Origin of the sequence: Mesorhizobium sp. CU3, assembly GCF_006442965.1 — a bacterium.
Classification (GTDB): Bacteria; Pseudomonadota; Alphaproteobacteria; order Rhizobiales; family Rhizobiaceae; genus Mesorhizobium.
In genome coordinates this window covers 57672-115342 of record NZ_VFWX01000004.1, presented here as the reverse complement: position 1 = coordinate 115342, position 57671 = coordinate 57672, and the positions used below count along the sequence as shown (strand labels likewise).

The following is a 57671-nucleotide window of genomic DNA, read 5'->3' as shown; positions in this document are numbered from 1 at the left end:
GTACAGTCGCCCTATCCGCCGCTTTATTTCGGCGGCTCTTCCGATGCGGGGTCGACCGTGGCGGCGCAGGAGATCGACAAATACCTGACCTGGGGCGAGCCGCCGGCCGATGTCGAGCGCAAGCTCGACGCCGTGCGCGAGCTTGCCGAAAAGGCAGGCCGCAAGCTCTCCTTCGGCATCCGCCTGCATGTCATCGCCCGCGAGACCACCGAGGAAGCCTGGGCGGCTGCCGACAGGCTGATCAGCCGGCTCGACGACGCGACCGTCGCCTCGGCGCAAAAGGTTTTTGCGCGCATGGATTCGGTCGGCCAGGCGCGGATGAGCGCGCTGCATGGCGGCGACCGCTCGAAACTCGAGATCGCGCCGAACCTGTGGGCGGGCGTCGGCCTGGTGAGGGGCGGCGCCGGCACGGCGCTGGTCGGCGACCCCGACACCATCGCCGAGCGCATCGACGAATACCGGCGCCTCGGCATCGATACCTTCATCCTGTCCGGTTATCCTCATCTCGAAGAAGCCTACCGCTTCGGTGAACTGGTGCTGCCCAATCTGCCGACGGATCACGCGGTCAAGACAGCCGGCTCATCCGTCAACACCGGGCCGTTCGGCGAGACCATCGCCGGCGACCATCGCCCGAAAACGCTTGCCAGCGCCTCGTGAACGCACTGCCGCTTCGGCCGCGCGGGCATGTCGTCATCCTCGGCGGCGGCTTTACCGGCGCGGCCGTGGCCTGGCATCTGGCGCGCCAGTCCGCGCGGCCATCGATCACCGTCATAGAGCCGCGCCCGTTCCTCGGCGGCGGGCTCGCCTATTCCAGCGAGGAGCCGTCGCACCGCGTCAACGTGCCGGCGTCCCGGATGAGCATGTCGCCGGATGAGCCGGAGCATTTTTCGCGCTGGCTGGCGCAGGACGGCGAGGCCGAGCGCGATCCGGAAGCGGTCTGGCGCAACGGCGATGTCTTTCCCAGGCGCAGGGTCTTCGGCCGCTACGTAGCCGAGCATCTGGCGCCTTATGTGGAGACCGGGGCGATCCGCCATGTTCGACACCATGCGAGCGCCGTGAAGCGCAACGGCGACGGTTGGATCGTGACCGCTTCCGGTCAGCCGATCGCGGCCGACATGGTGGTTCTCGCCATGACGCATCCGTCGCCCGATGTTCCGGCAGCGCTTGCGCGGATCGCCGATGCGGACGGCTTCGTTGCCGATGTCTATTCCTCAGATGCGCTCGGTTCGATCGCGCCGCAAGCATCCGTGCTGATCGTCGGTTCCGGCCTGACATCCGCAGACGCCGTCGCCGAGCTCGATCGCCGCGGTCATCGCGGCCGCATCCTGGCCGTGTCGCGTCATGGATTGCGCTCGCGCGGGCATCCGGCGCTGCGCGGCCAGCCCTTCGGCGACTTTGCTTCCACACCAGCCACGACGGCGCTTGGCTTGCTTGAAAACATCCGTTCGACGCTGGCTGCGGCCGCTGTCGGCGGCTTCAACTGGCAGTCTGTCTTCGATCAGTTGCGGCTGCAGGGACCGGTGATCTGGGCCTCGCTCGATAGGGACCAGCGAACCCGGCTTGTGCGGCGGCTGCGCGCGTTCTGGGACGTGCATCGCTTCCGCATCGCGCCGCAGGTCGAGGCGGTACTCGATCGCCGCCATGCCGAAGGCACGTATGACAACATCGCGGCAGGCCTGGTGGCCTCGAGCCGGGAAGGGGACCGCCTGGCGGTCCAATTACGGCGTCGCGGCAAGAGACAGATCGAAACACTGCATTTCGATGCCGTGATCAACACGACGGGTCCGGCGCATGGCAAAACGCTTCGGACCAACCCGGCGCTGCGCTCGCTCGGCGATGCCGGCCTGATCCGGATCGATAGCCATGGACTCGGCATCGCAACTGGGCGCGACAGCCGCGCCGTCGGTCCGGATGGCGAGCCGGTGCCTGACCTGTTCATCGCCGGGCCATTGGCGCGCGGCACCTTCGGCGAGCTGATGGGCCTGCCGGAAGTGGCGCTTCACGCGCAGGCGGTCGCCGCCGAGATCGAAAGCCGGCCCGGCGCGCCGACGTCGATCGCAAGCGCGCGCTGAAAATCCACGGCGGGTGAGGGCAGGCGAATTGGTATTTCCGTTCGGCCAAGGCCGCGAAAACGGAAAATCCTACTTTGTATATATAATCAGTAGACTAATAAATTAGCGGCAACTTCCGGCCACCGCCGGATTGATAGTTGGGACAGGCCAAGCCGGGAGATTTCCATGCCACAGAATGATCGCGACGCAGTCAAATTCGCCTATTGGGTGCCGAACGTCTCGGGTGGGCTGGTCATCTCCAACATCGAGCAGCGGACCAATCACTCGGCCGAATACAACCGCAAGCTGGCGCAGATCGCCGAGCAGGCCGGCTTCGACTATGCGTTGAGCCAGATCCGCTTCACCGCCGGCTACGGCGCCGACGAGCAGCATGAATCGGTGGCGTTCAGCCACGACCTGCTCGCCGCCACCAAGACGCTGAAGGTGATCGCCGCGATCCTGCCCGGGCCGTGGAATCCGGCGCTGGCGGCCAAGCAGCTCGCGACCATCAGCTATCTCACCGGCGGCCGCGTCGCGATCAATCTGGTCTCCGGCTGGTTCCGCGGCGAGTTCCACGCCATCGGCGAGCATTGGCTCGACCATGACGAGCGCTACCGGCGCTCGGAAGAGTTCATCCGCGCGCTGCGCGGCATCTGGACCGAGGACAGCTTCACCTTCCGCGGCGACTTCTACCGCTTCAACCAGTATTCGCTGAAGCCGAAGCCGCTGAAGCCGCTGCCCGAGATCTTCCAGGGCGGCTCGTCGCGGGCGGCGCGCGACATGGCCTCGCGTGTCTCGGACTGGTACTTCACCAACGGCAACACGCCGGCCGAGATCGCCAAGCAAGTCGACGACATCCAGGCCAAGGCCCGGGACAACAATCATTCGGTCAAGGTCGGCGTCAACGCCTTCGCCATCGTGCGCGAGACCGAGGACGAGGCGAAGGCGGTGCTTGCCGAGATCATCGCCAAGGCCAATCCGGAAGCAGTCAACGCTTTCGGCCACGAGGTCAAGAACGCCGGCAAGGCCTCGCCGGAAGGCGAGGGCAACTGGGCGAAGTCGTCCTTCGACGATCTGGTGCAGTATAATGACGGCTTCCGCTCGAACCTGATCGGCACGCCGCTACAGGTCGCCGAACGCATTGTCGATCTGAAGCGCGCCGGCGCCGATCTCATCCTGCTCGGCTTCCTGCACTTCCAGGAAGAGGTCGAGTATTTCGGCAAGCATGTCATCCCGCTCGTGCGCGAGCTGGAGGCAAGGCAGGCCGAAACGGTACTCGCCGCCGAATAACCGACCGTCATTGGCCGGAAGAGCCGGCCGGCAAAATCGCGATTGCCCTGCGCGCCCGAGCCCTCGGGCGGCAACGGGCTTTCGCGCGCCACGAAAACGCCGAGGACGTCCGGAAATGCCGATCGCCAACTATGCCTTTGGAGTGGCCGAGGCTTCGGTCTATGCGCCGGAAATCCTGGCGCGCGGGCTGCCGGATGGGCAGCCGGCGCACAAGGACGGGTCGGCATCGATCGAGGCTTCGCCGGCGCTGCTTGCGCTGGAAGGCATCGGCCTGTCGTTCGGCGGTGTGGTGGCGCTGGCCGATGTCGATCTTTCGGTACGGCCGGGCGAGATACGCGCCATCATCGGGCCGAACGGCGCCGGCAAGAGCTCGCTGATCAATGTCATCAGCGGCGTCTACCGGGCCGATCGCGGCCATGTCGCGCTGCACGGCGCGCGCTATGCCCAGGTTCCGACGCAGCGTCTGGCGCGGCTGGGCGTCGCCCGCACCTTCCAGAACCTTGCTCTGTTCAAGGGCCTCGACGTGCTCGACAATGTCGCGTCGGGTCTCGCCTACAAGACGAGGTCCAACTTCGCCGGCCAGATCCTCGGGCTCGGCCGCTCGCGCCGAGAGCGGGCCGAGCAGCGCGGCCGCGCCGAACAGATCCTCGACTTCCTGCAACTGACGCACGTGCGCGACCGGCTTGCCGGCACCTTGCCATACGGGCTGCAGAAGCGGGTCGAGTTGGCGCGAGCGCTGGTCGCCGAGCCGCGGCTGCTTCTGCTCGACGAGCCGATGGCCGGCATGACGGCCGGCGAGAAGAGCGAAATGGCGGCCTATGTGCGCGCCGCGCGCGACCGCTTCGCCACCACCGTGGTGCTGATCGAGCACGATGTCGGCGTCGTCATGGGCCTTTCCGACCGCATCGCCGTGCTCGACTACGGCCGCAAGATCGCCGACGGCACGCCGGACGAGATCCGCAACGACCAGCGCGTCATCGACGCCTATCTCGGCGTCGCCTCCGAGAATGAAGAGGGGGCAGGCATATGATCGCCGACTTCGACTACCAGTTCTTCCTCGAAGTGCTGACCGGCGGGCTGCTGTCGGGCGTCATGTACTCGCTGGTCGCGATCGGCTTCGTGCTGATCTACAAGACGTCCGGCGTGCTCAACTTCGCGCAAGGGGCGCTGCTGCTCTTCGCAGCACTCACTTTCGTCAGCCTGGTCGAGCGCGGCGTGCCGTTCGCGCTGGCTCTGGCCGTCACCTTCGCGATCATGGTGGCGCTCGGCATCGGTATCGAGCGCGCGGTGCTGCGGCCGCTGACCAACAAGCCGCCGATCACGCTGTTCATGGCCACCCTCGGCCTGTCCTACATCATTGAAGGCGCGGCCCAGCTGATCTGGGGCACGCAGGTGCACGGCCTGGAGCTCGGCATCGAGGACGTGCCGCTGGAAGTCGGCGGCGTGCTGATCAGCCAGTTCGACATCTTCGCCGCCGCGGTGGCCGCAGCCATGGTGCTCTTGTTGTCGTTGTTCTTCCGCTACACCCGCATCGGCCTGAGCTTTCGCGCCGTCGCCGACGACCAGTTCGCCGCCCTTGCCGTCGGTCTCAGGCTGCCGCTGATCTGGGCAAGCGTGTGGGCCGCGGCCGGCCTCGTCGCGCTGGTGGCCGGGCTGCTCTGGGGCGCGCGTCTCGGCGTCCAGTTCTCGCTCTCGCTGGTGGTGCTGAAGGCGCTGCCGGTGCTGGTGCTCGGCGGCTTCGATTCCATCCTTGGCGCCATCGTCGGCGGGCTTCTGATCGGCGCCAGCGAGAAGCTCGCCGAGGTCTATATCGGCGACTATTTCGGTGGCGGCATCGAAAGCTGGTTCGCCTATGTCGTGGCGCTCGTCTTCCTGCTGATCCGTCCCTCCGGCCTGTTCGGCCAGAAACTCGTCGAAAGGGTCTGAGCCGTGAGCGCGATCGCAACCGACTTGTCCGCGACCGAATTGTCCAAGGGCACAAGCCTGCCAAGCTGGCTGGCGCCGCTCCTTGTCGTCAGCTTCGCCTATATCGTCGTGCCACTGGTCGGCGGGTCCTATTTGTTCGAGGCGATCCTGCTGCCTTTCCTGGCGCTCAGCCTGGCCGGCGTGGGCTTGAACATCCTTACCGGCTATGCCGGCCAGGTGTCGCTCGGCAGTGCTGCTTTTATGGCCGCCGGCGCCTTTGCCGCCTATAATTTCAACCTGCGTGTCGAGGGCCTGCCGCTCGTTGCCAGCATCGTCTTCTCCGGCATCGTCGCGGCCGCCATCGGCATCGTCTTCGGCCTGCCCAGCCTGCGGCTGCGCGGCTTTTACCTTGCAGTCTCGACGCTTGCCGCGCAGTTCTTCGTGCAATGGGCGCTGACCAAATTCAGCTGGTTCTCCAACGACTCGGCCTCCGGTGTCATCGACGCGCCAAAGCTGTTCATCGCCGGCTTCGAGTTCGACGGCGCGGTGGGCCGCTACTTGTTCGCGCTGACCGTCGTCGTCATCATCACATTCCTCGCGCACCGGCTGGTCATCTCGCAGACCGGGCGCAACTTCATCGCCATCCGGGACAATGAGACGGCGGCGCGCATCATCGGCATTCCGGTGCTGAAGACCAAGCTGCTCGCCTTCGCCATCTCGTCCTTCATCATCGGCGTTGCCGGCGTCATCTGGGCCTTCGCTTACCTCAGGACCGTCGAGCCGGCAGGCTTCGATCTCGACCGCTCGTTCCAGATCCTGTTCGTCATCATCATCGGCGGGCTCGCCTCGATCCGTGGCGCGTTTCTTGGTGCCGCGCTCATCGTCGTCTTTCCGCTGGCGCTGTCGCGCCTCGGCAGTTTCCTGCTCGGCGATGTGTTCGATTCCGGCGTGCTCGACATGAGCCAGCGCATCGTGCTCGGCGCCCTCATCATCCTCTTTCTGATCCTGGAACCGGACGGGCTGGTCGCCCTGTGGGACAGGGTCCGGAGACGGCTTCTGCTCGCCTGGCAATCGAGCTGAGCCGGCTTGGGAGCAACGCTCTCCAAGCCACTGCAGACATTCGGAAAATGAACCAGGGCAAAAACCAAAGCCCATACTGGAGTACTTCGAACCATGAGCTTCTTCACCACAGTCAAGGCGGTCGCGCTGTCGGCGGCGCTGGCGGTGTCGGTGGCCCTGCCGGCCGCCCATGCCGACGAGCAGTATTTCCCGCTGCAAAGCTATCGCGTCGGGCCTTACGCGGCCGGCGGCACCGGCTTCTTCGGCGGCTTCATCGACTATCTCAACCTGATCAACATCCGCGACGGCGGCGTCAACGGCGTCAAGCTGACCTGGGACGAGTGCGAGACCCAGTATGAGGTCGAGCGCGGCGTCGAATGCTACGAGCGGCAGAAGAGCCATGCTGGTGCTGCCGCCTGGAACCCGCTCTCGGTCGGCATCGCCTATGCCATGATCGACCGCATCACAGCCGACAAGGTGCCGCTGATCACGGTCAACCACGGCCGCACCGATTCCACCGACGGGCGCGTGTTCCCTTATGTGTTTCCGCTGCTGCTGAACCCCTACAGCGAGACGTCGGGCATCGTGAACTACATCGCCGCCAAGGAAGGCGGCATCGACAAGCTGAAGGGCAAGAAGATCGTGGTGCTCTACCATGGCTCGCCCTACGGCAAGGAGACGATACCGATCTATGAATTGCTGGCGCAGAAATACGGCTTCACCGTGCAGCAGATCGAGGTGCCGCACCCCGGCAACGAGCAGCAGTCGCAGTGGCTGACCATCCGCCGCACCAAGCCGGACTTCGTCGTCCTGCGCGGCTGGGGCGTGATGAACCCGGTGGCGCTGAAGACGGCGGTGAAGGTCGGCTATCCGGTCGACCACATCGTCGGCAATGTCTGGTCGAACTCGGAAGAGGACGTCATCCCGGCCGGCGACGCCGCCAAGGGCTACACCGCCATCACCACGCAGGCTTCGGGCAACAGCTACCCGGTGGTGCAGGAGATCGTGAAGACGGTCTACGGCGCCGGCAAGGGCAACCTCGAGGACAAGTCGCGCATCGGCTCGGTCTACCACAATCTGGGCATCGTCAACGGCATCCTGAACGTCGAGGCGATCCGCATCGCGCAGGAGAAGTTCGGCCATCGCACGCTGACCGGCGACGAAGTCCGCTGGGGCTTCGAGCACCTCAAGCTCGACCCGGCCAAGGTCGAGGCGCTCGGCGCCAAGGACCTGTTCCACTCGATCAATGTCAGCTGGGACAACCACGAAGGCGAGGGCTACGTGACCTTCCAGCAGTGGGACGGCAAGAAGTGGAACGTCGTCTCCGACTGGATCGCGCCTGACTGGGCTCTGCTGCGGCCTATCATCGAGAAGTCGGCCGAGGCCTATGCGGCCGAGAAGGGCATCAAGCTGCGCACTGCGGCCGATGCCGACGCGGTCGCCGCCACCAACTGATGGATGGAACGGGCGCCGGCTTCCGGCGCCCGGCCATCTTGCTTGCGAGAACCAGGAAAGATGCGCGATGCCGGGCAATGACGTCATCCTTGTCGTGGACGCTATCCACGCCAGCTACAACCACGCCATCACTGCGCTGCATGGCGTCAGCTTCGAGCTGAGGCGCGGCGAGATCCTGGCGCTGCTCGGAGCCAACGGCGCCGGCAAGAGCACGACGCTGAAGGCGGTCTCCAACCTGCTGCCGGCCGAGCGCGGCCAGATCAATGCTGGCACGATCCTGTTCGATGGCGGCGACGTCACCCGCCGCAAGCCGGGCGATCTGGTGCGCGCCGGGCTCGTCCAGGTGCTGGAAGGTCGCCACTGCTTCAAGAGCCTCACCGTCGAGGAGAACCTGGTTTCCGGCGGCATCGGTCGTAGCGGCCGACGCGCCGAGATCAACCAGGACCTCGAACGGGTCTACGCTTTCTTTCCGCGGCTCGCCGAGAAGCGCAAGACGCTTGCCGGCCTGACCTCAGGCGGCGAGCAGCAGATGACGGCGATCGGCCGGGCACTGATGTCGCGGCCGCGCCTGCTGGTGCTCGATGAACCGTCGATGGGGCTGGCGCCGCTGGTCGTCCAGGACATCTTCCAGGCGCTGAAGAAGCTCAACCAGGAGACCGGCCTGTCGATCCTGGTCGCCGAGCAGAACTCGGCCGTCGCGCTCAAATATGCCGACCACGCCACCGTGCTCGAAAACGGGGTCTCGGTTCTCTCGGGCGGCGCCGCCAGCCTTCGCCAGCGCGAGGATGTCCGGGCCTTCTATCTCGGGCAAAAGGCGCCGCCCGCCGCGCCGCCCAACCACCTTCATGCCGTCGTCTGAAAACAAATCCGAAGGAGAATGAAATGACTGTGTCCAACGTCAAGACCGACAAGGCCGCGGCCGCCGTGCCGCCGGTCGCCAGACCCACCGGGCCCGCGCACATCATCAAGGACGACGCCGAGGCGATTGCCGTAGCACACCGGCTGGCGGCCGAGTTCGTCAAGGAGTCCTCCAAGCGCGACCGCGAGCGGATCTGGCCGGTGGCCGAGCTCGACGCCTTCTCGCAGAGCGGCCTGTGGTCGATCAACGTGCCGAAGGCTTTCGGTGGACCGGAAGTGTCCTATGCGACCTTGGCCAAGGTGATCGAGATCATCTCGGCGGCCGATTCCTCGATCGGCCAGATCGCGCAGAACCATCTCGGCGTCGTCGCCGCCATCCGCACCAATTCCGACCCCGACCAGCAGGCGCTGCTCTTCGCCGAAGTGCTGAAGGGCACGCGCTTCGGCAACGCCTTTTCCGAGTTCGGCTCCAAGCGCGCCGTCGATTTCGAGACCAAGTTCACCGACGCCGGCGACCACGTGATCGTCAACGGCCAGAAATTCTATTCGTCGGGCGCGCTGCTCGCGCATCTGGTGCCGATCGTGGCGCTCGACGACCAGGGCCGCGCCTGGTACGCGATCGCCGATCGCGGCGCGCCGGGGCTGACGGTGATCGACGACTGGTCGAGCTTCGGCCAGCGCACGACGCTGTCGGGCACCGTCATCATCGACAACGTCAAGGTGCCGAAGACGCATCTCGTGCCCGGCTACAAGGGCTTCGACAGGCCGACCGCAGACGGCGCCATCTTCCAGATCATCCAGGTGGCGGTCGACACCGGCATCGCACAGGCGGCGATCGACGAGACGGTTCATTTCGTCAGGACCAAGAGCCGTGCCTGGGTCGACAGCGGCGTCGACAATGCCTGGGACGATCCCTACACGATCCAGGCCGTCGGCGATCTTACGCTTCGGCTGCATGCCGCGCAGGCGCTGCTGGAAAAGGCCGGCCACGCCATCGACAAGGCGGTTGCCGAGCCGTCGACCGAGACGGTGGCGCATGCGCAGATTGTCACCGCCGAGGCAAAGATCCTTTCGACCGAGATCGCCATCGCTGCGACCAACAAGCTGTTCGAGCTGGCGGGAACGCGCTCGACGCTGGCCGAGCACAATCTCGACCGGCATTGGCGCAATGCGCGCACCCACACGCTGCACGATCCGGTACGCTGGAAATATTCGATCCTCGGCAAGTATTTCCTCAACGGCGAAAATCCGCCGCTGCACGCCTGGAGCTGATCGCGGCACGCCGCGTTTCGCCGGCCTCGATCTGTCTTATCAACCAGGTGGCCCCGCCGGGTCGCCTGCCTCTCAATCCCGCAGCCATCCGGAGTCTGCCCATGTCAAACCCATCTGTCGTCGGCCTTTCCGGCAACATCACCCGCCCGTCGAAGACGCGCGCCTTCGTCGATCTCATCGTCCAGGACATCGCCAACCGGCATGGTCTGGCGGGACACACTTACGACATCGACGACGTTGGTCCGTCGCTGGGCAGTGCCAGATCGGCGCGCGATCTCGACGCCAGGGCACAGGCGATCCTGGCGCAAGTGATCGCCGCCGACGTGCTCGTCGTCGGCTCGCCGACCTACAAGGGCAGCTATACCGGCCTGTTCAAGCATTTCTTCGACCTGATCGATCCGTCGGCGCTGCGGGGCAAACCGGTGCTTTTGACGGCGACCGGCGGCGGCGAGCGCCATGCCTTGATCGTCGAGCACCAGCTCAGGCCGCTGTTCGGTTTCTTCGAGGCGTTCACGCTGCCGACGGCCATCTACGCGACCGACAAGGATTTCACCGACGGCGTGCTGCGTTCCGAGCCGATCCTGAAGCGGGCGGCGCAAGCCGTCGGCGAAGTTGCGGTTCAGCTCGGCAACCGGTCAGGCGTTCGATTGGCCGCCGAGTGAGCGCGCGGCCTTCGCTTCTCTATGATTTGACGATTTCCGTCACGCAGTGGACGTAGTCCATGCGGTGGCCTTCGGGAGCTTGCGCCACGTCGGCCTCATAGGCGCCGTAGAGATCGTCGACGATCGCGGCGCGGTCGGCCGCGGGACGCGATGGGTCGAGCGAGTTGGCAAAGACGGTCTCGGACCAGGAGCGCAACGTCGGTACATAGGCTTGGGCGAAATCCCGCGCGTTGCCATGGGTCCGGAATGCCTCGGCATAGGGGCAGGGCGTCACCATGGTGAACATCGTCTCCAGTTTCAGCCCGGCGCGCGAAACCGATGAAGCGGGATCGCGGAAGGGTGCCGCGAACTCGTCCGGCGTCTTGTAGAATTGCTGGAACGTCGCGTTGACATATTCGCTCTCGCCGATCCGCCCGGCACGCAGCAGGTCGCGCCAATGGCGCGCGAAAGAATCGAACATGTCGACCCCGGTCGTATGTCCGAGATAGCGGCCTTCTTCGTCGACGCAGAAATTGGCGAGCGCAAGCCGCCCGCCGGACCTGAGCTCGTGGGCTCTCGAAAGCAGGATCGTCTCCCAATCCAGTAGCGACTGGGCGCGAAACCGCTCGCGCTCGGCCTCGGCCGCGCCGACCGCCTGGACATGGTCGGCGATCATGCAGGGCCGCTTGCTGATCCAGTGCATGGCCGTGGCGGAGAAGCCGAAGGACAGCGAATTGTCGGGCACGATCTGGCGATAGAAGCTGGTGCCGCTGCCGAAGATATAGAGGGCAGGGGTCTCGGCCAGCGGAGCCTCAGTGGACGGTCCAAGCAACCCCTGGCTCAACCGGAACAGGGTCGAGAAATCATTGTGCGGCAGGTCGGTGTAGGTGATCGATATGGCGCGATCCGGTTCCGTCGCGCGGATGGCGCCGATCAGCCGCCGCATCATGTCCATCGAGGTGCCGCCGTCGGCGGCGCCGAAATCGGCGATGGCGAAGGGCTGGCCGTCAGCCAGCCGGGGCATCTTGGCGACGGCTCCGACGACGAGATCGCCGACCCTGTCGATGACGTATTTGGCGCCGACGGTGTTGGCCGAGTAATAACCCGCCCCGCGCATGGCGATCTTCTGGCCGTCGGCTGCGTTCATGTTTTTGTCCCCTTATTCATCGTCGACGCGGCCGCCGCCGGCGCCGCGGACACGCGAGTTCTCGCTTTCCGGTACATAGGTTCTGGCGGCGAAGGCATTCAGCGCGGCGAATGTGCGTTGGTCGATTGACCCGCGCCGGCCCGTCACCGGCCGTTCGATTCCGTCGCGGCGTTCAACGACGACATCAGCTTGAGACATCGAGAGCGTCGCCGGACGCGCGATGCGCATATCCGACCGGAGCAGCATGGCGCAGAACCAGACCGGCAGGCCGACATCGAGGATCGTCAGCGGCAACGCGTCCGCCGGAGGCGGATCGTCGAGCAGAAGGGCTGCCGTCCGGATAGGGCAGAGCGGCTTTCCGGCAGGCTTGTCGGCCTCGCCCGTGCGCCAGCGCGTCGCGCGGGCGGGATCGGGCGCGTCGAAGGATTGTGCGTTCTCGGCCAGGCTTAGCATGGCCGAGCTCCAGTCTTCGCCTGCGGCCGCGATCCGGCGCGCGGCGCGGCCGACGTCCTCGGCCAGGCCCCATGAAAATCCGGCGCCGCGAGCGGCCTTGGCGCTCAGCGTTTCCACCTCGTTGAGCGACAGCTCGATCACGCGGCTGCTCCCGCCGCCGCGATATCCTCAATCAGCGGCTCGCCGCTGAACAGCGCAATGCGCAGCCAGCGGTCCGAGCGGGGATCGAAACTGCGCGCGCCGAAGAAAGCGAGCTTGGCGCGCAAGATGTCGACCGGCCGCAATTCGGCGCCGATCAGATTGTCATGGATCTCGGCATACGGATATTTGCCGACGATCTGGGCGCGCCGCACCGCATGGCGCCATTCCGGCCGGCGCAGCAGGAAATCTGCGACGCCGCTGGATGCCGGCTCGTGCGCTAGCGCCGCTGCGAGACCCAGCGCATCGCGCGCGGTGGCCAGAGGCTGTTCGAGTTCGGCGCCGTCTTCCTCGAAGCGCTCGCCAAGCCGGGGCTCGAGCTTTTCGGCCGAGACATACCAGAAGCGCGCATTGGCGGCCGGGTCGGCGAAGTCGATATCGGCCGCCCACGAATAGCAGCTCAGAAGCGCCTGGCTGAGCGATCCGCAGGTGATGCTGCCGTCGATCGCATGTCCGGGCGTCTCGTCGGCTTTCATGGTGTCGCCGAGATCGTCGACCAAGGCGCCGTGCGGCTCGAGGATCAACGAGACACAGGCTTCCTGTCCCTCCAGCGAGAACCGCTCTTCCGCGAAGCGGTAGACCGCATCCCAGGGCTTGGGTTCCGCCAACAGTCGATCGAGGCTTTCCGCCAGCGTGTCGAGATCGGCGGCCAGCAACCGCGTCGCGGCGGCTTGACGGCTGTCGTCGCTATGCCAGCGGGCGACGCGCCGGCGCAGGTCGCCGAGAGATTTCAAGAAAGCATCTCGTTCCGCCGCACCGGTGCTCGGTTCGGCGCGCACGCGGGCCAGCGCAGTCTCGCGCGCCAGGAACCAGCTATGCGTCAGCAGCGGATGGCGCACGAGGAATGGGGCCATGCCGAGCCCCGTCGCATTGCCCACGCCCATCGCCCGGCGCAGGTCTGGCGCCAGCTTTGTGGCGCCGGCAGGATTGCGGCGACGGGCGATGTGATCGACGAGATCGAACGTGAAGGAGCGGATCAGCCAGACGGTGAGCATCTCGGCCTGGAAGGATCCGGCAAGCTCCGGCCGCAAGGCGATCTCGTCGCGGTCGGCGATGCCGAACTTGCCGTTGCCGTAGACCGCCGTGGTGCGCAGCAGATAGCCGACGCCGAGCAGTTGGTCCTCGTCCGGCTGCCGCCCCTCGGCCAACGCTGAAGCCACTTCCTCGAACAGTCGCACGCTCTTGTTGGCGCGCGCCAGCACGAGCTCGCTTCCGGTGTAGCGGCCCGCTTCCTGCAGCGGCGCATTGGCCTCCAGCCGGGCAATCTCGGCTTCATCCGGCAATCCGTCGTACAGCACGTAGCTCGTATCCCAAGCCTGCGCGATCACACGGTCCGACCGGTTCTCATCGTCAAGCGGCGTCGAGAATGCGACCAGGCTGTAGGTCCGCGCTGGCATCTCGACCGCATAGACCGCGCGCCCGAACCCGTTGTCGTCGAGATCGAACAGATGCTTGCGCACACGCCATTTCTCTCTGGTCGCACGGCGGATCAGCTGGCGCAGGAAGCTGAGCCGCGTCGGATGCGCCGCGCCGAGCCGATTAAGGCGCATGACCACCTCGGGCGGGCGCAGCGTGATCGCCGTCATGCGGCGGTCCCGGCGAGCTTTTCGAGTGTGGCGAGCGTTTCCGCAGCCACCTCGATGCCTTCGCTGGCGTTGCGCTGGCGCGCATCGAAACGCCTTGTGCCTGGAAGCCTCGCCTCGCCGACGAAGGCGCCGGCGACAGTCTCCAGATTGCCCGCGAACGCGCCCGCCGAAGTCGCGTCGGGCGAGATCGCCAGGAAGAACTGGCCGGTTCCAGGCGGCCCTCCGGCAGTGCCGGAGAAGGGGCTGGCGACAAGCCCGGGATTGGCGCCGGTGAGGCACGCCGCAAAGATCTCCACCAGCAGCGCGGAGCCGACGCCTTTATAGCCGCCCGCCGGCGCCATCGTGCCCTTCAAGGCTTCGCCGGCGTCGGTGGTGGTCTCGCCATCGGCGTCGAAGGCCCAGCCGGGCGGGATCGGTTCGCCGGCTCTGGCCCGCTTGATGACTTCGCTCTTGGCGACGACACTGGCGCTCTGGTCGATGACGAAGCGCGCGCCGCCCTGTCCGTCGGGGACCGCCAGCGACCATGGATTGGTGCCGACGGCTGCCTTGCGCCCACCCCAGGGCGCGATCGAGGCCGGCGCGTTGGTGAAGCCCAGGCCGACCAGGCCTTCTAGGGCGATGCGTTCGGTGTGGTAACCCAGCGCGCCGCAATTGTAGGAATTGCGGATAGCTAAAGCCGCGACGCCTTGCGAGCGTGCCGCTTCGACGAGCGGCGGCAGGCCGGCGGCGATGGCCGCATGGGCAAAGCCGTTGCCTGCATCGACGGCGACGACCGCCGGAGCCGGCCGTGTCAGGCGCGGCTCGGCCGCCCCCAGAACCTTGCCGCAAGTCAGATGCTCGCAATAGGTCGGCAGATACATCAGGCCGTGCGATTTCAGGCCATCGCGCTCGGCCGCCGCGATGCCGGCGGCGAGCGCCCGGGCCTGCGCCTCGCTGGCGCCGTGGCGCATGAGTGCTGTGCAGGCGAGCGTTTCGATCCGGCTTTGGGTCAGGCGTGTCATCCGGTCACCCGCCAATCATGCCGTCGCATAGCCGAACTCTCTCTCGCCGGCCTGCGTCTGCTCACGAATGCATTCGATGAACCGCAGCGATGCCGGCTGCAGGCTGCGGCCTTCCTTGGCGATCCAGCCGACGGTGCGGCTCGATCGCGGATCGGCAAGCGGCACAAAACGAATGTCGTTGCTGCACTTCCAGCGGCAAAGCCGGGGCAGAATGGTGACGCCGAGCCCGGCCTCCACCATCGCCAAATTGGAGCTGACATTGGTCGCGGTCAGTTTCGAGCCGGCGGCCAAAGCCTCGACCTCGGCAATGCCGAGCGCTTCGGCAGCGCCGTTTTGGATGAAGCTCTCACGCGTTAGTTGCGACCATTTCAGCGGGTGCTTCGATTTCGCCAGGGGATGATCGACCGGGCAGACGAAATCGAGCGGCTCGTGGAAAAGGGGCTCGAAAGTGAGCTGCGGCCGTTTGCCGGCGAGCACGCAGAGGCCGACCTCGACTACGCCGTTTTCGACCGCATCGACGATGGCGCTGGAATCGCTGTCGCGGACATGGATGTCGAAGTTGCCGCCTTCGCTGCGCAACTGGGCGACGGCGCGCGGCAGCAAGGTCACGGCGACAGAAGGCACGCTGGCGACGTCGCAGCGGCCCTGGCGGTCCGCCGCATAGCTGGTCATTGCCAGGCAGGCGCGATCATAGTGTGCGATCATGGCGCGCGCCTCGTCGAGCACGATGCGGCCGACCGGTGAAAGCGCGCCTTTGCGCTCGCTCTCGAACAGCGGCGCGCCGATGTCGTCCTCGAGCTGCTTCAAGGTCATCGACACGGCCGAGGGCGTACGGCCGATCTGATCGGCCGCGGCGCGCACGCCGCCGGTTTCGCAGACCGCGACGAAGCTGCGCATGCCGGTCAGGCTGAGGGTTTTGGTCACTGTTAAGCTTGCCTGAACATTCGTACCGAAAATTGAGCTTGATTGAAGTTCACAGCATTGCTTAGGTCGTTGTCAACCGAATTGATGCGGGTCGAGCAACATGCTGAACGGTCAGAACTTCATTGCGGGCGAATGGCGCGACGGCGCCGACTGGGTCGAGGACATCAATCCATCGGATGTGACAGATGTCGTCGGGCGCTTCGCCCAGGCGCGGCCGTCCGACATCCATGACGCCGCTGGGGCGGCGCAGATCGCGCAGCGGCAATGGGCGGCGGCCGGGCTCGAATCCAGAGCCGGCGTGCTCGACGCCATAGGGCGCGAACTGATGGAGCGCTCGAAGGAGCTTGGCGAACTGCTATCGCGCGAGGAGGGCAAGACCCTTCCCGAAGGCGTCGGCGAGGTTTTTCGCGCCGGACAATTCTTCACCTATTTCGCCGCCGAGGCGCTGCGCAATCTCGGCGCCTCGGCCGAGTCCGTGCGGGCCGGCGTCGATGTGTTGATCGAGCGCGAGCCGCTCGGCGTGATCGCGATCATCTCGCCCTGGAACTTCCCCATCGCCACCGCGTCGTGGAAGATCGCGCCGGCGCTGGCCTTCGGCAATGCCGTGGTCTGGAAGCCGGCCAGCGCCACGCCGGCCAGCGCCTGGGCGCTGACCGAGATCATCAGCCGTCAAGCGATACCGAAAGGCCTGTTCAATCTAGTGATGGGATCAGGCTCGACGATCGGTCGCGAGCTCGCCGCCAACGCCGATATACAAGGCCTGAGCTTCACCGGCTCCGGCGCTGTCGGTTCCGGCATCGCGGCGATGGCCGCGGCGCGCTTTGTGAAGCTGCAGCTCGAAATGGGATCGAAGAACCCGTTCGTGGTCATGGACGACGCCGATCTCGACCGCGCGGTCGACCTTGCCGTCAACGGCGCCTTCGGCGGTTCGGGCCAGAAATGCACTGCGTCCTCTCGATTGATTGTCCATCGTCCGGTGCATGATGCCTTCGTCGAAAAGCTGCTGGCGAAAACCAAAGCATTGAAGGTCGGCCATGCCCTGGAAGCCGGGGTCCAGATGGGGCCGGTGGTGAGCGCCGAGCAACTCGCCGCCAATCTCGACTATGTGGCGCTCGGCAGAAGCGAAGGCGCCGAGCTTGCGACGGGCGGCGAGGCGCTCGAGCTTGTGCATCGAGGGCACTACATGGCACCCGCCGTGTTCCTCAACGGGGGCTCGCGCATGCGCATCAACCAGGAGGAGATGTTCGCACCGATCACCTGCGTCATTCCTGCCGGTGATCTCGACGAGGCGATCCTGCTGGCCAACGACACGCCTTACGGCCTGACGGCCGGCATCGCCACGCGTTCGCTGGCGCGCGCCACCAAATTCCGCCACGCTTCGCGCTCGGGCTGCGTCATGGTCAACCTCGCCACCGCCGGCACCGATTATCACGTGCCGTTCGGCGGCGTGCGGGCTTCCAGCTACGGGCCGCGCGAGCAGGGGCGTTCGGCGGTCGAGTTCTACACGCAGGTGAAGACGTCCTACATCCATGCGGGCGCGGCCGAATGACCGCCGGCGCGCAGCAGGTGCTCATCGACGGGCTGCAATATTGCAACTGGTCGCGCGAGATCTTCCAACAGATGCGCCAGGGCGGGCTGACTGCGGTGCACGCCACGGTCGGCTATCACGAGGGTTTCCGCGAGACGGTGCGGCATCTGGTGGATTGGCGCACACGCTTTCGCGACAATGAGGACCTGATCCTTCTGGCGCGCGATGCCGGCGACATCGAGCGGGCGCGGGCCTCGAACCGCACGGCCATTTTCCTCGGCCTGCAGAACCCGATGCCGATAGAGGACGACATCGGGCTGATCGAAATGCTGTTCGATCTCGGCATCCGTTTCATGCAGCTCACCTACAACAACCAGTCGCTGCTCGGCTGCGGCTGGATGGAGCAGGAAGACAGCGGCATAACGCGGATGGGCCGCGAGGCGATCGCCGAGATGAACCGTCTCGGCATGATCATCGACCTGTCGCATGCGGGCGAGCGGACGGCGCTGGAGGCGATCGCGCTGTCGCAAAAGCCGGTGGTCATCAGCCACGCCAATCCGCGCTGGCTCCGCGATAGCGGCCGCAATGTTTCCAGGAGTGTCCTTGAGGCTTTGCGCGAAAAGCATGGCCTGCTCGGACTTTCGCTTTATCCGCTGCACCTTCCGAACGGCTCGGAAACGACACTCGATCAGTTCGGCAGCATGGCCGCGCAAGCATCTGAAATCATAGGAGCGGAGCATCTCGGCATCGGCTCGGATCTTTGCCAGGACCAGCCCGACGGCGTCGTACGCTGGATGCGTGAGGGCCGCTGGACCCGTCAGATACAAACGGCGGCCAGCTTCCCGGCGCAAACGTCCTGGTTCAGGTCGAACCTGGATTTTCCGGGACTCGCGGAGGGCCTTATCGCGGCGGGCTTCGGCGGGGCCGAAACCTCCCTTGTGCTGGGCGGCGCCTGGCTTCGTTTCATAACGGCCAGCTTGCCTTCCGCGCAGTGACAGGGCTCCAGGAGATTCATCCGCCATACAATAAAAAAGGCGGACCGGGGGACACCGAGTCCGCCTTTGCCTGCCGACGGGCTTCGGGGGAGAAGGGTTCGGCAGACATCCGTAACTTCAGCGGTGTTGGAATTTCCGTTGAGGCCGGTGCATAGAATAGTGAACCCGATCGGCCTTCCATTCAATTAGCTCGATAGGCCCTAGCTCGATCTGCCTAATCAAGCCGCCAAGTGATCGGCGGTTCTTGTGGCATGCGACATGCATGAAACAAAGAGTAGAAGCGCGGGTTGCTTGGCTCGTTTCAACGCGGCGCGCTTTTCTGCGGAGACTTGTGTCAAATCGGGAGATCGATCCGGTAACTTATGTTGCCTCCTTCACAGTCAACGACACGATCTCGTTACATAAGCGAGCGACCTTAGAGTCCTGGGAGCAGGGGGAAGTGAAGATGACGTACAAAACAGTCCAAGAGACCCTTCGCGCGGCGGGTATCGTCATGAGCAAGAAGGGCGACATCCACAGGATAAACTTCTTCGGCGGACTGGAGAACACCGCGCACTACGCCTCGAGCCTCAAAGAGGCGTTGGAAAAGGGGCTGGCAATGGCCAGGCCGAAACGCGCGTAAAAGCGTTGGTCGCATCGTCCGAATAGATGCGATGCGTTCTTCGAGCGAGAGCCAGGGAGTTTCGCCGGTTCACGGAAACGGCGAACCGCTCTATCTCTTAGCTTTAAGCAACTCCGGATGGAAGACCGCGGCGAAGTCACCGAGCCAAACTGCTCGCGCTTTCGCAGGAATTTGCTCTAGACTAGTTCAGACGAGACGCACAACGAACCGACTCCACCAAGTCGAGCAGTTCGTCCCAGTAGGATGTGATGTCCTGGCCGAGACCGGCTCCGTAGGACAGCAGCGAAAACTGCTCCGCCAGCTCGGCTTGCAAACGCAGGGCTTCATCCGGATCGGCAATCGAGGTGGTGGCCATCACGGCCAGATCACGACACCTGGCCTGGGTCTCGAAGCCGAGACCGCCAGCGATCACACCGAGTTCAAGCATCATCGATACGAGTCGCACAAGCCCCCTCCGGCAATCTGCGCAACAAAAGGCAGCCGAAATCAAGCATAGTCGATCAAAAATGGAAAGCCCCTTTTTGTAGGATCCACATGATCGACGATGTTCACAACCTCGTGAAGATGGTGGTTTCTCCAAAGAATACTGCACTGGAAAGTTGTGCTGAAATAGAAACGCGAAAAACGATAGGTCTCTACATTCGGCGATTCTTACTTGCCGGATTGGAACGGATGGTGGGCGTTGCGCCTTGGCCTTAGCCCGAACGTTCTCAAAATCGCGGCGCACCCGCGGATCGAGCCCGAGCGCATGGTTTTGAGTGCATGCAGCGCTGAACTCACTTGGTTAAGCGCCACGACAAAGATGGGCGCCACTGGTGCGCCCATCCTTGACCGGTTTGCTGGTCGTGCGATTGCCTCAACCGCCGCCGCCAGAGCCACCAGAGCCGCCTGAGCCACCAGAGCCGCCAGAGCCGCCGGCGCCGCCAGAGCCGCCAGAGCCACCAGAGCCGGAGCCACCAGAGCCGGAGCCGCCAGAGCTGCCACCGCCGCCGGAGCCGCCGTCTCCGCCAGAGCCGCCGCTGCCGCCGTCTCCGCCACCGCCGCTGCCACCGTCTCCGCCGGAACCGCCGCCGTTTCCGCCGCCGCCATTGCCATCGCCGCCACCGTTACCGTCGCCGCCGCCGTTACCATCGCCGCCGCCGTCACCGTCGCTGCTCGTACCACCGCCGTTGCCACCTTTTCCGCCGTTGCCGCCGCCGTTGCTGGCGATCACGGACGCGATAAGGGCTGTGGTGATTGGCGGGCACATTGCGATTTGTGCGCGCGACAGGATGCTCGAACGGTTACTGGCGATGCAGCAAAGCGCGTAGTTGGATTCCGTCAGCGGCTGGCATTGCGCGGCTGTCATCCGCGGCCTTACGCTGCTTTGCGCCGATGCAGGTGTTGCGAGATTCACCGCTACAAGAGCGGTCGATACCAGAAAAATTGCGCGAGTCCCGCTCGCGCGGGTTGGGTACAGGTGCATTTCTTCCTCCAAAGAAGGGAAAAAAGGCGCTCCCGTCCCCAAACTGGGCGCTATGTCAAAGTTTCCGACCATCGGAAACAATTTGTTAAGCATACAGAGTTTTAGAATCTGTGCAAATGCTAATGCCGAGGGTTGATTTACTCGTCTGCATGAAGATCATCGGTGCCAGCTAATTCGAGCTAACTCGAGGGGATGATCGTGATCCGTTTCGTGGTGCTTGCCGCCGCGGCGCTTGTCTTGGCCGGCTGCAGCGAAACCGTGCTACATTCCGGCAGCTCGGCGATGGCCACGTCGGGTTATGCCTTCGCACCACCCGCCGCTCGCACGTTCTGCGCCAGGCAGCCGAGATTCTGCAGCCCGAGCGGACATGTCAGGGAGGTGAAGCTTACGGATCGGCGCATGGCGGACCTGCGGGCCGTGAACAGCTCTGTCAATGCAAGGGTAAGCGAACGCAACGACTCTTCGGCCGGTCTGGGCGACGATTGGCGCATCGCCGGCAAGCAGGGCGATTGCGAGGACATCGCGATCCTGAAGAAAAGCGAACTGATGAAACGCGGCTGGCCCGCCTCGGCCCTGCTGCTGACGGTGGTTACGTTGGGCGGAGCCGGCCATACGGTGCTCACCGTCCGCACCGACAAAGGCGATCTGATACTGGACAACCGGACCGGCGCCATCAGGAACTGGTCGCAGACGTCCTACCGCTATTTTGCCCGCCAGTCCCAATCCCAACGCGGCAAGTGGGTGCGGATCGAGTCCTGAGGGGTCGGCCGGCTGCAATTTTTAGCCGGCGGGATTTGCTGCTCGTTTCGCCATTTCCTCACAATCCTTGGCCCGACCTATCAATCCTTTACCCAAGCTCTCAATCCTTTGATTGTCTTGTCACAACTTTCGTCCGCATGGGATCATCGGGACGATGACTTGGCGTCGCGGGGCGGGGGAGAATAGCCGACATCAGATCCACCGCTTTTCGCCTATGCCGCTCGAGCAAGGGTCAAAGCCATGCGTGTGGACGTTATCGACAGCCTCGACACGCTTTTGCAACTGAAAGACAACTGGGATTCGGTCTACGCCGCCGATCCCGACGCCCAATATTTCATGTCGTGGCAATGGATCGCCGGCTGGTTCAAGCGGCTCCGCTACCAATGGCTCGTCCTGGCGGCCAGGGAGACCGCTTCCTCCGACTATGTCGGCTTCTTTCCCCTGCAGCTCAGGACTGAAAGGGCCAGGGACGGCGCGATCCACAACGAGCTCAGGACAGGCGGCGGTTATTTCGCCGGGTATGCCGGCGTCATCTGTAATCCGGATGTTCAGGACGATGTCATCCAGGCGTTCGGCGAAGCGGCCAAGGAGTTGAACTGGGCCAAGCTGCATCTCGAAAACATCTTCGTGTCGCCCGGCCGGTTGCAGCGCTTGCTGGGCGCGTTCCCAGCTCCCGAATTCCAGATCGGCAAGGTCAGGCGACCAGACGACGGTGACGGCGTCGATCATGACATCTATGTCTATGTGAACCTGCCCGGCGACTGGGAGGAGTTCCTCGGCGAAAGGCTGGGCGCTGCGACGCGAAAAACCGCGCGGCGTACGTTGCGGGCGATCGACGATGCGACCGAATATCGGGTGACGGACGTGAGCGCCGCGACGCTGGAGCGCGATCTGCGCATTCTGCTGACATATTGGGAAGATCAATGGGGCGCCAAGCTGTCGGCGCGCTATCATCCAGGCCTGCCCCAGGCGATGATGACCAATTTCCGCAACATGTTGCGATGCGCCTTCGAGGACAATGCGCTTTACCTTCCCGTCCTGTGGCAGGGCGAGAACCCCATCGGTGCCCAGGCCACGCTGATCGATCGCAAGAACCGGTCGCTGATCGGCATGCTCAACGGGCGCGATCTAGGCATCAAGAAGCCGGCGCCCGGCTTCGCATTGCATCTTTACAGCATTCGCTGGGCGATTCAGAACGGCTTCAAGATCTACGATCTGCAGACTGGCGACTTCTCCTACAAGTATGATTTCGGCGGCATCGAGCGAAAGGTCGAATGCCTGCTCGTGAGCACGGCCGGCCGGCGCAATCTTCGCGACAGGCTGGAGCCGCGCTCGCTACCGGTCGTGCTTGCGCGCGCGAAAGCACTCCACCAGGCAGGCGATCCCGACGGCGCGGTGCGTATGTGCCGGCAAATCCTGCAGTCCGACCCTGGCTATGGCGAGGCATTGCAATTGCTCGAGAAACTCGATGCGGCGCGGCGCTTGCTTCTGCCGCAGAACCTCAGTGTGGCCGCTCGCCTGCACCAGGCCGGAAATCTGGCCGAAGCCGAGCGGATGTATCGCGAAATCCTGGACGTCGATCCTGGGCATTTCGATGTCCGCTATCTGCTTGGCGCGCTCTTACTTCAGCAGCGCAGGTATGAAGAGGCTGAACGACAGATCGGCCTGGCGATCGAGATCAGGCCCGATGTGCCTGCCGCGCACTACAATCGCGGCCTTGCATTGGCGAAGCTCGATCGCATCGAGGATGCGCTTGCAAATCTGGACAACTGCATGGGTCTGGAGCCGAACCACAGCCAAGCCATCGCGTTGCGCGCCAATCTGGCTGGCAGCCGTCGACATGCAGTGACAGCGGCCGAGTAGAGGCCGCCCTAAAATCATCTCGGAAACGAATTCTCGATGACGATCGACCATATGTCCTGGTTTATCGCGCCGATATCCTTGATGGATTCGTTGATCCGCGACATTTCCTTGTCGTCGAGGGCTTCTATCTTTCCGTATTTCACATCGTCCTTGCCGTCGACGATGCGCATCAGCTGCGTGCTGCCATGCGTTCCGCTTTCATCGAACGAATAGATGCAGTGGCTGTATTTGTTGCGCAGCTTGGCCTGGCGGGTGAGCTTGCCGGTGACGCCCAGCACCGCCTCGCGGCAGGCCGCCGGCGTCTTTTGCATCTTGGCCAGCCGCTCGACCAGTTCGATACGAGCCCTTGTCGTGTTCAAGGTCAGGAAAATGATGATCGCCGTTTCCTTGTCGGTCTTCGCAAGGCCGGCAATCAGGTAGATCAAGAGGCTCTCGGTGTTGGTCCAGGTATAGTTCAGCTGGCCAACGAGCAGCAAGATCTCCTGAAAGCGCGGCATTGCGCGTTCACGGCTCGGATTGGGTGAGGCAAGCCTTTGATCGTTCCACGTCGCTGTAAAAGGAATCCTTGCGCGCATGAAAGACCGCGGCCGCCTCGGTGCGATTATGCGCCCCAAGCTTGGTGATGATGTTGTGGAGATGGATCTTGACCGTATGCTCTGAAAGCCGAAGCCCCGCGGCGATGATCTTGTTCTGCAGACCGCGGGCCACCATTTCCAGGATCTGGAACTCGCGGTCGGTCAGCTCGCCCATCTCGTCGAAATCATTCTGCGCCATCGCCGAACGCTCCATCAGCGGCGCCGAACGATCCGAAGCCTTCTGCGAAACCTTGCTCGCGTATGTTTGGAACATTGCTGCCGGAAAATACTCTCCGCCGCGAAGCATGAGCCTGATAACCGAAAGCCAGACGTCCAGCTTCAGATCCATGGGCAGCACGCTGCGTATGATCTTCAGGTTTAGGACATCTTGGATGGATACCGGATCGCGGCTGTCGTGCTGGACAAGGACGATCGGCGCCGATGGATGATGCCGCATCAGTTCCGCGGCATGCTCGCTGATTTCATCGAGAAGTTCGGTATCGACCAATATCAGGCAAACAGGATGCCTGAATGACGCGGATGCCGCCTCCAAATGCGAAACCTGTTCCACCTCGATGGAGGGAAACTCCCTCTCGATTGCGTATACGAGGCATTCTGGAAAGCTATCGCTCGAGGAAACTGTTAGAATAATTTTTCGCGCCCAACTCTCTCCCGCACCGCTACCCACGGTGCCTGGTTCGCTACTCTTTGACATGGTTGCCACCCCACCTAGACGAATACTCTCGGTTTTTTCGTAGTTTCTCTTCTCCGATTATCGGGGCTTCCACCCCCGTAAACAGCTAGCCTTAAGGACTTATATACCAAATTAGACATCTCTGATATAGTTCGGACGAGCTATTGCCGATTTTCTCGCTCCGCGCAGCATTTCATATCGTGCCGCCCAGCTCAACCACCACGTGAATCGCGGCTTTTTCTTCGCCAGGAAAGTTTGACGCCTACCGCCCGAGCGGGCTAGCCCGAACTGTCAGCTTACAATCAATCGCCTCTCGCCACAGACTTCCCGGGTCCAAATTGGGATTGGGGTAATTTCAGGATGTCCCTGTCTGAACGACCGGATCCGTTGTGATCCGGCGGCCGACAGCTATTGCCTGGATGGACCGCCTCTCCCGCAGTCTACGGGAGGTACTCAAGCCAATCATGATGAATGCCGGATTGCGGACCTCAGTCCCCTCGGTCCGACGATCCATTCACCGCATTTAAACGCAACGTCCGCGCACAGCCCTAAAACCGCGTAAGAGAAGAATGCGGTTCGGCGGTCGCGGCCTCAACTGAGGACAAGATCAATGTCTCTCGACCTCGACAAGAACAACATCAACGCCTTCGGTCTGCAGATCATCGACAGCGAATTCGGCAACGGCGGTGGTGAAAACGAGAACGAAAACAAGAACCAAAACAACAACGACGCCAAGAACGAGAACCAGAACGAGAACAAGGCCTCGAACGAAAACGACAACAAGTCCGACAACGACAACTCGAACGACAACAAGTCCTCGAACGAGAACGAAAACAAGAACGAAGCCTCGAACGAGAACAAGAACGAAAACTCGAACGAGTCCAAGAACGAAAACTCGAACGAGAACAAGAACGTCAACGAGACCAAGGTCGACGTGGACGTCGATGTCGGCGTGAAGCTCGAAGGCCAGCTCGGCAACTCGGACGACGACTTCGCCGACATCTATGCCAACGGCGACATGAAGGACAACACGATCATCAACAATAAGGACGGCAACGTCTCTTATGATCCTGGCGACGACGTCACCTTCAAGGACATCCTGAACAATTCGATGACCGGCGACGGCACCAACACCGCGTCGATCATCAACCAGTCGTTGACCATGAACGACAACGACAAGCTCGACAACGCGGTCGTCAAGAACGACGCCGACTTCAAGCTTGACCTCAATGCCAAGGGCGGCGACGCCAAGACCGGCGACGGCATCTCGGCCGGCGGCGGCAGCGCGGATGGCGGCAGCGACGCCAAGGCCAGCGGCGGCGAGGGCGGCAATGGCGGCGACGCCAAGGCCGGCGATGTCGAAGCCGGCGACGGCAAGGGCGGCTTCGCGCTGAGCGCAGCCATCGGTGGCGACACCAAGAGCGACAACAAGGCCGATGCCGGCGACGCCAAGGCTGGCGACGGCGACAGCGGCGACGCCAAGGGCGGCGACGGCGACGGCGGCGATGCCAAGGGCGGCACCGGCGATGGCGGCAACGCCAATGGCGGCGACGGCCTCGGTCTCGGACTGGGCCTTGGCCTGGGTCTCGGTGTCGGCGCAGCGGAAGCCGGCGATGCCAAGTCGCAGGACGGCGGTGACGCCAAGGCTGACGGCGGCGACGCCAAGTCCGACGCAGGCGATGCCAAGGCCGATGGCGGCAATGGCGGCGACGGCGGCAATGGCGGCGACGTGACCGGCGGCGATGCCAAGTCGGATGGCGGCGACGGCCTCGATGTCGACGGCAAGCTGTCGCTCCTCAACTACGGTGAAGGCGGCGATGCTAAGAGCACTGCCGGCGACGCTACCGGCGGTGGCGGCGGTGGCGGTGGCGGCGGTGGCGGCGGCGGTGCCGACGCTGACGGCGGCAACGCCAAGTCCGATGGCGGCAATGCTCACTCCAACGGCGGTGATTCCGACTCCGACGGCGGCGATGCCCTCGGCGCAGGCTGGGGCGCAGGCTGGGGCGCGGGCTCAGGCTCGGGTACCGGCGGGGCCGGCGGCACGGGCGGTGAAGGCACCGGTGGTGACGGAACGAGCGGCGACGGAACCGGCGGCGCGGCCACCAGCGGCAGCGCGACCGGCGGCGACAGCCTCGGCGGCTTCGCGACAGCCTTCGGCGGCGACGGCGGTCACGCGCTGAGCGGCGCCTGGGCCGACGGTACCGGCGGCGATGCCAAGGGTGGCTTCACCCTGGCTGGCGCCGGCGGTGCAGGCGGTGCAAGCGGCGACGCCTACAATGGCGACGGCGGCACCGCGGGCGATGCGGGAATGTGGGGCTCGCACAATGGCGATGACGGTTATGTCACCGGCACAGCCAGCGCTTCCGCAGACGGCGTCATCGACGTCAGCGCCTTCAACCAGCAGATCGTCATGGGCGCCAACCTGCAGGAGAATGCAATCGACCAGACCGTGGTCGGCGGCGACTACCACAACACGCTGACCGGTGGCGACTCCACCGATCACACGGGTACCTGATTGATCGTACACAGCTGATTTCTCACAAGAAGTCAGGTGACTTGGGACTGCGCGGAGCTTTCCGCGCAGTCCTTTCATCCGGGAGACATGCCGCCCCGAGCGAATGATCTCAACATACGGAGGCTTCCGTGTACGCTATGCAGCTGGATAAGATTTCCGAGGTAATCGCGCACTTCATCGGAATGTTCGAAATCTCGGTCGAGGAAGCACGGCAGCTAAAGACGTACAGCGACTTCAAGATCGCGGATGCCGAGAAGGAGGACAACACCGACCTTCCCAGCACCAAGGTGACCATCAAGGCTCCCTACACACTCGACGATTTCGATCCGCACGTCCCCTATATGGGGGTGAAGCCGGATCTGGTGCTGAACACCGTCGGCTCGAGTTTTTGGTACAACCCTGTCGACGTCCACATGCATGGGCATCTGAACCCGGCAAACCATCATTTTCACCTTCCCCATTTGCCGGGGGGCAGTGGCGGCATGATCCTGCCGCATGTCGAACCGCCTGGCGCGGTTGCCGCCTACATGAACCAGGAGATCCGCCTGTCGGACAACGACTATGTCAGCGCCGGCGGACACGGTCTGACGTTCTCGCGTGCGATCGACGACAGCGCCCAGATCGCATCGCTCATGAGCAAAGCGGCGGAGGTATCGCCGATCGACGATGTGTCCTTGCTGGGCACTCCCGACGACATGAAGGCCGGTATCGTCACTATCGGCGAGCGCATCGCGGCCTATCCCGATGCGCCGGAAGGCGACGCGAACGTTTTCGTGCTGCGCTCGGATGAGGCCACCGGACCGATCAGCGGAACCTATGTCAACGGGCAGTTGGTCGACCAGGCAGACGCGCCGAAGGCCGAGGATCATCTCAACATCCTCAAGGAACACAAGCAGGACGACACGACAGCCAGCGATGGCCCCGACAAGGACAACTACAACACGTCGCCCGACTCCTCCGACTTTATGTCGGGCTGGGGCAACGGCCTTCTCAATCCGGGCGTGGATGTGGAGACCGGCGGCAACACGCTGATCAATTCCGCGGTGCTGACCAACAACTGGGTGGCGTCATCCGTCGTCGCCGCGGTCGGCAACAGCTACGAGATCAACGCGATCATTCAGATCAACGCGCATTGCGACACCGATGTGGTGAGCTCGAGCCTGAACGGATGGGCACACAGCAACGTGCCCGACGAGGCGTTCAACATCGCCACGTTCAAGCACATGGATCCGTCGGCCGGCCACGAAGCGCCGACGCAGGCGGACGGCTTCCCCGCCGCTTGGGTGGTGACGCAGGTCACCGGCGATCTCCTGATCACCAACTGGATCCAGCAGTACAGCTTCATCACCGACAACGACACGACGATCCTGTCTTCGTCGGGCGTCCGGACCAGCGTCGGCACCGGCGACAACACGGCGATAAACGACGTATCGCTCAGCGAGCTCGGCCACTACTACGACCTCATCATCATCGGCGGCAATTTCTATGACGCCAACGTCATCCACCAGGTCAATTTTTTGATCGACAACGACCTGATCGGCGCCGTGGACGGGTTCTCGACGTCCGGGCCGGGCTCCTATTCGACGGCCGGCAATCTTTTGTGGAACGATGCCACGATCATCAATGTCGGCGGGCAGAACCACTATGAGGCGCTGCCGACTTCCTATCTGCAGGCGGCGCAGGGTCTGGCGGCCGGCAACGATGCCGGTCCCGGCGGCATACTGCATGACGAGGCCTTTGCCGGCATCGGCGCTCTGCGTGTGCTCTACATCTCGGGCGACCTGCTCAACGTGAACTACGTCTCGCAGACGAATGTGCTCGGCGACAGCGACCAGGTCGCGCTCGCCATGAACCAGTTCGTCGCGCATCCGGAAGCGGAATGGACCGTCACCACCGGCGGCAACCAGGTCGCCAACTTCGCCGGCATCGTCGACGTCGACGGAACCAACAAAACCTATGTCGGCGGCGAGCATTATTCACACGAGATCCTGATCCAGGCCGACATAATCTCCTGCGATCCGGAACTCGGCGGCCAGAATCCGGACGCGCTGGTAAATGAAGCGGTGGCGTTCCTAGCGGACGACGCCGCGGACGGCGATTCGCCGATCGACCATCCGATCGTGCCGACGCCGGACCACGTCCAGGCGGATGGCGTGCACACAGTATTGGGTTGATCAGGGGCGGGGGGCATTATCATGAACGACGAGCGCGATCCCAGTTGGGATACGTTTGCCGAAGATCTCGAGGCTGCGCTGGGGAGGGATGAGCAGGAACCATCCTCTCCCGCCACGCCGGGCAAGACACTGTCGAACGCTCTGCGGCAGCATGAGCGGGCGATCGACAGGACCATGGAGGCGATCGACAACGTCGTCGGCCAATTGCGTGACGTTGTCGCCCATCCTGAGACCAAGCCGGGCCAGGACCGACGTTTGCCCCAAGCCGGCGCCAATGCTCCAAGAGTATTGCCTACCCCACAACAGGCGACACCGCCTCGGCCTGCGTCCGAGGTCAAAGCCGCGCCGTCAGCCGCGGCGCCCGCGTCTCCGGTGGTGGCAGAGCGTGCCGCGTCGGCGCAGATCGATGCGCTGAAGCAAGCCGCCTTGTCCGCTTCAAACACAATTCAAGACGCCGCGGCAAAGCAAGTGGCGGATGCCGTCAAATCGGTCCCTGCCTCACCCGAGAAACGCCCGGAAGAAAAGCCGCATCAAACGCCGCAGACGGCACCGCATTCAGCCAGACTTTTCAATCCACCGCGCGAAATGCCTACCAATGCCGGGCATCCGGTAGCTTCCACGCTTGTTACCAATCCAGCAGCGGCGACTGAAATGCCAAACTTCCTGTCGCTGCGGCAGCAGATTAGGCCGGAGCCGACTTCGCAGCCAAACCAGCACACAAACGGCGCTACGGCGGCAGCTTCGCCTGCAAAAGCCGACGCACTGTCGCCTAAGACAGGATCTCAGCCTGAACTGGCGCGGCCGGACCCAAATTCGGGGACAATTTCGACGGCCCCTAAGCCCGCGGCTCCAACTTTCCCCGAGGCTGTCACGCCGGCCACGCCGACGGGCGCTCAGGTCAACGCGTCGGTGCTGCGGCCGCAACCCCTGCCAGCAGCTGTTTCTGCGACCGGCGGGCAAGGGACGTCAACCGACTCGATTTCGCCAGAGCCGGCCCTGAAACCTGTGGTCCCGAGTTCCACCGGGCCTGTCGCGAAGGCAATGCCGACGAGCGCTCCAGCCAACACGTCGATGCCGCAGCAGACCGTGCCAGCAGCTCAACCTCTTTCTGCGACAGGCGGGCAAGGCACGTCGGCCGCCCCGATTTCGCCAGGGCCAACGGCCTTGAAACCTGTGGCCTTGAGTTCTGCCGGGCCTGTCGCGAAGGCACCGTCTACTAGCGCTCCGGCCAACACGTCGATGCCGCGGCAGCAGACCGTGCCGGCAGCTCAACCTTTTTCTGCGGCCGGCGGCCAAGGCAGTTCGGCCGCCCCGATTTCGCCAGAGCCGACGGCCTTGAAACCTGCGGCCCCGAATTCCGCTGGGCCTGTCGCGAAGGCAATGCCGACGAGCGCTCCGGCCAACACGTCGATGCCGCGGCAGCAGACCGTGCCTACACCTCAACCCGTTCCGGCGGCCGACAGGCAGGGCACGCAGGCCGGCTCGATGCCAACACAATCGGCCGCCTCGAAACCTGTGGCTCCAGGGTCCCCTGAGCCCATCGCGAAGGCAGTGCCGACGAGCGCTCCGGCCAACACGTCGATGCCGCGGCAGCAGACCGTGCCTACACCTCAACCCGTTCCGGCGGCCGACAGGCAGGGCACGCAGGCCGGCTCGATGCCAACACAACCGGCCGCCTCGAAACCTGTGGCTCCAGGGTCCCCTGAGCCTATCGCGAAGGCAGTGCCGACGGGCGCCGCGGCCGATGCGGCGAAGCCGCGGCCGCAATCCGTGGCCGAACCTCAAGCCGTTCCGGCGGCCGAAAGGCAAAGCACGCCGGCCACGCCTGCGCCAGCAAAGGCACAGCCTTCATCCCAGCGTCCTGCCGAACCGCAGGCCAAGGTGACCCCCGAGGCGCCGGCAAAACCGTCGGTGACCGAGATGAAGGACGTGCCGAAATCGCCGGCCATGATCACCATCGAAGGCGACACCGGTCCGGTCAAGGTGCAGCAGGGCGGATCTCCGCCCAGCGGCGGAGACGAAAGCGGCCGGCGCGGCGGTGGTGGTGGAGGCGGCGGCGCCTTCCACAAGCGTCTCGGCCCGGTCGATTTCAGTGGCGCGCTCAAGGCCGGCCTGGGTGCGGTCAAACGGAACCTTTTGATCGTGATGATGTTCACGGTCGCCTGCAACGTGCTGGTGCTGGCGATCCCGATCTATCTGTTCCAGATATCGGACCGCGTGCTTACCAGCCGTTCGCCCGACACATTGATCATGCTGACGATCGTGATCGTCGGCGCGGTGCTGCTGCAATCGATGTTCGATTCGCTTCGCCGCTTCATCCTGATGCGCACGGCGGTCGAGGTCGCGGCCCAACTGGGCGCACCGATCCTCAGCGCCGCGGCCCGAGCCTCGCTCAACAGCAACGGCAAGGAATACCAGGTTCTGGGCGATCTCCAGCAATTGAGAACCTTCCTGACATCCGGCACGCTGCTGTCGTTTCTCGACGCGCCCATGGCTCCCGTCATGATGCTGGCGGTGTTCCTCATCCATCCGCATCAGGGGATCATTGTGGCGATCTCGGCGTTGCTGCTTCTGATCATCACGCTGCTCAACCAGCGCGCAACGGCTGCAGCGTTCAGCGAGGCCAATGCGCACCAGAGCAAGGCCAACATCCATCTCGATTCGATGTCGCGCAACTCCCAGATCATCAACGCGCTGGCGATGATCCCGGAAGCGGTGAAGATCTGGGGCAAGGACACCGCCAACTCGCTTCGCGCACAGGTGGTCGCGCAGGACCGCAACATCATCTTCGCTTCGCTGTCGAAGGCTGTGCGGCTGCTGACCCAGGTGACGATGCTTGGCTGGGGCGCGCATCTCGCGATCGATGGCCATCTTACCGGCGGCATGGTCATCGCCGCGTCGATCATTGCCGGCCGCGCGCTGGGCCCGATCGAAGGCGCCATCGAAGGCTGGAACCATGTCGTGCAGTCCCGCGCCGCCTATGGCCGCATCGCATCGCTGCTGCAGACTTCGCCGCTCAATTTCGAACGGCTGCACCTGCCGCATCCGGAGGGCCGCCTCGACGTAGAGCGCCTTCTCTTCGTGCCCCAGGGCACCAAGCGGGTGGTGCTCAACGGTCTTTCGTTCTCACTCTCGCCGGGTGACTCGCTTGCGATCATCGGCAATTCGGGCGCCGGCAAGACGACGCTCGGCAAGATGCTGGTCGGCTCGATCCTGCCGACATCGGGGAACGTGCGACTGGACCTGATGGACCTGCGCAATTGGGATCCGCGCCAGTTCGGCGAGAACATCGGCTATCTGCCGCAGGATGTTCAGCTGTTCCCCGCATCGATCAAGGCCAACATCGCACGCATGCGCGACGATGCGACCGATGCCGAGATCTACCAGGCCGCCGCGCTCGCCGATGTCCATGAGATGATCTCCACCCTGCCGCATGGCTATGAGACGTTCGTGGCCGCCGACGGGGCGCCGCTTTCCGGCGGACAGAAGCAGCGTGTCGCGCTTGCGCGCGCATTCTTCGGCAATCCGCGGCTGGTCGTCCTCGACGAGCCGAACTCCAACCTGGACTCGGCCGGCGACGCCGCGCTCGAGCGCGCGCTTCAGCACGCCAAGGAGAACAAGATCACGGTGGTCACCATCACGCAGCGGCCGTCGCTCTTGAAGACCGTCGACAAGATACTTCTGCTGGTCAACGGAACCGTCGCCCTGTTCGGCATGCGCCAGGACGTGTTGCAGGCCTTGGCAAACCGGGGCTTGAGCATCGAGGGCGGCTCGTTCGGCCATCAGATCCAGTAGCGGGGGACGAAAATGACAGCCGACATCGCGAAGGTCCACGACATCCAATGGTACTCGGAAGTGCCGCGCTCGATCTGGAAGCAGACGATGTTCGGCCTGGTTTTGATCGCCATTGCTTTTGGCGGCTTCGGCACCTGGGCCTTCACGGCGCCGCTGGCGTCGGCCATCATCGCCCAAGGCAGCTTCGTCGCCACCGGGCAAAACAAGATCGTCCAGCATCTCGAAGGCGGCATCATCAAGGACATACTGGTCAATGAAGGCGATCAGGTCAGCCTCGACCAGCCGCTGATCAAGCTAGACGAAACCGCCGCCCAGACCAACGCACGGCAATTGTTCCTGAGGATGGCGCGGCTCGAGGCTATCTCGGCCCGGCTAAACGCCGAGGTTCTGGGGAGCGGCAAGATCCAGTTTCCGCCTATCATTGTCGACAACCGGAGCGACCCGGAAGTCGCGCCGATCATGGAGAGCCAGCAGGCCAACTTCAACGCGTCCGAGAGCAAGCGCGACAGCGATATCGCCCTGTTCGATCAGAACATCAAGGCGATGCAGTTCCGCAACGAAGGGATCGACCAACAGATCTCTTCCGTCCGGGCGCAGGCGACGTTGCTCAAAGAGGAATATCAGGGCAAGCAGAAGCTGCTCGACCAGGGCCTCATCCGCGGAACGGAAGTAAAGGCGATCCAGCGGGCGATGGCCGATGCCGAGGGCCAGATCGGCAAGATGGTCTTCGAGGTTTCCGAAAACCGCGAGCAGATCGTCAGGTTCGAGCAGCAGATCACGCAGACGAAAGACACGTACCGCCAGGCGGCGCTGCAGGAGTTGCAAAGCCTGGAGGCCGAACTGGACGCCGTACGGGAGCAGTCGCGCGAGGCGGAGAATGTGCTTCGCCGCGTGACCATCAACGCTCCGGTCCCGGGCACCATCATCCGGATGTATTACCACACCGCCGGCGGCGTCATCGAAAGCGGCAAGGCGATCCTCGAGATCCTGCCCACGGATGTGCCCCTGGTGATCGAGGCGCAGGTTCCGCGCACCGACATCGACAACGTCAAGGTCGGGCAGAAGGCCTCGGTCCGGCTGACCGCGCTCAACCGGCGCACCACACCGGTGCTGGAGGGCGAGGTCTACTACGTCTCGGCCGATGCGTTGCCCGAGATGCAAGGCCCGGTTCCGAAGGAAGTCTATCTGGCCCGCGTGCGGCTGCCGGCAAGCGAACTCGCGCGGGTGCCAGGGTTCTCACCAACGCCCGGCATGCCGGCCGAAATCATGGTGCAGGAGCATCCGCGCACCTTCTTCAGCTACCTGACGAAGCCCATCGCCGACAGCATGGCGAGAGCTTTCATGGAGCAATGAGGCGAACAGAGGCAAGAAACGGCCATTCGGGGGAAAATCATGCAGGTCGACATCATCAGCACAAGGGATGCATTGAACGGGCTCAAGCAGAACTGGGACGATCTCTACCAGAAGGATCCCGAGGCGCAGTTCTTCCTGTCCTGGACGTTCCTGTCGTCCTATATGCGCCGCTACGAAGATGCCTGGTCGGTGCTGGCGGTGCGGCCGGGCAAGCCGGGCTCCCCCTATGTCGCCCTGCTGCCGCTCAGGCTGCGCACCAGGCTGAACAAGAAGACCGGTATCTGCCACAACGAGATCAACATGGCCGGCAACTATGCTGCCGACTATGCCGGTATCGTCTGCGCGCCAGGCTATGCCGAGCGCGCCATCCCGGCGCTGGCCAAGCAGCTTTTGCAGATGAACTGGGCCAAACTGCATCTCGAAAATCTGCGCATGTCTGAAAAGCGGCGCCGCCTGCTGCTCGAGAACCTCGCCGACAAGCGGCTCACCGCGCAAAAGATGCAGCGCGTCAACAAGACCGACAATGTCGACAATTGCATCTGTCCGGCGACGGAGTTGCCCGGCGACTGGGATACCTATCTCGAGCGCAAGACGAGTTCGAACACGCGCCAGAAGATCAGGCGCTTCCTGCGCAAGCTCGACGGATCCGACGAGTTCCGCATTACCCATGCCGATGCTTCGACGATCGACCGCGACATCGAAGCGATCCTCGAAATGTGGCGCGTCAAATGGGCGCCGCGCAAAGGCAATCTGCTGCCCGGGCTGATCCGATCCAACCGGATCCTGTTCAAGGACGCCTTCGCGAGCGGCACACTGTTCCTGCCGATCCTGTGGCAGGGCGACAAGCCGCTCGGCGGTCTGGCGTTCCTGGTCGACCCGGTCAAGAAAACGATGCTCTTCCATCTCGCCGGGCGCGACGAAACGGCCAATGACGTGCCGTCAGGACTGGTGCTGCATGGCTATTGCATCCGCCATGCCATCGCGCAGGGTTTCCGCACCTACGACTTCCTGCGCGGCAACGAGCCCTACAAATATTCGTACGGCGTCGATGAGACCACCATCCACTGCGTGCTGGTCAAGACCAGGACCGGGCGCAACCTCGGCGACCGGCTCGACCCCAGATCCGTTGCAAGCGTGCTCGAGCAGGCGACCAAGTTCCATGAAGCGGGCAACCTCGCCAATGCCGAGAACGGCTACCGGCAGATCCTGGAGGTCGCGCCGCGCCATGGCCGCACGCTTTACGGGCTCGGACAATTGCTTGCCGCCAAGGCCGATCACTGGTCGGCCGCTGATATTTTCAAGGTGCTGGTCGAGGTCGCGCCCAACTCGGTAAAGGCATGGTCGAGGCTGGCGATCGAATATCAGACGTTGGCCCGCCACGCGGAAGCAGCGGATGCTTTCCGCAAGGTGCTGGAGCTCAATCCGGAGCTGTCCGGGGCGCAATACGGTCTTGGCCGCAGCCTGGCGCAACTGCGCCAGATGGACGAGGCGGCCAAGGTGCTGAGCGCGGTGGAGGACAAGGCCGACCCGGTGCTTCGCGCCAAGACCCGCGCGCAACTGCAAAAGCTGAAGGACGAGGCGAACCCCTGCTACCTCAAGCTGGAGCCGGCAAAGGTCTCAATCCTGGAGCGGGTGGAGGCATAGAGCAATTCCAGGAGAAGTGCGAAGCGGTTTTCCGTCCGGAATTGCGTTAAGCAAAGGGGTAGAGCGGTTCCGTTTTATGAGTAAGTCGCTCTAACTCTCTGTTTTTGAATCAATCTCGCACGGAAAGGCCACGACGAAGTCGCCGAGCCTTTCCGTTGTTTTTGCTTTGCAGCCTGCCAGCGTGACCGTCAGGCCGCGTGCCTTGCCGCGGCACCCGGCTGTCTCGACCACTGCGCATACCAGGCATCGAACAATTTGAGCTGCGCTTCGGCAAAGCCGCGCTGGCTGTCGGTGAGGGCGTCCGTCTCGTTGAAGTGCAGCCGGTATTCGGGATGCCCTTTCAGCACCATCATGTGCTTGAAATAGAGCACCAGGTCGGGACCTTCGTCGAAGGAGGACAGCACGGCGAGTGCGGTGTCCAGCTCCAGCGCCAGCTTGCGCGCCTCGACGTCGCCCTTGGCCGCCGCCTGGCTCAAGGCCACGAGATGCAGCACTTCCTTCGGCAGCACATTGCCGATGCCGGTGATGGCGCCCGATGCGCCGCAATTGACGAAGCCATGGAAGACGGCGGTGTCGACGCCGATCATCAGCGCTACCTCATCGTCGCGGCTGGTGATGTTTTCGGCCGCATAGCGCAGATCCGATGGCCCGCCGAACTCCTTGAAGCCGACCAGGTTCGGATGTTCGGCCCTCAGCGCGAAGAACAGGTCGGCGCGGGTGGCAAAGCCGTAATAGGGGCTGTTGTAGATCACGGCCTGCAGATCGGGCGCGGCGGCGAGGATCGCCTTGAAATGGTGGCGCTGCGCCGTCACCGAAGGGCCACGGGACAAGACGCGCGGGATGACCATAAGGCCGCGGGCGCCGACCTTCTGAGCGTGCGCGGCGTGCGCCACGGCGCTGGCCGTGTTGACGGCACCGGTTCCGACGATCACCGGCACGCCGGCCTTGACCAGGCGCTCGACGCCTTCCATGCGCTGCTCGTCGGTCAGAAGCGGCCAGTCGCCCATCGAGCCGCAATAGACGACGGCCGACATGCCGGCCGCCATCAGCTCCTTGCCCTTGCGCACCAGCGCCTCGAAGTCGGGCCGGCGATCCGCCGTGCACGGCGTCATCAGGGCCGGCATGCAACCGGAAAAGACATTGGCGGCCATTCGGATTCTCCTTGAGACTGGCGAGCGGATTGGCCAGTTTGTCCCGAAGCGGCACCGCTTGCCAAGCAAATAGTCGCGGTCGCCTCAGGCCAGCAAGGAGAAACCATGCGCACCAAAGCCTCTATCCGTGTCGTCGGCTGTCATGCCGAGGGCGAGGTCGGCGACGTCATCGTCGGCGGCGTGCTACCGCCTGCCGGCCGCACGATGATGGAAAAGATGATCACGATGGAGCGCGATCACGACCACATCAGGCGCATGCTGATCTGCGAGCCGCGCGGCAGCGTCGCGCGCCACGTCAACCTGCTCGTGCCGTCGACGCGCGAGGATTGCGCCGCCGGCGCCATTATCATGGAGCCGACGGAATACCCGCCGATGTCGGGCTCCAACACGATCTGCGTCGCCACGGTGCTGCTTGAAACAGGCATGGTGCCGATGCAGGAGCCCGAGACCAGCTTCAAGCTTGACATGCCGGGCGGCGTCATCGAGGTGCGCGCCGAATGCCGCGACGGCAAATGTGTGTCGATCACCTTGCGCAATGCGCCGGCCTTTGCATACCAGCTCGACGCCAATATCGAGGTCGAGGGGCTTGGCACGCTCAAGGTCGATATCGCCTATGGCGGCATGTTCTACGCCATCGTCGACGCCAAGGCGCTCGGCTTCTCGGTCGTCCCCGACGAGGCGCGCGAACTGGCGGTGGCGGGCGAGAAGGTCCGCCGCGCGGCGCGCGAGCAGCTCGATGTCGTGCATCCTTTGTTCGACAATGTGCGCGGCGTCTCGATCGTGCAGTTCGCCATGCCGTTCCAGGGGGCGGGCAATGTCACGCGCAACACCTGCATCGTCGCGCCGGGGCGCTCGGACCGCAGCCCGACGGGAACCGGCACATCGGCCCGCATGGCGGTGCTGCAGGCGAGGGGCCAGATGAAGGCCGGCGAGGTGCTGGTCCATGAATCGATCATCGGCTCGCGCTTCACCGGCAGGATCGTGGAACTGACCGAGATCGGCGGGCGCAAGGCGATCGTGCCGGAGATCACAGGGCGGGCCTGGATCACCGGCGAGCACAATTACTATCTGGATCCGACGGATCCGTATCCGCAGGGTTATGTGCTGTCGGACACCTGGGGGACCTCAACCGCGGTGACGCAGTAGGCGTCCGGGGAATCACGCGATCAGTTCTCGATTTCCCTGTTGAGGTCGCCCGCGCCGGGCGTAATAGTCGCCTCGGACTTCGTGAGGAGGAAAAGATGACGCTGAACTTCGACCCGAGGGCGAAGGCCACGACGCTTTACCACGGCGAATTCCGGCCGATGTTCATCGGCGGCAAATGGCTCGCGGCGCAGTCCGGCGAAGAGATGCAGGCGCTCAACCCGGCGACGGGCGAGGTGCTGGCCACGGTGCCGCGCGGCGGCGCCGCCGATGTCGACGCGGCGGTGGCCGCCGCCCGGGCCGCGTTCGAAGGCCCGTGGTCGAAATTCTCGCCCTATGAGCGGCAATGCGTGCTGCTTCGGATCGCCGATCTGTTCGAGACGCATTGGGAAGAGCTCAGCGTTTCCGACACGCTCGACATGGGGCTGCCGATCACGCGCACGCTGGCCAACCGGCGCCGCGTCATCGGTATGCTGCGCTTCTATGCCGGAATGGCGACGGCGTTGCACGGCGAGACGATCGACAATTCCATTCCCGGCGAGATCGTTTCCTTCACCCGGCGCGAGCCTGTGGGCGTCGTCGGCGCCATCATCCCCTGGAATGCGCCGACCGCTGCTTCGATATGGAAGATCGCGCCGGCGCTCGCCACCGGCTGCACTGTCGTGTTGAAACCTTCAGAGGATGCCTCGCTGACGCCGCTCTTGATCGCGCGGCTGATGCAGGAGGCCGGCGTTCCAGACGGCGTCGTCAACATCGTCACCGGCACGGGCGCCGAGGCCGGCTCGCGGCTTGCCGAACACCCCGATGTCAACAAGATCGTCTTCACCGGCTCGACGCTGACTGGCCAGGCGATCGCGCGCGCCGGTGTGACCAACCTCAAGCGCGTATCGCTCGAGCTCGGCGGCAAGTCGCCGATAATCATCTGCCGCGATGCCGATATCGACAAGGCCGTTCCGGTCGCGGCGATGGCGGTGTTCGTGCATTCGGGCCAGATCTGCATCGCCGGCTCGCGGCTATTCGTGGCGCGCGAGATCCATGACGAGTTCGTGCGCCGCGTCGCCGAGTTCGCAGGCAAGCTGCGCATTGGCCACGGCATCGAGGCGGAGACGGAAATCGGGCCGCTGATCAACGCCAGGCAGGCCGGCAAGGTGGAAGGCTATATCAAGGCCGGCCGCGATGAGGGCGCGACACTCGTCGCCGGCGGCTCGCGGCTGACAGGCGCGCCCTATGACGGCGGCAATTTCATTGCGCCGACCGTCTTCGGCGCGGTGTCGGACAAGATGACCATCGCGCGCGAGGAGATTTTCGGGCCGGTGATTTCGGCAATGCCCTTCGACACGCTGGACGAGGCAGTAGCGCGGGCCAATGCGACGCCCTATGGCCTGGCCGCCGGCGTCTTCACCACCAATCTCGGCACCGCGCACAAGCTGGCGCGCCGCATCAAGGCCGGCTCGGTCTGGGTCAACATGTACCATGCTATCGACCCGGCTGTGCCGTTCGGCGGCATGAAGATGTCCGGCTACGGCCGCGAAGGCGGCGTCGAGCACCTTCACGAATATCTCGAAACGAAAGCGGTCTGGATCCAGACCGACTAACGTTCGGGTGAGGCCGGCGACAAAGAATTTGCAGCCGCATCTCACCGCGATATCACAAGAGCGTCCTTCAGAGGGGCCGGGGAGGACATCGTTCGACCTCATTCCGCCATCAAGCCCGATGCGATTTGCGAGAAGGTAGGGTATTGGAGCCTATAAGGCTTCGCCTTCAACCAACGCCAGGATATGCCATTGACGTCAAACAGGCCCGTTCTGATCACCGGCGCTGCCGGTTTCATAGGGTTTCACCTGTGTCGGCGGCTGCTTGCGGAGGGCGGCGAGGTCATCGGCCTCGATTCCATGAACGAGTATTACGACGTCACCCTGAAGCAGGCGCGGCTCGAGCGGTTGAAGGCCTTTGCGAATTTTCGCTTCGAGCATGTCGATCTCGCCGACCGCGACCGCATCTCGGCGCTGTTCCAGTCGGCAAGGCCTGAGACCGTCGTCAATCTCGCGGCGCAGGCCGGTGTGCGCTATTCGCTGACCAATCCGCATGCCTATGCGGAAAGCAACCTCAGCGGCTTCCTCAACATCCTGGAAGGCTGCCGGCACGCCGCGGTCGGCCACCTGGTCTATGCGTCGTCGAGCTCGATCTATGGCGGCAGCACGCGCATGCCGTTTTCCGTGCACGATCCGGCCGATCATCCGTTCAGCCTCTATGCCGCAAGCAAGAAGGCCAACGAGTTGATGGCGCACACCTACAGCCATCTGTTCGCGCTGCCGACGACGGGATTGCGCTTCTTCACCGTCTATGGCCCGTGGGGACGGCCCGACATGGCGCTGTTCATCTTCGCCAAGGCGATCCTCGCCGGCGAGCCGATCGACGTCTTCAACAATGGCAACATGCAGCGCGATTTCACCTTTATCGACGACATCGTCGAAGGCATCGTACGGGTGATGCGGCAGCCTGCGACACCCAATCGGGAGTGGAATAGCGCTGCGCCGGACCCGGCGACCAGCAGCGCGCCGTTCAGGGTCCACAATATCGGCGGCAGCTCGCCCGTCGAACTGAACCGGCTGATCGACGTCCTGGAACACGCGCTCGGGCGCAAGGCCAACCGCAATTTGATGCCGATCCAACCGGGCGACGTTCCGGCCACCTTCGCCGATGTCAGCTCGCTCGAGGAGGCGACCGGCTTCAGGCCGCGGGTCCCGATCGAGGTCGGCGTTCCGCGCTTTGTCGAATGGTATCGGGACTTCTACCGGGTCTGAATAGCTTCGCTCAACCGGCCATCCAGCCGCCGTCCACCATCAGGTTGATGCCGGTGACGTAGCTCGCCATGTCGCTGGCGAGAAACAGCGCCGCACCCGCCACGTCGCTCGGCTGCCCGAGCCGGGGCCAGGGCGTGCGGCGGCGAGAATAGTCGAGCGCATCGGGATCGTTGGCGACGCCCGGCTTGCCGGTGATGATTTTTCCCGGCGCGATGGCGTTGCAGACGATCAAATCGTCGGCATGGTCGACGGCGATCTGGCGTGTCAACTGCACGATGCCGCCCTTGCTCACGGAGTAGGGCAGGTCGCCTGGGCAGGCGACCATGCCGTGCTGCGAGGAGATGTTGATGATGCGGCCGCGCACGTCGTTGACCGGCGCCTGGGCGAGCATCTGCGTGACGGCGCGTTTGTTGCAGTAGAAGAAACCGGTCAGGTTGACGCCTATGACGCGGTTCCATTGTTCCGGCGTGGTCTCGACCAGATTGGTGCTGGTGTAGATCGCGGCATTGTTGACCATCACGTCGAGCCGCCCGAACTGCGCGACGGTCGCGCCGACCAGCGCGTCGACGGCGTTCCAGTCCGAAATGTCGGTCTTGAGGAAAATGGTGGTGCCACCGGCCGAGCGGATCATGTCCACGGTGCTCTCGCCGCCCTCGATCGGCTGCACGACGGTATCGGCGATGACGACGCTGGCGCCTTCAGCCGCGAATTTCAACGCGATGGCGCGGCCGATACCGGAACTCGCGCCGGTGACGATGGCGGTTTTGTCTGCGAGCAAGGCCATGTCTTCAGCTCTCCCGGGTGACGATCTTTCCCTGCGCCGGGCCGACCAATCGACCCTCACGCACGATCTCGCGGCCGCGCAGGAAGACATTGGTCAGCCGCGCCTTGACGGTCCAGCCGTCGAAGGGCGTGTAGCCGGCTCGCGACACCTGATCGGCGCTGGCGATGGTGCACGATTGGCGCGGGTCGAGGATGAGCAGGTCGGCATCGTAACCGGCGGCGATGCGACCTTTGCGACGGCCGAGGCCGAAGCGCTCGGCGGGATTGGTTGAGCACATGCGCACCAGGTCGGGCAGGGCGATCAGCTCTTCGTCGACCAGCCTCAGCATGGTCGGAAGCAGCGTCTGCAGCCCGGGCATGCCGCCCGGGATATCGGCGAAAGCGGCATAGGTCGCCGCCTTCTCGGCTGGCGTATGCGGGGCGTGGTCGGTGGCGACGATGTCGATCAGGCCGGCGCTGAGCGCGGCGCGCAGCGCGTCGACATCGTGCGGCGAACGCAGCGGCGGCGAGGCTTTCAGCCCCGCGCCTTGCGTCTCGTAATCCTGCGCCGTGAAGAAAAGGTTCTGCGGCGTGGTCTCGACGCTGGCGTCGGCGATGCAGCGCAATCGGCTCCAGGTCTCGACGCCGAGCTCGGAATTGATCTGACGGACATGGATTTTTGCCTCGGCCGAGGCAGCGGCGACGAGCGCGCGGGCGATGCCGTTGGCTTCGGCGAGCGGCGACCGGCTGCCCAGAAAGGCGGCAATGGTGCCGGAGTGGTCGCGCATCGCGCTGCCGGCGAGGATCGATTGATCGCCGGGCGAGACGCCGATCAGCGTATCGGCGCCGGCGAGGGCTTTCAGCGCCTCGGCGATATCATCGAGCGTTGCGAAGAGGAATCCTTCCGGCACATCGGCGGTGAACAGCTCGAAGGAAACCGGCCGGAGATCGAGCAGGCGAGGGACGAGCGACAGGTCGCGGCTGACCACGGCCTGCAGGCCGACATCGACATGGATGCGGCCTTCGGCGATCGCCATCTTGTCCGTGAGATGCTCGGGCGTGGCGGTCCATGGCTCGTCGGTCGGCATGTCGAGCACAGTCGTCACGCCGCCAAGTGCTGCCGCATGCGTGCCTGAGGAGAAATCCTCCTTATGTGTCAGCCCGGGATCACGTAGATGTGCATGCGCATCGACGAGGCCGGGAAGCAGGAAGCATCCTGAGGCATCGATGATGGTTTTGGCTTCGGCGGCTTCCCCGGGCGCGATCAGCGCCACCTTGCCTGCCGCGATACCGACATCGCTGCGGCCTACCCCCTCGGCGTTGACCACCGTTGCGCCACGGATCAGCGTTTCGAACATCTCTCAGCCGCGCTGTTCGAAACGCGCATGATTGGCGAGCCAGAAACGGGCGATATCCTCGCGGCGCATGAAGGCGGCGCCTGCGCTGTTCTGGACATGCTCGATCACCTCGCGCAGGCCCGAGGCGCGGTTGGGCTGGCCCATCCAGCGCGCATGGATGCCGATGGTCAGCATGCGGCCGCCGGTCTCGTCGGCTTCGTCGAGCATATAGTCGATCGCCGAGCGGCAATCCTCGGCGAAGTCGCGCGGGTTGCTGTAGCCGGGCGCCACCAGATAGCGGCTGTCGTTGAGCGCCTTGGAGTAGGGGACGACCAGGATCTCCGTGCCTTGGTGGTCGAGGAAATAGGGCAGGTCGTCATTGCAGGGATCGGAGTGGTAGAGGAAGCCGCCTTCCTTCACCAGCAGGTCGCGGGTGTTGACGCTGGGCAGCGAGCGGCAGTTCCAGCCCAGGGGGCGCTTGCCCAGCAGCTTCTTGTAGAGCGCGATCGCCTCATGCAGATGACGCTCTTCCTCGCCGCGCTCCATGGTCGTGTAGTCGATCCAGCGCAGGCCGTGGCCCATCACGTCATGCCGGCGCGCCTTCATCCACTCGACCAAGGGCGGGTTGCGTTCGAGCGCCACGGCGCAGGCGGAAAAGGTGACCGGGATGTCGTAGCGGTCGAAAAGCCTAGCCAGGCGCCAGACGCCGGCGCGGCTGCCATATTCGAAATGCGTCTCGGTGCCGAGATCGCGCACCGGCATGGTGCCGGTCAGATTGTATTCGCCCCAATTGTCGTTGCGGCCATCATCCAGCCAGTTGTACTCGGAACCTTCCTCGTAATTGAGCACGAGGTTGACGGCGAGCTTGACGCCGCCCGGCCAGGTGACGAAGGGCGGGTGCTGGCCGTAGCCGACGAAGTCGCGCGGCTGCGACGCTTGCTGCGGATCGGTCGGCATCGGCTGGTCTCCTAGGATCGGCTTGGCTCAGTTCTCGTTGGCGGCGATCCAGTCCATGTAGGCGTGGAACGCTTCCTTGCCGGGACGCGGCCGCCATGCGGTATCGCGCAGGATGCGGGCGATGTCGTAGGCGCCCCACATGCCGCCTTTCAGTCGCACATCCTGGACGATGTTGGCGTCATCTCCCGATGTCACTTCCGCCTTCAGGCCCGGCACTCGCTCCTTTGCCCAGCCGATGATCTCGCCGATGGTCTGGCAGGAGCCGGAGCCGATGTTGTAGTGGCGGTAGTTGAGCCGTGGCGCGTCGATCAGGGCGAGGATCGCGGCGGCGACATCGGTCGAGGTGACGTAGTCGCCGACCGGCTCCAGGCTGTTCGGCCTGATCGTCTCATCTGCGAGCGCCATATGCGCGACGCGGTTGGGAACATGGCGAAAATTGCGGCTCTCGGTGGCGCGGTCCATTGGGCCGTAGACGGAGGCAAGCCGCACCGAGGCGGCCGACAGGCCGAAGAGGTCGGCATAGCGGTTGGTGACCATCTCGGAGGCGAATTTCGAGATGCCGTAGAGCGTCAGCGGCGCGACATAGCCGTCCTCGGGCAGCGGCTCGCTGGCCCAGTCGGGCCCGTTGTGACGGTAGACGGAACCGGAGCTGACATAGACGAAGCGCTTCACGTCCGGCCGGGTGCGCGCCCAGTCCAGCATGCGCACGGTGCCCATGAGGTTGACGTCGACGATGCGGGCGGGGTCCTCGGCCTCCGGCTGGCGCTTTGCCTCCGAGGCGCTGCCCCGCGAGATCGGCGTGATCGTTGCGCCATGCACGATTGCTGTGATGCATTGCTTGTCGAGCGTATCCGACCAGGCGCTCGGGTCGAGGATGTCGGCGGAAATCACGGTCAGCCGGTCGCGCACCGGGGCGAAATGCTTTTCTGCCGCCGCGTCGAGGCCGGAGCGATCGAGGATCACGGCGCGGGCCAGCGGATCGCGATCGAGCCAGGCGCGCGCGACCACGCTCATCACGAAGCCGGTTCCGCCGGTGACGAGCAGGGTCATGGGAACTCCTTTGAAAATACGGTCTCAGCGCACTGCATAGCCGCCATCCACGAGCATGTCGGATCCGGTGACGAAGGATGCGTCGGAGGAAAGCAGGAAGGCCGCCGCCGCGGCTATCTCGTCGGGCTCGGCGATGCGGCCGAGCAGATGGGCGGGACCGAGGCTAGCATTGGCGGCGTCGAAATCGGCGAAGCGGCGCAGCAGCCGTGTCGTTGCCACCGCGCCCGGCGACAGGCTGTTGACCCGCACCTTGTCGGGCGCGTGATCGACCGCCATCGCCTTGGCGAGGTGGATCAGCCCGGCCTTGGCGGCGCAATAGGCGACGGCCCTCGTGGTGGCGACGCGTGCGAATTGCGAGCCGATGAAGACGACCGAGCCGCCGCCGCCTTTCGCGATCAGCGGTACGGCGAATTTGCTCATCAGGAAGGCGCCAGTCAGGTCGACATCGATCTCATGGCGCCAGGCGCTCTCGTCGAGATTGACGACGGTGGCGTTGGTCGAGGGCGCCGCGGCGTTGTGCACCAGCCCGTCGAGCCGACCATATTTCTGCTCGGCGAAATCAACGGCCGATTTTGCCGAGTCGATGTTCGTTACATCGCACTGGCAGGCAACCGCGGAAGGCCCGAGCGCTTCGGCCAGTTTTGCCGCCCGCTCCAGATCGTAGTCAGCGCAGACGACGTTTGCGCCTTCGGCGATGCAGCGGCCCGCAATCGCCGCGCCGATGCCGCTGGCCGCGCCTGCGATCAGGATGACTTTGCCTTCAAGGCGTTTCATATCCGTCATCAGACCTGCTCCTCGATCGCCTGCAGGGTCGCCATGGTGACCGGACGGCGCAGCAGATTGTAGCAGGCGGCCAGGGTCACCAGCACGGCGCCGCCGCCGAGCAGCAGGAACATCGCCGGCGCGCCCAGATGCTGCATCAGGCCGGCGGAAATGCCGGGCGTCGCGACATTGCCGATCGAATAGAGCAAAAGCAGCGTGCCGGAGGCGCCGACCATGTGGCGGCTGTGCAGTTGCGAGGCGCCGAACGCCATCGCCACCGGATAGACGGTCAGCGCCGTGCAGCCATAGAGGAAGAACAGCACGAAGAGCAGCGGCACCGAGGAATTGCCGAGCCAGGCGATGGCGGCGCAAAGCGTAACGGACAGAATACCTTGAACGAGCAGGATGATGCGCCGCTCGAATCGGTCCGACAGCCAGCCGACCGGCGTCTGCGCCAGCATGCCGGCAATGCTGATCGTGGTGACCAGCCCGACCGTCGTCGCCGCCGACAAACCGATCTCGGTGCCGTAGATCGGCGTCAGCACGAAAATGTTCATGTTGGTGATGCCGCCCTGGAAGATGGCGACGACCGTGACCGGCGCCAGCCTAAATAGCGCCACCGGGCCAAGGCGCTTGATAGGCCTCGCGGCGCTGGCATGTTCTGCCTCGGTGGGCGCGGCCGGTAGGGCCGGCCAGCGTCCGCCGGTGAATTTGGAGATCAGCGCCAGCAGTACCGTCGCGGCGGCAACCGGAAACAAATGAGGCGATTGCGGGCCGACCAGGCCGACAAGCAGCTGCCCGAGCAGCACCGCGATCGCCGTCGTCAGCATGTAGAGCGAGAACAGCGCGCCGCGATTGTGCTGCTCGGCATAGAGGTTGATCCAGCTTTCGCAGACCACGAACAACGACGCCATCGCCATGCCGCCAAGCAGGCGAAAGCAGATCCAGCTCGGCAGGAAGTCGGTGAAGACGAAGCCGCAAGCCGCCAGCAGCGCCAGCACCAGGATCGCCACGAAGGTGCGCTCGTGGCCGTATTGGGCGACCATCGGGCGGGTGACCAGGCAGCCGATGAGGAAGCCTACCGGGTAGGCGGTGAGCACGATCTGCACGACCTGCGGAGAAATGCCGGGCTTGCCGAGATGTAAGGATACGGCGGTGGTCAGCATGGCGCTGCCGATGCAGGCCAGGCAGACGCCGAGCATGATCGGCAGCATGGCGCGGGAGCGCTCTGCATTTCGCCAGAGCCGCATCGCGGATTGACCGATCGACCTCATGACTGCGGCTGCGGTGGCTCCCCTGGCGGCACCGTTGACCGACGGCAGCCCGGTGAGAAGCTACACGCTGCCGTGGTTGCCACAAACGAAGATTGGCGCGGCTATGGCTTAAATTTTTTTGGCCATGCCGGCAAAGGAAAGCGGCTTCTTGGCTTCCGGCGGGCTTTACAGCGGTTTTGCACCCTCCTTACCATAGGCAAAAGCCAGAATTCCAAGAGCCAGCGGAAGGGGACAGCCATGACGATCGAACGCCTCGAGAACGGGCAGCGCTTCTGCCGGGTGCTGCGCTACAACGGTACCGTCTATGTCGCAGGCCTGACCGCGGACGACCTGTCAGGCGACACCACCAGCCAGACCAATCAGATCCTGGCCAAGATCGATGCGCTTCTGGCGAAGGCCGGCAGCGACAAGTCGAAGCTGCTCAGCGCCCAGATCTGGCTGCGCGACATCGCCGACTTCGAGATGATGAACACGGTCTGGGACGCCTGGATCGACCGCAGCGCCATGCCGGTGCGTGCCACCGTCGAGGCGCGGCTTGCCGGCGATCAGTATCGCGTCGAGATCATGGTGACGGCGGCTGTCGGCTGAGCCGGCCGGCGGGGATACGCCAATGCATGAGCTGGTGATCAGAGGCGGGCGCGTGGCGCTCGACGACGGCTGGGCCGAATGCGACATCGGCATCGACGACGGCCGCATCGCCGCCATCGGCAAAGGCCTGTCCGGCGGGAAGTCGATCGATGCCAGCGGCCGCTGGGTGATGCCGGGCGGCATCGACGCGCATTGCCATCTCGACCAGCCGGTCTGGGGCGGCGCCGGCAATGCCGACGATTTTGAGTCCGGCACGATCTCCGCCGCTTTCGGCGGCACCACTTGCATCGTGCCGTTCGGCATGCCCGGACAGGACATGACGACAATCGGCGCCATCGACCGCGCGCTGGATCGCGCGGCCGGACGCGCGGTGATCGACTACGGGCTGCATGCCGTGGTGACCATGGGCACCGGCGCCGATGTCGAGGCCCAGCTTGAAGCGCTTGCGGGTCGCGGCATCGCCTCGGTCAAGCTGTTCATGACCTATCAGGGCTTTGCGGTCGACGACGATTTGTTCTTCAAGGTCCTCGACACGGCGCGGCGTCTGGGCTGGATCGTCATGGTGCATGCCGAGAACGACGCCGCGATCCGCCGCACGCGCCAGCGGCTGATCGATCTCGGCCGCACCGATATGCGCTACCACGTCGTCGCCCACAGCGAGACGATGGAGCGCGAGGCGACGCATCGCGCGCTGGCTTTTGGAGAAATGACGGGCGCGCGCATGACCATCGTGCATGTCTCGTCCTGGCAATCGGCGGAAGAGGTGGCGCGGGCGAAGGCGCGCGGCGTCGCCGCCATCGCCGAGACCTGTCCGCAGTATCTCTTCCTCGGCGCCGCCGACCTCGACCGTCCAGGCAAGGACGCGGCGCGCTTCGTCTTCTCGCCGCCGCCGCGCTCGCCGCGCAGCCACGAACATCTGTGGCGGGAACTCATCGACGGCGGGATCGACCTGTGGTCGTCCGATCACTCGCCCTATTACTTTGCCGACAAGATCGGCCGTTCCGAGACGCCCGGCTTCACCACTACGCTGAGCGGCATTCCCGGTATCGAGACGCGGCTGCCGCTGCTGTTTTCGGAGGGGCTGCTGACCGGTCGCCTGACGCTCGAGCGCTATCTCGATCTCACCTCGCGCAATGCCGCTTCGGTCTATGGGTTTGCGGATCGCAAAGGCAGCATTGCCGTTGGGCTCGACGCCGACCTTGCGCTGTGGGACCCGACGGCGCGCTGGACGCTCGGGCACGAGGCACTGCATTCGCGCGTCGATTTCACGCCCTATGAGGGCAGGGTTGTGACCGGCAAGCCGACCACAGTTCTTGTGCGCGGCGTGCCGGTGGTGGCCGACGGCAAGTTGCAGGCGGAGCCGGGCTTTGGGCGGTTTGTTGCGCGTAGCGCCGCCGATCCGGCGCATCTTAGAAAACCAGTCGAGGATTGGACGCCATGGCTCGATGCCTGACCATCGCCGTTTGCCAGACCGGGCCGATCCAGCGCAGCGCTTCCCGCGCCGAGACAGTGGGGCGCCTGGTGCATTTGTTGGAGCAGGCCGAGGCGGCCGGCGCCGAGATCGCGGTGTTTCCGGAGATGGCGCTGACCACCTTTTTTCCGCGCTGGCGCATCGATGATCAGGCCGAGATCGACGCCTTCTTCGAAGCCGCGATGCCGGGGCCGGAAACGCAGCGGCTTTATGATGCCGCGGCGCGGCTGAAGGTCGGTTTCGCGCTGGGCTATTGCGAGTTGACGCGGGAAGAGGGCCGCCCGCGCCATTTCAACACGATGGATCTGGTCGGGCCGGATGGCGCTTTCATCGGCCGCTATCGCAAGATGCATGTGCCGGGGTCGAGCGAGCCGGAAGAAGGCACGACCACGCATCTCGAACGCCGCTATTTCGAGCCGGGCAATCTCGGCTTTCCGGTCTACGACTATCGCGGCGTGCGCGTCGGTCTCGCCATCTGCAACGACCGCCGCTGGCCGGAAACTTATCGCATGCTTTGCCTCAATGGCGCCGAGGTTGCGCTGCTCGGCTACAACACGCCGCTGCTGCTCGACGAGGCGCCGGCCCTGGCGCATCTGAGAATGTTCCACAACCATCTGCCGATGCAGGCCGGCGCTTACCAGAACACGCTGTGGATCGGCGCCGCCGCCAAGGCCGGGCTGGAAGACGGCCAGGCGCTGATCGGCGGCTCCTGCATCATCGCGCCGACCGGCGAGATCGCCGCGCAGGCGCTGTCGCTCGACGACGAGGTCATCGTGCATCGCGCCGATCTCGATTTGATCGAGACCTGCCGCAAAGTGAACTTCAACTTCGCGCTCTACCGCCGCCCCGATCAGTACAAGCGCATTTCGGAGCCGGTCTGAGATCGCGATGGGCCTGATCGAAACCAGCCAGAACACGATGCCGCGCGCGACCGATCCGCTGAAGCTCAGTCAGATCGTCGAAAACGGGCTTTGCATCGGTTGCGGCCTTTGCCGCTCGATCGCCGGTCGCGGCGACGTCGAGATGGTGATGACGCCGGAGGGCCGAGAGCGGCCAGTGGCGAGGCGGGCATTGGACAAGGCGACCTTGGCGAAGATCAATGCCGTTTGCCCTGGAACCAGGATCGCCGGTCCGCCCGCGGCGCAAGTTAGGGAATCCAGGCTGGCAGACACCGTCTGGGGGCCCGTCGAACGGCTGGTGCTCGGCCGCGCGGCTGAGCCCACGGCGCGGTTCATTGGCTCAGGCGGCGGAACGCTGACGGCGCTCGGGCAATTCCTGCTCAACTCGGGCCGGGTCAAGTTCGTGCTGCATGTCGCGGCGTCGCAATCCATGCCGATGCGCACGCAACGCAGGCTGAGCTTCGATGCCGCCTCGGTGCTCGAAGGCGCCGGTTCGCGCTACGGGCCGGCGGCGACATTGGTCGATTTCAACGATATCCTCGACCGCGGCGAGCCCTTCGCGCTGATCGCCAAGCCCTGCGACATCACCGCCGTGCGCGACCTGGCGCGGCTCGACCGCCGCGTCGACGAACACATGCGTTATGCGCTGGCCTTCGTCTGCGGCGGCGCCTCCGACCTGACCAAGTCGGAGCAGGTGCTGCAGCGTTTTGGCCTGAGCGAGGACGAGCTGAAGCTCTTCCGCTACCGGGGTCACGGTAATCCCGGCCTCAACCGCATTGAAACGCATGACGGCCGCGCCTTCGAGATCAGCTATCGGCAGCTCTGGGAAGACGAAGACAAGTGGATGATCCAGCCGCGCTGCAAGATCTGCCCGGATGCGATCGGCCAGGTTGCTGATATCGCCGTATCGGACGCCTGGCTGAATGGCGGTCCGGCCGCCGAGGATGAACCGCTCAACGGGATCATCGTGCGGACAAAGCGCGGGCTGGAGCTGTTCGACGCGGCAGTCGAGGCCGGCGCGCTGGAGATCAAGCGCGAGAGCGGGATCGACGAGATCAGCGAGTTGCAGTCGCATCAGGTGCGCAAGCGGCGTGCCGCCTGGGCGCGGCTCAAAGGCATGGCAATCGCCGGCAAGCCGGTGCCTTTTGTCACCGATCTCGCCTTGCGCGAATGCGCTTTGCAGAATTCGCCGGCCGAGAATCTGGCCGAAGGCCGGGGCGCCCGCGACCGCGCGCGGCGCGGCCGCCTGGGTGAGCCGCCTGCCGTGCCGCGCGAAACAGTTTTGGGGGATCCATGAGCGAACAGACCGACGTGATCGTCATCGGCGGCGGCATGGCCGGCGCCGGCGCGGCCTATGAGATTTCGCGCAGTTTGAAAGTCGTGCTGCTCGAAAAGGAGAGCCATTGCGGCTACCACACTACCGGACGCTCGGCGGCGAGTTTCACCGAGAATTACGGCAATGGCGTCATCCGCCGCATCGTGCTGGCCAGCCGCGCCTTTCTCACCGAGCCGCCAGCGAGCTTTTCGGATTATCCGCTGCTCAGCAAGCGCGGCATGATCACGGTGGCGCGGGCCGACCAACTCGACCTGTTGCGCGAGGACCTTGCGGCGGCGCAGGCGCTGGTGCCGTCGATCGTCGCGATGACGCCGGCCGAGGCGATCGCGCGCGTGCCGGTGCTGCGCCAGGACTATCTCGCCGGCGCCTATATCGAACCGCATTCCATGGACATCGACGTCAACGGCCTGCACCAAGGGTTTTTGCGCGGCGCGCGGGCGCGTGGCGCGCGCGTCGTGACCAAGGCCGGTGTCAGAGCCATCGGCAGGCAAGGCGGCCAATGGCGGGTCGAGACGGAAGCCGGGACGTTTCTTGCGCCGCTGATCGTCAATGCGGCCGGCGCCTGGGGCGACGAGATCGCTGCCATGGCCGGGGTGCGTCCGGTCGGACTGCAGCCGAAGCGCCGCACCGCATTCAACATTCCCGCGCCTGCTGGTCTCGATATCGCCGACTGGCCGCTGGTCAACGATGTCGGCGCGGAATTCTATTTCAAGCCGGATGCCGGGCAGCTGTTCGTCTCGCCGGCCGATGCGACGCCGTCGGCGCCGATGGATGCCTATGCCGACGACATGGATGTGGCTATCGGGGCCGAACGCCTCGAACGCGCGACCACGATCGAAGTGCAGCGCGTGTCGCGTTCCTGGGCGGGCTTGCGGACCTTCGTTGCGGACGGGTCGCCTGTGGTTGGGCCCGATGACGAGTTTGAGGATTTCGTCTGGCTGGTCGGGCAGGGCGGCTACGGCATAAAAACCTCGCCCGCGCTGTCGCGGGTCTGCGCTAGCCTGATCGCCGGCGGCGGCCTGCCGGACGATGTCGCGAGGCAGGGCGTGTCGCTCGACGATCTTACGCCGCATCGGCTGCGCAAGGTCGAGCCTCAAGCGACGCAGATTGCCTCATGAGTGATGCCGCACTGACGGCCGGCGGCAGGCTGGCAGGGCGTATCCTCGATGCGCTTGCTGAGGCCACGACAGATGCGCCCGGCATCACCCGCGTCGCCTATGGGCCTGGCGAGCGCTTCGCCCATGATCTCGTGCGCAAGGAGGCGGAAAAGCTCGGCGCGGTTGCGCGTGCCGATGCGGCCGGCAATCTCTATCTGACATTTCGCGGCCGCGATCCGGAGCTGCCGGCGATTGTCATCGGCTCGCACCTCGACAGCGTGGCGCATGGGGGCAATTTCGATGGCGCCGCCGGCGTCGTGGCGGGACTTGCGGTGATGGCGGAATTGGTCGAGCAAAACATCCGATTGCCGCGCGATCTCATCGTGCTGGCAACGCGCGCCGAAGAGGCCGTCTGGTTTCCGCTGTCCTATCCGGGCAGCGAGGCGGCGCTCGGCCTGCTCGCTCCAAAGGCGCTCGAAGCCAAGCGCTCCGATAGCGGCCGCACGCTGGCCGATCATATGCTGGAGGAAGGCTTCGACCCCGACGCCGTGCGGCGCGGCGTGCCGGGCATCGATGCAGGCCGGATCGCGGCCTTCGTCGAAGTGCATATTGAACAGGGGCCGCGTCTCGTCGCCGCTGAAGCACCGGTCGGCATCGTCACCGGGATCGCCGGCGGCTTCCGCTATGTCGACGCGAAGTGCCTCGGCGCTTACGCTCATTCGGGCGCCGAGCCGCGCTTTGCCCGGCATGACGCCGTGCTCGGCTTTGCCGATCTGGTCGCGGCGCTCGAGTCGGAATGGGACGCGCTCGAACGCGACGGCCATGGGGCGACCATTACCTTCGGCCGCGTGCAATCCGATCCGACGCAGCATGGCGGCAGCCGGGTGCTGGGCGAGCTCGGCTTCACGCTCGATGTGCGCAGCGCTGAAGCGGCCGTCCTGGAGCGGATCGAGAGGCGGCTCCGGGCCATTCTCACCGTGGTCGGCGCCAAGCGCGGTGTGACCTTCGAGATCGGCCCGCGTTTCACCTGGGAGCCGGCAACGATGTCGCCAGCTTTGATCGCCGGGTTCGACCGCGCCGCGACCGAATTGCAGATGCGCGCACCGCATGTGCCGAGCGGCGCTGGGCACGACGCGGCGACCTTCGCCGGCGCCGGCATTCCGACCGCCATGCTGTTCGTGCGCAACGAGAATGGCAGCCACAATCCGCATGAAGCGATGGAGATCGCCGATCTCGATCAGGCGATCCGGCTGCTCTTTCGCTTCGTCACCGACTTCGACAATCCTTTGGATCAGACATGAACCTCGCCAAGATCGCCTTGCTCGTCATCGATCTGCAGAATGAATACCGCCCCGGCGCGGCCTGGCCGGTCGTCGGCTACGACACAGTGCTCGCCAACACCGCCGCGCTGATCGAAGCGGCCCGCAAGGCCGGCGTTGCGGTCATCCACGCACAGGCTTGGGTGAAGCCGGAGGAGCGCGACGGCTATGCGCGGCAGGAAGAGATCCTGACCGAGGAATTCCGCTCGGCGATTGCCGGCAGCGAGGGCGCCGCGATCTGCGCCGAAGTGGCGACACAGCCGGGCGATATCGTCATCCACAAGCACTGGCCGAGTGCCTTTCGCCGCACTGAGCTTTCGCAGCGGCTTGCCGCGCTCGGCATCGAGAACCTCGTGGTCGCCGGCGTGCTCACCGACAGTTGCGTGACCGAGACTGTGTTCGACGCGGTTTATCAGGGGTTTCGTGTCTGGCTGGTCAAGGACGCCTGCGGCAGCATGACAGAAGCGATGCATCGCACCGGCATGCTCGACATGGCGAACCGGCTCTATGGCGGCGGCATATTGCGTCTGCCGGAGGCGCTGAGAGCGCTCGCTGGCCAGCCCTTCGATGGCTGGCGCTGTACGCGACCGGTGGAGTTCACCTATACGCTGGAGAGCGTCGACCGAATCTATGAGGCGCTGTGATCGGCGCCGCAGTCGCATGCGCCTCTGACGACCGTCTTTGACGCCGAAGGTTTTAAAACCGCGCCGGGCAGCGCGCCGGTCGCCCTGCCGCCGCGCCAGACGGGGACGCCGTTGACGAAAACATGCTCGATGCCGGCTGCTGGACGGCGCGGCTCCTCGAAGGTGGCGGTGTCGATGACCGTCTCAGGATCGAAGATCACGAGATCGGCGAAATTGCCTTCGGCCAACATTCCGCGCTCCGCGATGCCGAATTCCTTCGCGGGCAGGCCGGTCATGCGGAACACGGCTTCCTCCAGCGTGAGCAGCCCGACGTCACGCGCGTAATGCCCGAGCACGCGCGGGAACGTGCCCCAGAGCCGCGGATGCGGATGGATGTCGTGCGGCAGGCCGTCCGAGCCGATCATGGTGCGCGGATGGGCGATGATGTTGCGGACATCGTCCTCGTCGAGCTGGAAATAGACGGCGCCGGCCGGCAGCAGGCGCTGGCCGGCTTCGCGCTCGGTGCAGTTCCATTCGCGGGCGACATCGGCGATCTCGCGCCGCGCCATTTCGGGATGCGGATCGGACCAGGTGACGAGAATTTTCAGGCCGGTGTCGCAGCGCTCCAGCCGCAGAACCGTCGAGCTCGCGGCATAGGGATAGACGTCCATGCCGATGTCCATCGTCGCGCGCGCCCGGTCGATCCGTTCCAGGGAGGGCCGGCTCTTGCCGAAATTGGCGCGGCCAGTGCACTGGTGATGCGAGATGAACAGCTTGCCGCCGGCATGATCGGCAATGTCGATCGCTTCCTCGATCGCCTCGTCCATCGTCTCGAAATAGTTGCGGGTGTGGGTGACATAGGGACCGCCGAGGCCTGCCGCCTTGGCGGCGAGCGCCTTGACCTCCTCGGTCGATGAGTTGACGGCCGGGGGATAGTCGAGCCCGGTGCTGAGGCCGAAAGCGCCATCGGCCATCGCCTCGGCGACGGCTTCCTGCATCGCCCCCGTTTCCGCTTCGTTGGCCGGTCGGTCGGTCACCGGCATGCAACGCTGTCGCAAGGTGGTGTGGCCGACGAGCAGGGCGGCGTTGGTGGCGATGCCGCGCCGCTTCAGCTCCGCGACATAATCGGCAAAACGGTCGAAGCGGAAATTCTCGCGACCGCCGACCAGCGTGAAGGGCGGCGGCGGGGTGCCGTTGAGAAGCAGCGGCGCCAGGCTGACGCCGCAATTGCCGGCGATCACCGTCGTCACGCCCTGACTGATCTTCGGGTCCATGCCGCGCGGCGAAAGCAGCGCGCCGTCGTCATGGGTGTGCACGTCGATGAAGCCGGGCGCCACGACCTTGCCGCGCGCGTCGATCTCCTCAACGCCTTTCGCGTCATCGAGCCGGCCGATCGCGGCGATCCTGTCGCCGGTGACGGCGATGTCAGCCTCGAACGGCTTCGAGCCGTCGCCGGCGATCAGCGTCGCGTGACGAATGACGAGATCGTAAGGCATTACGTGGATTTCCTAAGCTTCCGGATTCGCCGCAATTTCCTCGCGACGGCGCGCGACATAGGCGTCGAGCTGCTCGCGGATCGCGGGGTCCATCACCGGTTCCTCGTAATCATGCAGGGCCTGCTGCCAGAGCTCGGTCGCGCGCTCCAGCGCATCCTTACCGCCGGCTTCCTCCCAGGCGCCGTGGTTCTGCCAGTTGGACAGCATCGGCTGGTAGAAGGCGGTGGTGTAGCGCGACATGGTGTGCTCGGCGCCGAAGAAATGGCCGCCGGCCGGCACCGACTTGATGGCCTCGAAACCGAGGTCGTCCTCCTGGAAGGGCAACGGCCGCAGGAACTCCATCATGTTCTGCAGGATCTCGACATCGAGCACGAGCTTTTCGTAAGACGCCGTCAGCCCGCCTTCGAGCCAGCCGGCGGCGTGATAGATCAGATTGGCGCCGCCGAGCACCGCGCCCCATGTCGCCATCTCGGTCTCGTAGGCGGCCTGCAGGTCGACGACGTTGGAGGCGTTGGCATTGGAGGTGCGGTAGGGCAGATTGTAGCGGCGCGCCAACTGCCCGGCGATGATGTTGGCCTTGGCGTTTTCCGGCGTGCCGAAGGCCGGCGCGCCCGACTTCATGTCGACATTGGAGGTGAAGGCGCCGTACATCACCGGCGCGCCGGGATTGACGAGCTGCGTCAGCGTCACGCCGAACAGGGCTTCGGCATTCTGCTGGCAGAGCGCGGCGGCCAGCGTCACCGGCGTCATCGCGCCCATCAGCGTGAAGGGCGTGACGGTGACCGGCTGGCCGTGCTCGGCCATGGCGATCAGGCCCTCCGCCATCGCGTCATCGAACAGCCGCGGCGAGTTGATCGAGATGATCGTGGTGACGCCCGGCGAGGCGCGCATCTCGTCCACCGAGATGCCGCGCGCGATCGCCATCATGTTGATGCCGTCCATCGCCCGGGCGCGGCCGATCGCGGTGCAGTGGAAGGAGAGATCGCTCAGCGTCAGATTGGCGTGGTAGGTGTCGAGATGGCGCGCATTGGCCGGCAGTTCCATAGGCGCCACCACCTGGTTGCCGATGATGTGGATGGCGTTGAAGTGGTGCGCCAGGCGGATGAAGTTCTGGTAGTCGGGCAGATTGCCCTGGCGGCGGCCATTGATGCGGTCATGCACATTGGGCGGACCGGCGACCAAGCCGAAAACCAACGAGTTGCCGCCGAAATGGACCTGCTTTTCCGGATTGCGGCTGGTCAGCGTGAAGGACGAGGGAACGTTGCGCAGAGCCTCGGTCACGATGCTCTCGTCGATGCGGATTGTGTTGGTCTCGCGGTCGACAATGGCGCCGGCGGCGGCGAACAGATCCATCACCTTTTCGCTCATCACACGGATGCCGAGTTCCGACAGGATGCGCATCGAGGTGTCGTGCAGCTGCTGCATCCGCTCCTCATCGAGCAACTGCATGGGCGGGTAGGGGTTCTTGACGCTCTGCCACGGCAGTTGGGCGATGCCGCCACCGCCGCGTCCGAGCTTCGATCTGCGGCCGCCGCCACGCCTGTCGTGCATCATCGAACTCTTCCTCTCATCCTCTGACGCAATTCCGGAGGGAAAACCGCAAGGCACTTTTCCTGGAATTGCTCCTAGTACCCGCGTTCCGGATTGACCACATTTTCCAGCGGCTCGCCTTTGCGGTAGCGCGCCAGATTGTCGGCGAACATGCGCACCGACTTTATGTCCCAGCCGTCATAGACCGCCGCGCAATGCGGCGTGACGGCGACGTTGTCGTAGGCCCAAA

Annotated in this window: 49 protein-coding genes (2 of these 49 cut by a window edge); 30 read left to right on the top strand and 19 right to left on the bottom strand. The window is 64.6% G+C overall.

Annotated elements, in window-relative coordinates:
* The 10 genes from ssuD to msuE form a co-directional block, all read left to right on the top strand.
* On the top strand, positions 1-657 hold the 3' portion of the coding sequence (ssuD, locus tag FJ988_RS08275) for an FMNH2-dependent alkanesulfonate monooxygenase (RefSeq protein WP_140816327.1). It extends 516 nt beyond the left edge of the window; 657 of the gene's 1173 nt are visible here — the last part of the coding sequence; its start codon lies off the left edge, out of view; it ends in the stop codon at positions 655-657.
* The gene (locus tag FJ988_RS08270; protein WP_140816325.1) at positions 654-2072 is read left to right on the top strand and encodes an FAD/NAD(P)-binding protein; all 1419 of its coding nucleotides are present in this window, start codon (positions 654-656) and stop codon (positions 2070-2072) included. Before ssuD ends, FJ988_RS08270 begins: the two co-directional genes overlap by 4 nt.
* Positions 2073-2237: 165 nt before the next feature.
* On the top strand, positions 2238-3341 hold the full coding sequence (gene sfnG / locus FJ988_RS08265; RefSeq protein ID WP_140816323.1) for a dimethylsulfone monooxygenase SfnG: 1104 nt from the start codon (positions 2238-2240) through the stop codon (positions 3339-3341).
* A 115-nt stretch (positions 3342-3456) separates the two neighbouring features.
* Positions 3457-4371: an ABC transporter ATP-binding protein gene (locus FJ988_RS08260; protein ID WP_140816321.1), complete on the top strand. Its 915-nt coding sequence runs from the start codon at positions 3457-3459 to the stop codon at positions 4369-4371.
* Positions 4371-5267 (top strand): branched-chain amino acid ABC transporter permease, encoded by an 897-nt coding sequence (locus FJ988_RS08255; RefSeq protein WP_181183476.1) that lies wholly within the window; start codon positions 4371-4373, stop codon positions 5265-5267. The genes FJ988_RS08260 and FJ988_RS08255 overlap by 1 nt, the downstream gene beginning before the upstream one ends.
* 3 nt (positions 5268-5270) lie before the next feature.
* Positions 5271-6326, top strand: a complete 1056-nt coding sequence (locus FJ988_RS08250) for a branched-chain amino acid ABC transporter permease (RefSeq protein WP_140816317.1) — start codon at positions 5271-5273, stop codon at positions 6324-6326.
* A 93-nt stretch (positions 6327-6419) separates the two neighbouring features.
* The gene (locus FJ988_RS08245; protein ID WP_140816315.1) at positions 6420-7760 is read left to right on the top strand and encodes an ABC transporter substrate-binding protein; all 1341 of its coding nucleotides are present in this window, start codon (positions 6420-6422) and stop codon (positions 7758-7760) included.
* A 67-nt stretch (positions 7761-7827) separates the two neighbouring features.
* The gene (locus FJ988_RS08240; RefSeq protein WP_140816313.1) at positions 7828-8619 is read left to right on the top strand and encodes an ABC transporter ATP-binding protein; all 792 of its coding nucleotides are present in this window, start codon (positions 7828-7830) and stop codon (positions 8617-8619) included.
* 23 nt (positions 8620-8642) lie between these two features.
* Entirely contained in the window at positions 8643-9890 is a 1248-nt protein-coding gene (locus tag FJ988_RS08235; protein ID WP_140816311.1) for an SfnB family sulfur acquisition oxidoreductase, read from the top strand.
* A 101-nt stretch (positions 9891-9991) separates the two neighbouring features.
* Positions 9992-10552 (top strand): FMN reductase, encoded by a 561-nt coding sequence (msuE, locus tag FJ988_RS08230; protein ID WP_140816309.1) that lies wholly within the window; start codon positions 9992-9994, stop codon positions 10550-10552.
* Between the two features lie 19 nt (positions 10553-10571).
* Here the strand turns inward: msuE and FJ988_RS08225 are convergent, their stop codons facing one another.
* Genes FJ988_RS08225 through FJ988_RS08205 form a run of 5 tightly spaced genes read right to left on the bottom strand, consistent with a single transcriptional unit; the run spans position 10572 to position 15840 of the window.
* Positions 10572-11678, bottom strand: a complete 1107-nt coding sequence (locus FJ988_RS08225; RefSeq protein WP_140816307.1) for an SAM-dependent methyltransferase — start codon at positions 11676-11678, stop codon at positions 10572-10574.
* A gap of 12 nt (positions 11679-11690) precedes the next feature.
* Entirely contained in the window at positions 11691-12272 is a 582-nt protein-coding gene (locus FJ988_RS08220; protein WP_140816305.1) for a DUF3726 domain-containing protein, read from the bottom strand.
* Complete coding sequence (locus FJ988_RS08215) at positions 12269-13915, bottom strand: hypothetical protein (protein ID WP_140816303.1); 1647 nt, start codon at positions 13913-13915, stop codon at positions 12269-12271. Before FJ988_RS08215 ends, FJ988_RS08220 begins: the two co-directional genes overlap by 4 nt.
* Positions 13912-14916 carry an Ldh family oxidoreductase gene (locus tag FJ988_RS08210; RefSeq protein ID WP_140816301.1) on the bottom strand — a complete coding sequence of 335 codons (1005 nt, stop codon included), beginning with the start codon at positions 14914-14916 and terminating at the stop codon, positions 13912-13914. Before FJ988_RS08210 ends, FJ988_RS08215 begins: the two co-directional genes overlap by 4 nt.
* A 15-nt stretch (positions 14917-14931) precedes the next feature.
* Positions 14932-15840 (bottom strand): LysR family transcriptional regulator, encoded by a 909-nt coding sequence (locus FJ988_RS08205; RefSeq protein ID WP_140816299.1) that lies wholly within the window; start codon positions 15838-15840, stop codon positions 14932-14934.
* Between the two features lie 100 nt (positions 15841-15940).
* Here FJ988_RS08205 and FJ988_RS08200 point away from each other — a divergent pair, with 100 nt between their 5' ends.
* From FJ988_RS08200 to FJ988_RS30785, 3 genes are all read left to right on the top strand, one after another.
* Positions 15941-17389: an aldehyde dehydrogenase family protein gene (locus FJ988_RS08200; RefSeq protein ID WP_140816297.1), complete on the top strand. Its 1449-nt coding sequence runs from the start codon at positions 15941-15943 to the stop codon at positions 17387-17389.
* The gene (locus FJ988_RS08195; protein ID WP_140816295.1) at positions 17386-18363 is read left to right on the top strand and encodes a membrane dipeptidase; all 978 of its coding nucleotides are present in this window, start codon (positions 17386-17388) and stop codon (positions 18361-18363) included. The genes FJ988_RS08200 and FJ988_RS08195 overlap by 4 nt, the downstream gene beginning before the upstream one ends.
* 445 nt (positions 18364-18808) lie before the next feature.
* Complete coding sequence (locus FJ988_RS30785) at positions 18809-18985, top strand: hypothetical protein (RefSeq protein WP_181183462.1); 177 nt, start codon at positions 18809-18811, stop codon at positions 18983-18985.
* A gap of 181 nt (positions 18986-19166) precedes the next feature.
* Here the strand turns inward: FJ988_RS30785 and FJ988_RS08190 are convergent, their stop codons facing one another.
* Positions 19167-19415, bottom strand: coding sequence for a hypothetical protein (locus FJ988_RS08190; RefSeq protein WP_140816293.1), 249 nt, complete (start codon positions 19413-19415; stop codon positions 19167-19169).
* Positions 19416-19636: 221 nt separating this feature from the next.
* Positions 19637-20161, bottom strand: a complete 525-nt coding sequence (locus FJ988_RS30780) for a hypothetical protein (RefSeq protein ID WP_181183461.1) — start codon at positions 20159-20161, stop codon at positions 19637-19639.
* 481 nt (positions 20162-20642) lie between these two features.
* Between FJ988_RS30780 and FJ988_RS08180 the strand changes: the two genes are divergently transcribed.
* Both FJ988_RS08180 and FJ988_RS08175 read left to right on the top strand, forming a co-directional pair.
* A complete protein-coding gene (locus FJ988_RS08180) occupies positions 20643-21209 on the top strand; it encodes a transglutaminase-like cysteine peptidase (RefSeq protein WP_407067712.1) in 567 nt (188 codons plus the stop codon).
* Positions 21210-21449: 240 nt separating this feature from the next.
* The gene (locus FJ988_RS08175) at positions 21450-23072 is read left to right on the top strand and encodes a GNAT family N-acetyltransferase (RefSeq protein WP_140816291.1); all 1623 of its coding nucleotides are present in this window, start codon (positions 21450-21452) and stop codon (positions 23070-23072) included.
* A 14-nt stretch (positions 23073-23086) separates the two neighbouring features.
* On the opposite strand, the gene FJ988_RS08170 is transcribed toward FJ988_RS08175, so the two are convergent.
* The gene (locus tag FJ988_RS08170; protein ID WP_140816288.1) at positions 23087-23569 is read right to left on the bottom strand and encodes a hypothetical protein; all 483 of its coding nucleotides are present in this window, start codon (positions 23567-23569) and stop codon (positions 23087-23089) included.
* Between the two features lie 7 nt (positions 23570-23576).
* Positions 23577-24362: a response regulator transcription factor gene (locus FJ988_RS08165; RefSeq protein ID WP_246688473.1), complete on the bottom strand. Its 786-nt coding sequence runs from the start codon at positions 24360-24362 to the stop codon at positions 23577-23579.
* 589 nt (positions 24363-24951) lie between these two features.
* On the opposite strand from FJ988_RS08165, the gene FJ988_RS08160 reads away from it, so the two are divergent.
* From FJ988_RS08160 to FJ988_RS08140, 5 genes are all read left to right on the top strand, one after another.
* A complete protein-coding gene (locus FJ988_RS08160; RefSeq protein ID WP_140816286.1) occupies positions 24952-26856 on the top strand; it encodes a hypothetical protein in 1905 nt (634 codons plus the stop codon).
* Between the two features lie 128 nt (positions 26857-26984).
* Positions 26985-29030 carry a type I secretion protein gene (locus tag FJ988_RS08155; protein WP_140816284.1) on the top strand — a complete coding sequence of 682 codons (2046 nt, stop codon included), beginning with the start codon at positions 26985-26987 and terminating at the stop codon, positions 29028-29030.
* Between the two features lie 1656 nt (positions 29031-30686).
* Positions 30687-32825 (top strand): type I secretion system permease/ATPase, encoded by a 2139-nt coding sequence (locus FJ988_RS08150; RefSeq protein WP_246688486.1) that lies wholly within the window; start codon positions 30687-30689, stop codon positions 32823-32825.
* Between the two features lie 12 nt (positions 32826-32837).
* Complete coding sequence (locus FJ988_RS08145) at positions 32838-34178, top strand: HlyD family type I secretion periplasmic adaptor subunit (protein ID WP_140816282.1); 1341 nt, start codon at positions 32838-32840, stop codon at positions 34176-34178.
* A 39-nt stretch (positions 34179-34217) separates the two neighbouring features.
* The gene (locus FJ988_RS08140) at positions 34218-35822 is read left to right on the top strand and encodes a GNAT family N-acetyltransferase (protein ID WP_140816280.1); all 1605 of its coding nucleotides are present in this window, start codon (positions 34218-34220) and stop codon (positions 35820-35822) included.
* 188 nt (positions 35823-36010) lie between these two features.
* Here the strand turns inward: FJ988_RS08140 and FJ988_RS08135 are convergent, their stop codons facing one another.
* Positions 36011-36973 (bottom strand): dihydrodipicolinate synthase family protein, encoded by a 963-nt coding sequence (locus FJ988_RS08135; RefSeq protein ID WP_140816278.1) that lies wholly within the window; start codon positions 36971-36973, stop codon positions 36011-36013.
* Positions 36974-37078: 105 nt separating this feature from the next.
* Between FJ988_RS08135 and FJ988_RS08130 the strand changes: the two genes are divergently transcribed.
* From FJ988_RS08130 to FJ988_RS08120, 3 genes are all read left to right on the top strand, one after another.
* Complete coding sequence (locus FJ988_RS08130; RefSeq protein ID WP_140816276.1) at positions 37079-38119, top strand: proline racemase family protein; 1041 nt, start codon at positions 37079-37081, stop codon at positions 38117-38119.
* Positions 38120-38214: 95 nt separating this feature from the next.
* Positions 38215-39711, top strand: coding sequence for an aldehyde dehydrogenase (locus FJ988_RS08125; RefSeq protein ID WP_140816274.1), 1497 nt, complete (start codon positions 38215-38217; stop codon positions 39709-39711).
* A gap of 183 nt (positions 39712-39894) precedes the next feature.
* On the top strand, positions 39895-40920 hold the full coding sequence (locus FJ988_RS08120) for an NAD-dependent epimerase (RefSeq protein WP_140816272.1): 1026 nt from the start codon (positions 39895-39897) through the stop codon (positions 40918-40920).
* A 10-nt stretch (positions 40921-40930) separates the two neighbouring features.
* Here FJ988_RS08120 and FJ988_RS08115 read toward each other — a convergent pair whose 3' ends face one another.
* From FJ988_RS08115 to FJ988_RS08090, 6 genes are read right to left on the bottom strand one after another with little or no spacing between them, the layout of a single operon-like run.
* Positions 40931-41704 carry an SDR family NAD(P)-dependent oxidoreductase gene (locus FJ988_RS08115; RefSeq protein WP_140816270.1) on the bottom strand — a complete coding sequence of 258 codons (774 nt, stop codon included), beginning with the start codon at positions 41702-41704 and terminating at the stop codon, positions 40931-40933.
* Positions 41705-41708: 4 nt separating this feature from the next.
* Positions 41709-43040 (bottom strand): dihydroorotase family protein, encoded by a 1332-nt coding sequence (locus FJ988_RS08110; protein WP_140816268.1) that lies wholly within the window; start codon positions 43038-43040, stop codon positions 41709-41711.
* A 3-nt stretch (positions 43041-43043) separates the two neighbouring features.
* Positions 43044-43976 carry a polysaccharide deacetylase family protein gene (locus FJ988_RS08105; RefSeq protein ID WP_140816266.1) on the bottom strand — a complete coding sequence of 311 codons (933 nt, stop codon included), beginning with the start codon at positions 43974-43976 and terminating at the stop codon, positions 43044-43046.
* A 27-nt stretch (positions 43977-44003) separates the two neighbouring features.
* Complete coding sequence (locus FJ988_RS08100) at positions 44004-45026, bottom strand: NAD(P)-dependent oxidoreductase (protein ID WP_140816264.1); 1023 nt, start codon at positions 45024-45026, stop codon at positions 44004-44006.
* A 24-nt stretch (positions 45027-45050) separates the two neighbouring features.
* On the bottom strand, positions 45051-45809 hold the full coding sequence (locus tag FJ988_RS08095) for an SDR family NAD(P)-dependent oxidoreductase (protein WP_181183460.1): 759 nt from the start codon (positions 45807-45809) through the stop codon (positions 45051-45053).
* Entirely contained in the window at positions 45809-47038 is a 1230-nt protein-coding gene (locus FJ988_RS08090) for an MFS transporter (RefSeq protein WP_246688471.1), read from the bottom strand. Before FJ988_RS08090 ends, FJ988_RS08095 begins: the two co-directional genes overlap by 1 nt.
* Positions 47039-47299: 261 nt before the next feature.
* On the opposite strand from FJ988_RS08090, the gene FJ988_RS08085 reads away from it, so the two are divergent.
* Genes FJ988_RS08085 through FJ988_RS08055 form a run of 7 tightly spaced genes read left to right on the top strand, consistent with a single transcriptional unit; the run spans position 47300 to position 54416 of the window.
* Positions 47300-47650, top strand: coding sequence for a RidA family protein (locus tag FJ988_RS08085; protein WP_140816260.1), 351 nt, complete (start codon positions 47300-47302; stop codon positions 47648-47650).
* Between the two features lie 22 nt (positions 47651-47672).
* Positions 47673-49103: a dihydropyrimidinase gene (hydA, locus tag FJ988_RS08080; protein WP_140816258.1), complete on the top strand. Its 1431-nt coding sequence runs from the start codon at positions 47673-47675 to the stop codon at positions 49101-49103.
* A complete protein-coding gene (locus FJ988_RS08075; protein ID WP_140816256.1) occupies positions 49088-50002 on the top strand; it encodes a nitrilase-related carbon-nitrogen hydrolase in 915 nt (304 codons plus the stop codon). The genes hydA and FJ988_RS08075 overlap by 16 nt, the downstream gene beginning before the upstream one ends.
* Positions 50003-50009: 7 nt before the next feature.
* On the top strand, positions 50010-51317 hold the full coding sequence (locus tag FJ988_RS08070; protein WP_140816254.1) for a Coenzyme F420 hydrogenase/dehydrogenase, beta subunit C-terminal domain: 1308 nt from the start codon (positions 50010-50012) through the stop codon (positions 51315-51317).
* Entirely contained in the window at positions 51314-52474 is a 1161-nt protein-coding gene (locus FJ988_RS08065; protein WP_140816252.1) for an FAD-binding oxidoreductase, read from the top strand. The genes FJ988_RS08070 and FJ988_RS08065 overlap by 4 nt, the downstream gene beginning before the upstream one ends.
* Positions 52471-53754 (top strand): Zn-dependent hydrolase, encoded by a 1284-nt coding sequence (locus FJ988_RS08060; protein ID WP_140816250.1) that lies wholly within the window; start codon positions 52471-52473, stop codon positions 53752-53754. The genes FJ988_RS08065 and FJ988_RS08060 overlap by 4 nt, the downstream gene beginning before the upstream one ends.
* Complete coding sequence (locus tag FJ988_RS08055) at positions 53751-54416, top strand: cysteine hydrolase family protein (RefSeq protein ID WP_140816248.1); 666 nt, start codon at positions 53751-53753, stop codon at positions 54414-54416. The genes FJ988_RS08060 and FJ988_RS08055 overlap by 4 nt, the downstream gene beginning before the upstream one ends.
* Here FJ988_RS08055 and FJ988_RS08050 read toward each other — a convergent pair.
* From FJ988_RS08050 to FJ988_RS08040, 3 genes are all read right to left on the bottom strand, one after another.
* Positions 54401-55891, bottom strand: a complete 1491-nt coding sequence (locus tag FJ988_RS08050) for an amidohydrolase family protein (protein ID WP_140816246.1) — start codon at positions 55889-55891, stop codon at positions 54401-54403. The genes FJ988_RS08055 and FJ988_RS08050 overlap by 16 nt on opposite strands.
* Before the next feature lie 12 nt (positions 55892-55903).
* Entirely contained in the window at positions 55904-57442 is a 1539-nt protein-coding gene (locus tag FJ988_RS08045; protein WP_140816737.1) for a trimethylamine methyltransferase family protein, read from the bottom strand.
* A gap of 74 nt (positions 57443-57516) precedes the next feature.
* Positions 57517-57671: the final stretch of a D-2-hydroxyacid dehydrogenase gene (locus FJ988_RS08040; RefSeq protein WP_140816244.1), read on the bottom strand. It continues 814 nt past the right edge of the window; only the last 155 of its 969 coding nucleotides appear in the window; its start codon lies beyond the right edge, outside the window — the gene reads right to left on this strand; it ends in the stop codon at positions 57517-57519.

Excerpts from the sequence above, each read along its gene's own strand:
- FJ988_RS08180 (WP_407067712.1), top strand. The coding sequence starts at position 20,643 with ATGATCGTGATCCGTTTCGTGGTGCTTGCCGCCGCGGCGCTTGTCTTG.
- hydA (WP_140816258.1), top strand. The coding sequence starts at position 47,673 with ATGCATGAGCTGGTGATCAGAGGCGGGCGCGTGGCGCTCGACGACGGC.
- FJ988_RS08115 (WP_140816270.1), bottom strand. The coding sequence starts at position 41,704 with ATGGCCTTGCTCGCAGACAAAACCGCCATCGTCACCGGCGCGAGTTCC.
- FJ988_RS08210 (WP_140816301.1), bottom strand. The coding sequence starts at position 14,916 with ATGACACGCCTGACCCAAAGCCGGATCGAAACGCTCGCCTGCACAGCA.
- FJ988_RS08150 (WP_246688486.1), top strand. The coding sequence starts at position 30,687 with ATGCCAACACAACCGGCCGCCTCGAAACCTGTGGCTCCAGGGTCCCCT.
- sfnG (WP_140816323.1), top strand. The coding sequence starts at position 2,238 with ATGCCACAGAATGATCGCGACGCAGTCAAATTCGCCTATTGGGTGCCG.
- FJ988_RS08060 (WP_140816250.1), top strand. The coding sequence starts at position 52,471 with ATGAGTGATGCCGCACTGACGGCCGGCGGCAGGCTGGCAGGGCGTATC.
- FJ988_RS08135 (WP_140816278.1), bottom strand. The coding sequence starts at position 36,973 with ATGGCCGCCAATGTCTTTTCCGGTTGCATGCCGGCCCTGATGACGCCG.
- FJ988_RS08070 (WP_140816254.1), top strand. The coding sequence starts at position 50,010 with ATGGGCCTGATCGAAACCAGCCAGAACACGATGCCGCGCGCGACCGAT.
- FJ988_RS08100 (WP_140816264.1), bottom strand. The coding sequence starts at position 45,026 with ATGACCCTGCTCGTCACCGGCGGAACCGGCTTCGTGATGAGCGTGGTC.
- FJ988_RS08095 (WP_181183460.1), bottom strand. The coding sequence starts at position 45,809 with ATGACGGATATGAAACGCCTTGAAGGCAAAGTCATCCTGATCGCAGGC.
- FJ988_RS08235 (WP_140816311.1), top strand. The coding sequence starts at position 8,643 with ATGACTGTGTCCAACGTCAAGACCGACAAGGCCGCGGCCGCCGTGCCG.
- FJ988_RS08145 (WP_140816282.1), top strand. The coding sequence starts at position 32,838 with ATGACAGCCGACATCGCGAAGGTCCACGACATCCAATGGTACTCGGAA.
- FJ988_RS08105 (WP_140816266.1), bottom strand. The coding sequence starts at position 43,976 with ATGCCGACCGATCCGCAGCAAGCGTCGCAGCCGCGCGACTTCGTCGGC.
- FJ988_RS08200 (WP_140816297.1), top strand. The coding sequence starts at position 15,941 with ATGCTGAACGGTCAGAACTTCATTGCGGGCGAATGGCGCGACGGCGCC.
- FJ988_RS08140 (WP_140816280.1), top strand. The coding sequence starts at position 34,218 with ATGCAGGTCGACATCATCAGCACAAGGGATGCATTGAACGGGCTCAAG.
- FJ988_RS08090 (WP_246688471.1), bottom strand. The coding sequence starts at position 47,038 with ATGCGGCTCTGGCGAAATGCAGAGCGCTCCCGCGCCATGCTGCCGATC.
- FJ988_RS08260 (WP_140816321.1), top strand. The coding sequence starts at position 3,457 with ATGCCGATCGCCAACTATGCCTTTGGAGTGGCCGAGGCTTCGGTCTAT.
- FJ988_RS30785 (WP_181183462.1), top strand. The coding sequence starts at position 18,809 with ATGACGTACAAAACAGTCCAAGAGACCCTTCGCGCGGCGGGTATCGTC.
- FJ988_RS08120 (WP_140816272.1), top strand. The coding sequence starts at position 39,895 with ATGCCATTGACGTCAAACAGGCCCGTTCTGATCACCGGCGCTGCCGGT.
- FJ988_RS08225 (WP_140816307.1), bottom strand. The coding sequence starts at position 11,678 with ATGAACGCAGCCGACGGCCAGAAGATCGCCATGCGCGGGGCGGGTTAT.
- FJ988_RS08050 (WP_140816246.1), bottom strand. The coding sequence starts at position 55,891 with ATGCCTTACGATCTCGTCATTCGTCACGCGACGCTGATCGCCGGCGAC.
- FJ988_RS08190 (WP_140816293.1), bottom strand. The coding sequence starts at position 19,415 with ATGATGCTTGAACTCGGTGTGATCGCTGGCGGTCTCGGCTTCGAGACC.
- FJ988_RS08240 (WP_140816313.1), top strand. The coding sequence starts at position 7,828 with ATGCCGGGCAATGACGTCATCCTTGTCGTGGACGCTATCCACGCCAGC.
- FJ988_RS08175 (WP_140816291.1), top strand. The coding sequence starts at position 21,450 with ATGCGTGTGGACGTTATCGACAGCCTCGACACGCTTTTGCAACTGAAA.
- msuE (WP_140816309.1), top strand. The coding sequence starts at position 9,992 with ATGTCAAACCCATCTGTCGTCGGCCTTTCCGGCAACATCACCCGCCCG.
- FJ988_RS08065 (WP_140816252.1), top strand. The coding sequence starts at position 51,314 with ATGAGCGAACAGACCGACGTGATCGTCATCGGCGGCGGCATGGCCGGC.
- FJ988_RS08245 (WP_140816315.1), top strand. The coding sequence starts at position 6,420 with ATGAGCTTCTTCACCACAGTCAAGGCGGTCGCGCTGTCGGCGGCGCTG.
- FJ988_RS08045 (WP_140816737.1), bottom strand. The coding sequence starts at position 57,442 with ATGCACGACAGGCGTGGCGGCGGCCGCAGATCGAAGCTCGGACGCGGC.
- FJ988_RS08055 (WP_140816248.1), top strand. The coding sequence starts at position 53,751 with ATGAACCTCGCCAAGATCGCCTTGCTCGTCATCGATCTGCAGAATGAA.
- FJ988_RS08125 (WP_140816274.1), top strand. The coding sequence starts at position 38,215 with ATGACGCTGAACTTCGACCCGAGGGCGAAGGCCACGACGCTTTACCAC.
- FJ988_RS08215 (WP_140816303.1), bottom strand. The coding sequence starts at position 13,915 with ATGACGGCGATCACGCTGCGCCCGCCCGAGGTGGTCATGCGCCTTAAT.
- FJ988_RS08130 (WP_140816276.1), top strand. The coding sequence starts at position 37,079 with ATGCGCACCAAAGCCTCTATCCGTGTCGTCGGCTGTCATGCCGAGGGC.
- FJ988_RS08085 (WP_140816260.1), top strand. The coding sequence starts at position 47,300 with ATGACGATCGAACGCCTCGAGAACGGGCAGCGCTTCTGCCGGGTGCTG.
- FJ988_RS08110 (WP_140816268.1), bottom strand. The coding sequence starts at position 43,040 with ATGTTCGAAACGCTGATCCGTGGCGCAACGGTGGTCAACGCCGAGGGG.
- FJ988_RS08170 (WP_140816288.1), bottom strand. The coding sequence starts at position 23,569 with ATGCCGCGCTTTCAGGAGATCTTGCTGCTCGTTGGCCAGCTGAACTAT.
- FJ988_RS08160 (WP_140816286.1), top strand. The coding sequence starts at position 24,952 with ATGTCTCTCGACCTCGACAAGAACAACATCAACGCCTTCGGTCTGCAG.
- FJ988_RS08165 (WP_246688473.1), bottom strand. The coding sequence starts at position 24,362 with ATGTCAAAGAGTAGCGAACCAGGCACCGTGGGTAGCGGTGCGGGAGAG.
- FJ988_RS08075 (WP_140816256.1), top strand. The coding sequence starts at position 49,088 with ATGGCTCGATGCCTGACCATCGCCGTTTGCCAGACCGGGCCGATCCAG.
- FJ988_RS08195 (WP_140816295.1), top strand. The coding sequence starts at position 17,386 with ATGACCGCCGGCGCGCAGCAGGTGCTCATCGACGGGCTGCAATATTGC.